Source organism: Pseudonocardia sp. Ae150A_Ps1 (assembly GCF_001932315.1).
Lineage (GTDB): Bacteria > Actinomycetota > Actinomycetes > Mycobacteriales > Pseudonocardiaceae > Pseudonocardia.
The window spans coordinates 524,840-581,106 of record NZ_MCIJ01000001.1 but is presented as its reverse complement, the minus strand read 5'-3'; the positions used below and the strand labels follow the sequence as shown (position 1 = coordinate 581,106).

The window sequence follows — 56,267 nt, the reverse complement described above, 5'->3', positions numbered from 1 at the left end:
CCGCGCGCTGGAGCAGCTCGGGCAGCTCGACGCGCTGGCCGAGCAGCTCGCCCAGAGCTACCCGGGCGCACGCATGGAGGACATCGACCTCGACGCGCTCACCGAGATGCTCGGCCGGGAGGCGGCGGCCGACGCCCGCACGCTCGCCGAGCTGGAGCTGCAGCGCCAGGACCTCTTCCGGCGGGCGCCCGACGGGTCGCTGATGCTCTCGCCGAAGGCGTTGCGCACCCTCGGGCAGTCCGTGCTGCGCGACGTCGCCGACCGGATCGCGGGGCGCCAGGGACAGCGGGAGACCCGCCGCGCCGGTGCGGCAGGGGAGGCGACCGGGGCGACCCGGCCGTGGGCGTTCGGCGACACCGAGGCCTGGTCGGTGCCGCGCACCCTGCTCAACGCGCAGCTGCGGCGGGCGGGCGGCGACGACCGCGCGCTCGACGTGGCCGACGTCGAGATCGTCGAGACCGAGCAGCGGACCCGCGCCGCGGTGACGCTGCTGGTGGACACCTCGTGGTCGATGGTGGCCGAGGGCCGCTGGGTGCCGATGAAGCGCACGGCGCTGGCCCTGCACCAGCTGATCTCGACCCGGTTCCGCGGCGACGACCTGTCGCTGATCACGTTCGGGCGGCACGCGCAGACCGTCGACCTCGCCGAGCTGGTCGGGTTGGAGGGCGTGTACATGCAGGGCACGAACCTGCACCACGCCCTGCTGCTGGCCCGCGAGCGGCTCGCCCGGCAGCCGGACGCTACCCCGGTGGTCCTGGTCGTCACCGACGGCGAGCCCACCGCGCACCTGGAACGCGACGGCGAGGCGTACTTCGACTACCCGCCCAGCCCGCACACGCTCCGCGCGACCGTCGACGGGCTGGACCGGCTGATCGGGATGGACGCACGGTTCACGTTCTTCGTGCTCGGCGACGACCCCGGGCTGGCCGCGTTCATGGACCGGCTGGCCCGTCGCGCCGGCGGTCGGGTCGTGAACCCCGACCTGGACGGGCTCGGTGCGGAGGTGGTCGCGGACTACCTGCGCAAGCGGACGGGCTGACCCGGTCACGGGCCGGGCGCGACGGCCCCGCGCAGGTGCTCCGCGGCCCACGACCGCAGCGACGTCGGCGTGGTGGTCGTCGCGTCCCGCGGCGGCTCGGGGGCGACGCCGTCGGTCAGCCCGGCGGCCATGCCGGCCACCGCGTCGACCTCGGGCGCGCTCAACCCGGCGGCGGCGAGCATCGCGCGGAACCCGGCGTCGGGCAGGTGCACCGGGCGCACCGGGTGCCCGAGCACCCCGGACAGCACGTCCGCCGCCTGCGCGAAGCAGAGATCCTCGGGGCCGTGCACACCCTGGACGCTCCGGCCCGTCCATGCGGGGCCGAGCAGCCGGTCGGCCGCCACGTCGCCGATGTCGCGCGGATCCACCCAGGGCAGCGGATGGTCGAGCGGCCACGGCGTGGACAGCGTGCCGTCCGCGATCTCCGCCGCCGACATCAGCAGGTTCGTCGTGAAGTAGCCGCAGCGCAGGTGCAGGACCGGTGCCCCGGTGGCGTCGAGCGCCTCCTCGGTCGCACTGAGCCCGTCGATGTCGCCGGTGCCGTGCCGCCGCTCCGCGCCGCCACTGCTCTGGAACACGGTGCCGCCGATCCCGTTCTCCCGGACGGCCGCGGCCACCACCTCCGCGCAGACCGCGTGCTGCTCCATCGGATCCGAACCGGGCGGCCCCGGAGGGTTCACCCAGTACAGCCGGTCCGCTCCCGCCGTCGCGCGCAGGACGGCGTCACGGTCGGTCTGGTCGGCCTGCGCCACCTCGACGAACCCGGCCAGGTCAGGAGGCAGCCGGGCCGGGTCGCGCGCGAGGGCGACCGGACGCACGCCGGCCTGCACCAGGAGCCGGAGCACCCGCGAGCCGACGTTCCCGGTCGGTGTCGTCACCACGATCCGCATGCCCGCACCGTGGCAGGGACCCCCGACAGAACCGCTCAGCCGAGCCAGGGACGGGCGAACCGCTCCCAGGTGCCGTCGGTCCGGGCGGTCTTCAGCCAGACGTCGACCCGCTGGGTGAACGCCGGGTCGCCGGCCTGCGTCAGGTACGCCTTCTCCGAGTCGGTGAAGGGGTCCTCGGGGCGCACCGCGCACAGCTCGCCCGGCCGCTGAGCGGCCTGCCAGCGGGTCTCGATGGCGTCGGTGACCATGAGGTCCGCGCCGCCGTCGGCGACGACGTCGAAGATCGTGTTGTTGTCCGGGTGCGGCACGATCGTCGCGTTGCGCAGGTTCTCCCGGGCGAACCGCTCGTTGGTGCCGCCGGGGTTCACCACGGCCCGCACCCCCGGCCTGTCGATGTCGGCGACGGTCCGGAACCGTTCCGCGTCGGGGCAGCGGACGATGGGCGTCTTGCCGTCCCGCAGGTACGGGATCGTGAACGCGGCCCTCTCCGCACGGTCCGGCGTGATCGACACCCCGCCGACGGCGATGTCGCACTTCCCGGCGACGACGTCGTCGAGCAGGCCCGACCAGGTCGTCTCCACCATCGTCGTCCGCGCGCCGAGCTCCGCTGCCAGGTCACGGGCCATGTCGACGTCGATACCGGACCAGGTCCCGTCCGCGGCGAGGTGGGTGAGGGGCCGGTAGTCACCGGTCGAGCACACCCGCAGCTCCCCGGACTCGGCGATCCGGGCGAGCGCCGGTGAGTCCACCTGGTCCCCCGTCCCACACCCGGTCAGCACAGCCACGCTGAGCAGGACGGTGGACAGGAACCCCCGGCGTCGTCGCACGATCGAGGACCCTAGCCGCCGGATCCCGCACCGGACAGATCGTGTGCGCCGCCCCGCACCCGCACCCCGTGCCGCGCACCCGGACTCCGTGCCGCGCACCCGGACTCCGTGCCGCGCACCCGCACTCCGCGCCGCGCACCCGCACCCCGCGCCCTGCACCCCGCGCCCGGCACCCCGCGCCCGGCACCCCGCACCCGTGCCCCGCACCGCGCGCTCCCGGCCCGGCCGCCGCACCCTGTGCCCGGTCGCGGCACCCCGTGGCCGTGCGCCGCACCCCACGCGACGGGTGCCCGGAGCGGTGACGGGGTGCGCCGGGCGCGGCCGCGGTGCGCCGGACGGGCGGGGACGGGCGAGCCGATCCCGGGCCCGGCTGCGCGTCCGTGACGGCGCGCGGCACCTTGAGCCCTGTCGCGGCACCCCGTGACCGTGCGCCGCACCCCACGCAGCGGGTGCGCCGGGCCGGAGCGAGGTGCGGCGGCCGGGAACGGGGTGCGTCAGCGTGGGACGAGGTGCGCGAGCGCTGGGGGCCCGGGCACTGCGGGGCCCGAGCCCTGAGGGCCCGAGCCCTGAGGGCCCGAGCACTGGGTGGCCCGAGCGCTGGGGGCCCGAGCACTGAGGGCCAGAGCCCTGGCGGGCCCGGGCCCGTCGGTCGTGCGCCGCACCCGTGGTCGTGCGCCGCACCCCTTGGTCGTGCGCCGCACCCCATGCGAGGAGTGAGCGGTGCGGCGACCAGGTGCGGGCGCGGGACCGGGCAGTGCTAGGCGCCCGAGCGGAGGTCGGCGGCTGCGGTCCGGATGCTGTGGGCCAGTGCCTCGGCCGGGCCGGTCCGGCGCCTGCCGTGCACGAGCACGACCTCGACCGGTCCGAGGGCCGGCAGCCCCGCACGGGCCGGGACCTTCTCCAGACCGTCCGGCACCAGGGTCCCGGCGTGTGCCAGCACGCCCAGCCCGGCGAGCGCGGCGGCCCGCAGGCCGGAGAGGCTGCCGCTGGTGCAGACCATCCGCCAGGGGCGTCCGGCCGCCTCGAGCGCGCCGACCGCGGCGCTGCGGGACAGGCTCGGCGGCGGATAGCCGAGCAGTGGGACGGGGTCGTCCGGCCCGATCCCGCAGCCCGGCGGGCCGACCCACACGAACCGGTCGTGGCGCACGACGGCCGGGTCGCCGTCCGCCCCGGGCGCCCGCTTGGCGAAGATCAGATCCAGCTCGCCGCGGTCCAGGCGTCGTTCGAGGCTGTCGGCCAGCCCGACGGTCAGCCGCAGCTCGACCTCGGGGTAGCGGCGCCGGAAGTCGGCGAGGATCGCCGGGAGCCGGGTGAGGACCAGGTCCTCCGAGACGCCGAACCGGACCCGTCCGTGCACCCGGGCGGAGCGGAAGTGCGCCAGGGCGCGGTCCCCGGCGTCGAGGATGGTCGCGGCGAACTCCTGCATCGCCTCGCCGTCGGCGGTGAGGGCCACCGAGTGCGCGTCCCGGTCGAGCAGCGGGCGCCCGACGACCGCCTCCAGCTTCCGCACGTGCTGGCTGACCGTGGACTGCCCGAGCCCCAGCGCCGTCGCGGCACGGGTGAAGCTCCGCATCCGCGCGACGGCGGCGAACGAGCGCAGCAGCACCGGATCCATCACCCGATCATCGTAGAACGCGCTGACAGTGAGTGTACTCAGCTGGTTTCCCGATGGCAGCGGTGCGCGGAGAATCGGTCGGGTGCGTGTGCGTCCCGATCCGTTTCTGGTGCTGCTGGTCGTCACCGTCGGGGTCGCGGCGCTCGTACCGGCCCGGGGCACGGCCGCCGACGTGGCCGACGGTGCGGTGACGGCGGCGATCGCGCTGCTGTTCTTCCTCTACGGCGCCCGGCTCTCCACGGCGGAGGCGTTCTCCGGCCTGCGGAACTGGCGGCTGCACTCGACGGTGCTCGCCGCGTCGTTCGTGGTCTTCCCGCTGGTCGGGGCGACGGCGCTGCTGTTGCCGGAGTGGCTCCTGCCCGCACCGCTGGCGACCGGCGTCGTGTTCCTGTGCTGCCTGCCGTCGACCGTGCAGTCGTCGATCGCCTTCACCGGGATCGCCCGCGGCAACGTCCCGGCCGCGATCGTGGCGGCGTCGGTGTCGAACGTGCTCGGCGTGTTCCTGACCCCGGTGCTCGCCGCGCTGCTGCTCGCGACCACTGGCGGGTTCGACGCGGCGACGTTCGGCGACATCGCGCTCCGGCTGCTCGTGCCGTTCCTCGCGGGGCAGGCGGCGCGGCCGCTGATCGGCCGGTGGGTGACGGCGCACCGGTCCCGGCTGGTCCTCGTGGACCGCGGCTCGATCCTGCTCGTCGTCTACACGGCGTTCAGCGAGGGTGTCGTCGCCGGGACCTGGCGGACCCTCACCCCGCTCTCGCTGGGCGTCCTGCTGGGTGTCTGCGTGCTGCTGCTGGCCGTCGTACTGGGGCTGACGGCGCTCGGCACCCGCGCACTCGGCTTCCGGTCCGCGGACCGGATCGCCATCGTGTTCTGCGGCTCCAAGAAATCCCTGGCCAGCGGGCTGCCGATGGCCGGCGTGCTGTTCGGCGGCCCGGCGGCGGCGCTGGTCGTGCTGCCCCTGATGCTGTTCCATCAGATCCAGCTGATGGCCTGCGCGGCGATCGCGAACCGCCTCGGCCGGCGCCGGGAACATCTCGACAACCCGGCCGCGTCCGGAGCACCATCTCGGACATGACGACGCCCGCCTGCCGGTTGTGCGGCGCCGTACGGCCCGGCGACGCCGGTGCGGCGGCCGTCGCGGGGTGGGTGTCCGACCGCGACGAGCGCGGCCGGGACGGCTGGCTGTGCCCGGCCTGCGCACGCAGGCACGTCCGCGAGATCGAGTCCAAGCTGGACGTCGAGTGGTGGTGACGCGGGGCACGGCGCCGGTCAGGTGACGGGCGCGCCACCCCGCAGGACGCCCTCGACCACGAGGTCGTCGGACAGCAGCACGAGATCGGCCCGCGCGCCCGCGTCGAGACGACCGGCGCCGGTGTGCCCGAGCAGGTGGGCCGGGATCGTCGAGGTCCACGCGACGGCCCGGGCCAGTGCCGCCTCCAGCGGGCCCGGGTGCGCCGCCACGATCCGGCGGAACAGCGCGTCGGCGGTCGCGGTCGATCCGGCGATCGTCCCGTCGGCGAGGCGGGCGACGCCGCCGTCGACCCGGACGTCCAGGGCGCCGAGCCGGTAGCCGCCGTCCGGCATCCCGGCCGCGGCCATCGCGTCGGTGACCGCCGCGACCCGCCCCGGCGCCGCGCGGTCCACGATCTCCCACAGCGCCGGGTGCACGTGCACGCCGTCGGTGATCAGCTCGACGGCGGCGCGGGGATCGGCGAGCAGCGCCGCGACCGGGCCGGGATCGCGGTGGTGCAGCGGCGCCATCGCGTTGAACAGGTGCGTCCCGAGGCGGGCGCCGGCGTCGATCGCCCGGCGGGTGAGGTCGTACCCGGCCGCGGTGTGCCCGACGGCCGCGAGTACCCCGGACCGGTGCACCTGCTCGATCGCCGCGAGCCCGCCGGGGAGCTCGGGCGCGACCGTCACGACGGCGACGGCGCCGGTGGCGAGCAGCGGCTCCAGCTCGGCCGGGTCCGGGTCGCGCAGCAGCGCGGGGTCGTGGGCCCCGCACCGGGAGGCGGCCAGCCAGGGCCCCTCCAGGTGCACCCCGGCGACGACGCCGTCGTCGACGAGCGGCCGCAACGCCCGGACGGCGTCGAGGAGCTCGGCTCGGGGGAGCGTGACCAGGGAGGCGAGCATCGTCGTCGTGCCGCGGGCGGCGTGGAACGCGGCCACCCGGGCCGCCTCGGCGGTGTCGGTGCCGAAGGCGGCGCCGCCCCCGCCGTGGCAGTGCAGGTCCACGAATCCCGGGACGACGACGGCGGCCCGCCGGTCCGGTTCCCGCGGCGGCGGCCCGGAACCGGCAGCCGTCACCCGGCCTCCGCCGAGCTCCACCCACCCGGGCCCCGGCCCGTCCCCGGTGCCCGTGGCCAGCGTCTCCGCGGCGACGAGCAGGCTCACAGGGTCTCCGTCACCTTCGCCAGCCCGCGCGGCGCGTCCGGGTCCCCGCCGCGCGCGACGGCGACGTGGCGGGCCAGCTGCTGCATCGGGAGGATCTCCAGCAGCGGCGCGAGCTCCTCGCGCGGCGCGCCGGGCAGGGGCAGCCCGCCGTCGCCGCCGACCCGCAGGACGTCGGCGTTCCGCGCGGCCAGCGACGCCAGGACCGGCGCCATCGCGTCGCCGCCCGCACCGGGGGAGACGACGGCCAGCACCGGGACCAGCGGGTCCACCAGGGCGAGCGGGCCGTGCAGCAGGTCCGCCCCGGAGAACGCCTGCGCCGACACGTAGGCGGTCTCCATCAGCTTGAGCGCGGCCTCGCGGGCCGCCGGATAGGAGTAGCCCCGCCCGGTTGTGATCATGCGCTGCGCGAAGCGGTACCGGGCGGCGACCGCGACGACGGCGTCCTCCCCGGCCAGCACCCGCTCGCCCAGCCCGGGCAGCGTGGCTGCTCCGGCGTCGGGCTCACCGCGGACCGCCGACACGAGCAGGTGCAGCGCGAGCAGCTGTGCGGTGTAGGTCTTGGTCGCCGCGACCGCGCGTTCGGGGCCGGCGAGGACGTCGACGTGCCCGTCCGCGGCCGTCGCGAGCGCCGACCGGGCGTCGTTGGTGACGGCGACCGTCAGTGCCCCCTGAGCCCGGGCGGTCTCGACGCACGCCAGCAGGTCCGGCGAGCCGCCGGACTGGCTCACCGCCACGAGCAGGACGTCGCGCAGGTCGGGACGGGCCGCGTAGGCGGTCAGGGTCGACGGCGACACCAGCCCGGCGGGCAGGCCCAGCCGGATCTCGGTCAGGTACTTGGCGTAGAGCGCGGCATGGTCGCTGGTGCCGCGGGCGGCGAACAGCACGAACCGCGGTGACCGGTCCCTGACGAGTGCCGCCACCCGGTCCACACCGGACTCCCCGCCGGGGCCGGACGCGCAGAGCAACCGCCGCCAGACCTCCGGCTGCTCGGCGGTCTCCGCGGCCATCAGGGCTCCGGGATCGTCGGGCACGGCACTCCTCTCGACGTCCGGTGGTCCAGTGGTCCACCGGAGGGCTTGCGATTCGGCGCGCAGAACTGTACCACTGGTCCAGATCTGGAGGAGGGTCGATGAAGTACCGGCGGCTGCACGACGAGCTGCGCGAACGGGTCGACGCCATGGCCGCGGGCGACCCGCTACCGCCAGAGCGCGAGCTCGCCCGCGAGGTGGGCGTGTCCCGGACGACGCTGCGCCGTGCCGTCGACGAGCTGGTCGCCGCCGGCCGGCTGCGGCGCCGGCAGGGCGCCGGGGTGTTCGCCGTTGGGCCGCGGATCGCGCACGGGCTCACGGCGACGTCGTTCTCGGCGGACATGCGGGCCCGCGGGCTGGTCCCGGCCACCCGGATCGTGGAGTTCGAGACCGGTCCGGCCGGGGCGCGGCTGGCCCGGCGCCTGGAGCTGTCGCCGGACGCCGTCGTCGTCCGGGCGTTGCGGCTGCGGCTCGCCGACGACGAGCCGATGGCCCTGGAGACCCTGCACGTCCCGGCCGACCTCGTGCCGGGGCTGACCGAGGAGACCCTGGCCGCCGCGTCGTACTACGAGCTGCTGGCCCGGCACGGCCACGCAGTCGCCGGTGGCCGCCAGTCGATCGAGCCGACCGTCACCGACGGGCCCGAGTCGGACCTGCTGGGCGTGCCGGTGCACAGCCCGGCGCTGTTGTTCGAACGCACCACCCGCGACGACGGCGGCCGGGTGCTCGAGTTCGTCCGCGCCGTCTACCGGGGCGACCGGTACCGCATCGAGGCCGAGATCGCCCCGGTCGCGGCCGGGGTGGGTGCCACGTGACCCGGCTGCTCGCGCTCGACGTCGGCAAGACCGGCTGCCGGGCCGCCCTCGTCGAGGACGGCCACCGCGTCGCGACGGGGGAGTGGGGCGGGGCGAGCGGGCTCGCCGACCGCGACGGCGTCGGCCGGGCCCTCGCCGCGATCGGCGGCGCCACCGCCGGCTGGCCGGCCCCGGACGCCGTCGCCGCGGGACTCGCCGGCCTCGCGTCGGCGCCGGACCGGGCCGATGCCCTCGCCGACGGGCTGCGGGAACGGTTCGGCGCGGGCGTGCGGGTCCTCCTGGCCAGCGACATGACCACCTGGCACGCCGGAGCCCTCGGCGGGGCGCCGGGCGTCGTGCTGGCGGCCGGGACGGGGACCGTCGCCCTCGGGATCGACTCCGCCGGGCGTCCGGCCCGGGTGGACGGCTGGGGCTACCTGCTCGGCGACGCGGGCAGCGGCCACGCGATCGGTCGCGGCGGCCTGGACGCCGCGCTCCGTGCCCACGACGGCCGTCCCGGCGGATCGGCGACGCTGCTCGCACGCCTGCGGGACCGCTGGGGCGACCCGGACGGGCTGCCCGGCCGGATCCACGGCTCGGACAACCCGGCCCGCGAGGTCGCCCGGTTCGCCCGGGACGTCGTCGACGCGGCGGGCACCGGGGACCCGGTCGCGGGCGCGATCGTCACCCGGGCCGCGTCCGATCTCGCCGACACCGCGGCCGCGGCCCGGGACCGGCTCGATCCGGGACCGGCAGGCCCGCACGGCCCGCACGGCTCGGACGGCTCGGACGGCACGTGGCCGGTCGCCTGCGCCGGCGGCCTGCTCGACGCGGGCCCGGTGCTCACCCGTCCGTTCGACGACGCCCTCGCCGCCCGCGCCCTGACCCGCACCCCACCCCGCGGCGACGCCCTCGACGGCGCCCGCCTGCTCCTGGAGGACCCGACCGTGCCCCACCACGCCCTGCTCGCCCCGCTCCCCGGGGTCCTGCGGTGACCGAGGACCTCGGCGCCCTCGCCACCGAGCGCGCCCGCCCCGACCTCGCCGACCTGGACCAGTGGTCCACCCGCGCGCTGGTCGATCTCGTCACGACCGAGGACGCGCTCGTCGTGGAGGCCGTGCGGGCCGAGGCGGAGCGGATCGCCGCCGTCGCCGATCTCGCCGTCGAGCGACTGGAGCGCGGCGGCCGGATGGTCTACGGCGGCGCGGGGACCGCGGGCCGTCTCGCCGTCCTCGACGCGACCGAGCTCGCCCCCACCTACGGCGTCGGCGACGACCGGGTGGTCGCCCTCCTCGCGGGCGGCCCCGATGCGATGACGCGGGCGGTCGAGGGCGCCGAGGACGACACCGGCGCCGCCCGCGCCGATCTCGCCGCGCTGGACCCCGGCCCTGACGACCTGGTGATCGCGATCAGCGCGTCCGGCCGGACCCCCTACGCCCGCGCGCTGCTCGTCGCCGCCCGCGAGGCCGGGGCGGCCACCGTCGCCGTCGCGAACAACCCCGGCAGCGTCATGGCGGAACTCGCCGACGTCGCGATCACGCTCGACACCGGCCCGGAGATCGTCGCGGGCTCGACCCGGATGAAGGCGGGCACCAGCCAGAAGATGCTGCTCACCGCCCTGTCGACGGCCGTGATGGTCCGGCTCGGCAAGGTGCACCGCAACCTGATGGTCGACGTCGCAGCGACCAACGTGAAGCTGCGCGTCCGGGCGGAGCGGATCGTCGGCGAGGCCACCGGGGCCGGCCCGCGGGAGGTGCGCACCGCGCTCGACGACGCCGGCGGGCACGCCAAGACCGCGATCGTCGCGCTGCTCGCCGGGGTGGACGCCCGCACCGCGGGCCGTCTCCTCTCCGGTGCCGACGGCCGCGTCTCGGCTGCCGTCGCGGCGGGTGCCGGCGGCCCGGTGGACGGCGGCCCGGTGGACGGGGGCACCGTGGACGGGGGCACGGAGTGATCGTCGTCGGCCTGTCCTCGGGGACCTCCGTCGACGGCATCGACGTCGCCGCGGCCGGCCTGGAGATCGGTGGCGGGACGGTCACCATGGCCCCGCTCGGGCACCTCGAGGTGCCGTTCGTGCCGGAGCTGCGTGCCGCCGTCCTGGAGGCCCTCCCGCCGGCCGCGACCACGCTCGGCGCCGTCGCGCGGATCGACACCGGGCTCGGCCACGCGTTCGCAGCGGCGGCACGCACGGGAATCGACGAGCTCACCGGCGGCCGCGCCGACCTGGTCGCGAGCCACGGCCAGACGCTCTTCCACGATGTCGAGGACGGTGCCGTGCTCGGCACCCTGCAGCTGGGCCAGCCCGCGTGGATCGCGCAGGCCACCGGCCTGCCCGTGGTGTCGGACCTGCGGGTCCGTGACGTCGCGGCGGGCGGGCACGGGGCCCCGCTCGCCTCCGTCCTCGACGTCCTGCTGCTCGGTGACCGTGTCGAGGCTGCCGGGGGACCGGTGGCCGCGCTCAACCTGGGCGGGATCGCCAACGTCACCGTGGTCGGGGCGGGCCCTGCGGCCGCTTTCGATACCGGCCCGGCGAACGCGTTGCTCGACGCCGCCGCCCGCGCCACGACGGGTGCGCACCAGGACACCGGCGGGGTCCGCGCCGCCCGCGGCACCGTCGACGCCGGCGCGCTGGCCCGGCTGCTCGCCGAGCCGTACTACCGGCTGCCGCCACCGAAGAGCACGGGCAAGGAGCTGTTCGACCCCGCCTACACCGCGCGGGTGCTCGACGGCCACCCCGTGCTCGACCGGCCCGACGACCTGCTCGCGACGCTCGTCGAGCTGACCGCGGTCACCGTCGCCGACGCGCTGGCGCCCTACGGCGTCCGCGAGGTGCTGGTCTCCGGGGGCGGGGCGCGGAACCCCGCCGTCGTCGCTGCGCTGGAACGCCGGCTCGCGCCCGCCCGCCTCGCCCCGGTCTCCGACGCCGGCCTGCCCGGCGACGGGAAGGAGGCGTTGCTGTTCGCCCTGCTCGGGTTCCTCACCTGGCACGGCGTCGCCTCCACGGTGCCGTCGTGCACCGGCGCCCGGGAGCCGACGATCGCCGGCCGGATCAGCCCGGGAGCGGCACCACTGCGGCTGCCCGCACCCGCGGAACCGCGGCTCCGGCTCCGGCTCGCGACCGGACGGGCGGGCGCACCACCCCGCCCGGACTGATCCGGACCGCCGACCCGTCCCGACCCGTCCCGACCCGTCCCCCGCTCCCGGCAGTGTCGCCGGGCCCACACCCCAGGGAGCCGCCGTGCTGCGCACCCTCGACCTGATCGTGATCGTCGCCTACCTGGTGCTGTCGCTCGGCATCGGACTCTGGATGGCCGGCCGGCAGAGATCCAACGAGGACTACTTCCTCGGTGGTCGCGAGATGCCCTGGTGGGCCATCTCGCTGTCGGTCGTCGCCACCGAGACCTCGGCGCTGACCGTGATCAGCGTGCCGACCGTGGCCTACCTGGGCTCGCTGACCTACCTGCAGCTGGCGCTGGGCTACCTGATCGGCCGGATCGTCGTCGCGTTCGTCCTGCTGCCGCGCTACGCCGCGGGGAGTCTGACGACCGCCTACGGCTACCTCGGGCAACGGTTCGGTCGCGGGATGCAGGGCACCGCCTCGGTGGCGTTCCTGCTGACCCGGCTGCTCGCCGACGGCGTCCGGATGTTCGCCGCCGCCATCCCGGTCAAGGTCATCCTCGCCGGGATGGGGCTCGACGTCTCGTTCTTCTGGATCATCGTCGTCCTGTCGCTGGTGACGGTCGCCTACACCTACGTCGGCGGGATCAAGGCGGTCGTCTGGACCGACGTCCTGCAGATGGGGCTCTACGTCGCCGGCGGGATCGTCGCGCTCGCGGTGATCGGGCCGCAGCTGCCCGCCGGCTTCTGGGACGACGCCGTCGCCGCGGGGAAGACCCAGCTGCTCGACTTCACCTCCAGCCCGCTGTCCGCCCCCTACGCCTTCGTGACCGCGGTCGTGGGCGGCGCGCTGCTGTCGATGGCGAGCCACGGCGTCGACCAGATCATCGTGCAGCGGCTGCTGTCGTGCCGGACCGTCCGTGACGGGCAGAAGGCGCTGATCTTCTCCGCGGTCGTCGTCGGCGTGCAGTTCGCGCTGTTCCTGGTCGTCGGGCTCTTCCTGTGGGGCTACTACGGCGGGGCGACCCCGGGCGCGCTGGGACTGGAGACCGGCGACGAGCTGTTCCCGAAGTTCATCGTCGAGGGCCTCCCGGCGGGCGTGTCCGGTCTCCTGCTGGCCGGGATCCTCGCCGCCGCGATGTCGACGCTGAGTTCGTCGCTGTCGGCGCTGTCGTCGTCGACCGTGATCGACCTGGTGCAGACGCTGTCCCGGCGCGAGCTGTCCGCGCAGCAGGGCATCCGGCTGTCCCGGTTCACGACGCTCGTGTGGGGGCTGGTGTTCATCGTCTTCGCCAACCTGTTCACCTCGACCGAGGACCCGGTCGTCGAGCTGGGGCTCTCGGTCGCCGGGATCACCTACGGCGGGCTGCTCGGGGCGTTCGCGCTCGGCATCGTCGTCCGCCGGGCCCGGCAGGCCGACGCGATCGTCGCGTTCGCCGTCGCGGTGGTCGTGATGGGCTCGCTGTTCCTGTTCGCGCCGGACGCCGTCGGCTTCACCTGGTACACCGCCATCGGACTCGTGATCACGATGGTGCTCGGAGTGCTGCTGTCACTGCGGCACCGGACACGTGCGACCGAGGAATCGGCGGACGATCCGGCGCGTTCGTCCGCATGAGCACTCCCGACACGTAGGTAGGTTTGACCGCATGGAGACCTGGGCCCCGACCGACGTCCCGGCACTGGAGGGCAGCGGTCCGCCGCTGCGGCTGCACGACACCGCCACCGGGCGGGTGCGGCCGACCGCGCCGGGCCCGGTCGCGACGATGTACGTCTGCGGGATCACCCCGTACGACGCGACCCACCTGGGCCACGCGGCCACCTACCTGGCCTTCGACCTGGTGAACCGGCTCTGGCGCGACCTCGGGCACGAGGTGCACTACGTCCAGAACGTCACCGACATCGACGAGCCCCTGCTCGAGCGGGCCGAGCGCGACCAGGACGACTGGGTCGTGCTCGGGCTGCGCGAGACGGCCCTGTTCCGCGAGGACATGGAGGCGCTGCGGGTGCTGCCGCCGCGCCAGTTCGTCGGCGCGGTCGAGGCGATCCCGGAGATCGCCGAGCTGGTGGAGAAGCTGGTCGCCTCCGGCGCGGCCTACCGGCTGGACGACCCGGAGTACCCGGACGTCTACCACGACGTCTCCGCCACCGGCCGGTTCGGCTACGAGTCGAACTACGACCTCGAGACGATGTTGCAGTTCTCCCGCGAGCGCGGCGGCGACCCGGACCGGCCCGGCAAGCGGAACCCGCTCGACCCGCTGCTGTGGCGGATGGCGCGGCCGGGGGAGCCGGCGTGGGAGTCCGGGCTCGGCCGTGGGCGTCCGGGGTGGCACGTGGAGTGTGCCGCGATCGGGCTGAACCGGCTCGGCCAGCAGATCGACCTCAACGGCGGCGGTTCCGACCTGATCTTCCCGCACCACGAGTGCGGGGCGCTGCACGCCGAGTCGCTCACCGGCGAGCACCCGTTCGCCCGGCACTACGTGCACACCGGGATGATCGGCCTCGACGGCGAGAAGATGTCGAAGTCGAAGGGCAACCTGGTCTTCGTCTCGAAGCTGCGCAGCTCCGGCGTGGACCCGAACGTCGTACGGGTGGCGCTGCTCGACGGGCACTACCGCGACGACCGGTCCTGGACGGACGAGGTGCACGCGAAGGGGGAGGGCCGCGTCGCCCGCTGGCGCGAGGCCGTCGAGCTCGACGCGGGCCCGGAGGCCGCCGAGCTGGTCGCGAAGCTGCGCACGCACCTCGCCGACGACCTGGACACCCCCGGCGCGCTGGCCGCCGTCGACGCCTGGGCCGACGAGGCGCTGACCCGCCGCGGCACCGACGCCGGCGCCCCGCAGCTGGCCCGCACCGCCCTGGACGCGCTCCTCGGCGTCCGCCTCTGACGGCGCCCGTGGCGCCCCGCCGCCCGGGTGCGGCGGGGCGTCTCACGGTCGCAGAAGGATCTTCCCCGTGGAGCGGCGCCGCTCCAGGTCCGTGTGGGCCCGGGCCGCCTCGGCGAGGGGGTACTCCGCTCCGACCAGCGGCCGGAGCTCCCCGCGTGCGGCGCGCGCCAGCACCTCACCTACTCGGCGGGGTGCGTCCGCCGCGACACCGGCGAGCTGTTCCATGGTCACCACGGTGAGCCGCCGGGAGCGTTCCTCGCACGGCCCCGGCTCGGGCGGGGGACCGCCGACGGCGCCGTAGGAGCTGTACCGGCCGCCGTCGGCGACCAGCCAGGCCGCCGAGCGGCCTGCCGTGCCACCGACGCCGTCGAACACCACCGCCGGGCCGCGCGGCAGCAGCGCGTGCAGCTCGGCCACCCAGCCCGGACGGCCGTGGTCGACGACGTGCTCGGCGCCGAGCTCCCGCACCTGCCGGCCGCGCGCCACACCCCGCGCGGCACCGATCACCCGGCCGCCGGCCGCCGTCACCAGTTGAACCAGCACGCTCCCCAGGCCGCCCGCCGCCGGGAGGACGAGCACGTGCTCCCCGGGGTGCACCGGCGTGCGTTCCAGCAGCGCCAGCGCGGTGGCCCCGTCCCCGAACAGGGCGGCGGCAGCCCCGAGGTCCACGCCGTCCGGCACCGCGACCAGCGACGACGCCGGCGCCACGACCCGCTCGGCGTACCCGCCGTGCGGGGCCCGGAGCGCCACCCGGGCCCCGTGCAGGTCCGGGTCCACCCCGGCACCGAGCCCCGTCACCGTCCCCGCGACCACCCCGCCGGGCACGTACGGCGGCTCGGCGGCGAGGTGCGGCGGCCCCGCGCCGCGGCGGATCGCGGTGTCCACCCACAGCACCCCGGCGGCCCCGACGTCGACGAGCACCTCGCCGTCGCCGGGTGCGGGATCGGCCACGTCCCGCACCTGCAGCACCTCCGGTCCGCCGAACCGTTCCACCACGATCGCCTGCATCGCCCGCTCCTCCACGCCGTTCCCGCACCCAGCGTGCGACCTCGACCGGGCTTCAGGTCCAGTGCGGGATGCCGGGAGCCGGGGTGCGTGGTCGAATGGCCGCATGGCGCGTAACGTGCTCGGCGGGGAGCTGGAGAGCTGCTCGACCGATCCGCTGACCGGGTTCTACCGCAACGGCTGCTGTGACACCGGTGGGGACGACGCCGGCGTCCACACGGTGTGCGCCCGGGTCACCGCGGAGTTCCTGGACTTCTCCCGGGAACGGGGCAACGACCTGTCCACCCCGCGGCCGGGATTCGGCTTCCCGGGGCTCGAACCGGGGGACCGGTGGTGCCTGTGCGCGAGCCGCTGGGTGGAGGCGCTGCGCGAGGACGTCGCCCCGCCGGTCGTCCTCGAGGCCACGCACGCGCGGACCCTGGAGTGGGTCGACCTGGCCGACCTGCGCACGCACGCCGCGGAGCGCTGAGCGCGGCCGGTGCCGGTCAGCCGGCGGGCCGCGGCGCCCGGCCCGCCACCAGCACCGCGGGCGCGGCGACGGCCAGCAACCCGGCAGGCACGACGAACGCCGCCACCGGGTCCACGTGGTAGACGGGGGTGAGCCCGACCGGGGACGCCGCCGTCCCCGCGAACCGCACCGCCTGCACCACCGACACGGCGCCGCCGCTGTTCGGCCCGCCCGCCCCCAGGACGAGTGCGTTCACCCCGACCAGGATCAGCTGGCTGCACATCCCGCCGGCGGCCCACAGCGCGACGACCACCCAGAGCACCGGCACCAGACCGATGAGCGCGACGAGCACCCCGCCGGCGACCGCACCGGTGAGGACGCAGCGGCGCGGCCCCAGCCGGTCCACCGCACCGCCGATGAGGCGGGCGGTGAGGATCCCGGCCACCCCGAGCGCGGTCAGCACCAGCCCGCGGGACGCCGAGCCCAGGCCGAAGTCATCCTCGAGCCGCAGCGCGAGCAGGAAGTTGAGATCGGCCAGGCAGCCCCAGCCCAGCCCGGCGACGACGCCGAGCCGCAGCACGGGCCCGGTCCACGCCGAGCGCAGCCGGGGACGGCGGCCGTCCCGGGCCGCGGCGGGTCCGTCCGGGATCCCGACCACCCCGAGCAGCAGCGCCACGGCCGCCGCCCCGCCGAACGCGAGCCGCCAGTCGACCTCGGCGGCGAGCCCGCCGACCAGCGGCGCCGAGGTCTGCCCGGCTGCCTGCAGGGAGCCGAACCAGCCCAGCGCGCGCCCGAGCCGCTCCGGCTCCACCGCGGTCGCCAGCGCCGCGAGCAGCAGCGGGGTGGTGAACGCGTTCGCCACCCCCTGCAGGGCCCGGCCGGCGAGGAACAGCGTCCAGGAGCCCGCGAGCACGCACACCACCGACGCGAGGACGTAGACCGCGTACCCGGCGACGACGGTCCGGCCGCGGCCCCAGCGCTCCCCGAGCGTGCCCGAGACCAGCATCACACCGGCGAACGGCAGCAGGTAGGCCGTGATCGACACCGCGGCCGTCGCCGTCGGCACCCCGAAGTCGCCGCCCAGCTCGGGCAGCATCGCCGCCGTCATCCCCCCGCCGAACGGCCCGAGGAACGCGCCCGCGAACAGCGCGCCGCGGCGCAGCGCCCCCGTCACCGCGGCACCGGCCCACCCGTGAGGGGCCGCGCCGGCCCGCCCGTCAGGAGTTCGGGCCGCGACGGCGCAGGTAGCGCTCGAAGTCGGCCGCGATCGTGTCGCCCGAGGTCTCCCGCAGCTCGGTGCGGGTCTCCTCCTCCTCGGTCTCGTTCGCCTGCTCCTCGAGCTGGCGGACGTACTCCCGCACCTCGTCGTCGGCGTCGGCCATCTCGGAGACGGTGCGCTCCCACTCCTCGGCCTTCTCCGGGAGCCCGCCGAGCGGCACCTCGACGTCGAGCGCCTCCTCGATCCGGTGCAGCAGCGCGACCGCGGCCTTCGGGACCTGCGCCTGCGAGACGTAGTGCGGCACCTCGGCCCAGTACGACAGGGCCGGGATCCCGGCCTGCACGCAGGCCTGCTGGAACACCGCCACGATCCCGGTCGGGCCCTCGTAGTTCGACGGCTCGGTGCCCATCTCCTTGAGCGAGTCCGCGTCCCACGACGTCCCGCTCACCGGCGTCGGCCGGGTGTGCGGGACCTCCGTGAGCAGGGCTCCGAGCGTGATGACCTTTGTCACCCCCAGGCGCTCGGCGTGACCGACCAGTTCGGCGCAGAACGAACGCCAGCGCAGATTCGGTTCGATGCCGCTGACCAGCACGACGTGCCGGTCCGTGCCCGGCAGCGTGGCCCACGACAGCCGGGTCGTCTGCCACTCGATCTTCCGTGTCACCCCGCCGGCGAGCTTCACGTGCGGCCGGGTGACCTGGAAGTCGTAGTACTCCTCGGGATCGATCGAGGTCAGAGGCTCGGCGTCCCAGCTGAGCTCCAGGTGTTCCAGCGCGGTGCTCGCGGCCTCCCCGGCGTCGTTCCAGCCCTCGAACGCGGCGATGAGGACCGGCTCGACCAGGTCGGGGGCGTCCGCCCCGCCCGTGGTGCTCGGCTCTCGGTCGGTCATCGGCCCAGCCTACGGCCCCGGGGCTTCAGAACCCGGGCGATACCCCGGCCCGGGGTAGCCTGACTGATCGTGTCATCTACGACGGGAGCGGATCACTCGGTGTGCACCTCTTCGGACGGCGACATCTCCACCCGCCGCATCGACCCCGAGCGGGTCGCCACGGCGGAACGGAGAACCGGCCAGCTGCGGGAACTCCTCGGCAGCCGGATCGGTGTCATCGACGGTGCCTGGGGCACCGTCATCCAGGGCCTGGGCCTCACCGCCGACGACTACAAGGCGGAGTGGCTGGAGGGCCACCACAAGGACACCAACGGCGACCCGGACCTGCTGAACCTGACCCGTCCGGACCTGATCCTGGACAGTCACCGGCGCTACTTCACGGCCGGCGCCGACCTCACGACGACGAACACCTTCACCGCCACCACCATCGGCCAGGCCGACTACGGCCTCGAGGACCACGTGGTGGCGATGAACGTCGAGGCCGCGAAGCTGGCCCGGCAGGCGGCCGACGAGTCGGAGGCGGAGACCGGCGAGCCCAAGTGGGTCGCGGGCTCCATCGGGCCGCTGAACGTCACCCTGTCGCTGTCGCCGAAGGTCGAGGACCCGGCGTTCCGCGCGGTGACCTACCAGGAGGTCTACCAGTCCTACGCCGAGCAGATCGCGGCGCTGGACGACGGCGGTGTGGACCTGCTGCTGATCGAGACGATCTTCGACACGCTGAACTCGAAGGCCGCCCTGCACGCCGCGCACGACATCGCGCCGCACCTGCCGATCTGGATCTCGGTGGCGATCGTCGACCGGTCGGGCCGGACGCTGTCCGGGCAGACCGTGGACGCCTTCTGGACCTCGATCCGGCACGCCGACCCGCTGGTCGTCGGCCTGAACTGCTCGCTGGGTGCCGAGGACATGCGCCCGCACGTCGTCGCGCTGTCCGAGATCAGCGACACCTTCACCGCGAGCTACCCGAACGCCGGCCTCCCGAACGCCTTCGGCGGCTACGACGAGACCCCGGACCAGACCGCGGCCCTGCTCCGCGAGTTCGCCGAGTCCGGCCTGGTCAACATCGTCGGCGGGTGCTGCGGCACCGGGCACGACCACATCCGCGAGATCGCGGGCGCGGTCAAGGACGTGGCCCCGCGGACCCCCGTGGAGCCCGCCCACCGGACCCGGTTCTCCGGGCTCGAGCGGTTCGACATCGTCCCGGACACCGGCTTCGTGATGATCGGTGAGCGGACCAACGTCACCGGGTCCAAGCGGTTCCGCAGGCTCATCGAGTCGAAGGACTACAACGGCGCGCTCGACGTCGCGCTGGACATGGTCCGCGGTGGCGCGAACATGCTGGACGTCAACATGGACGCCGACCTCCTCGAGTCCGACGAGGAGATGACGACCTTCCTGAACCTGCTGGCCACCGAGCCGGAGATCGCCCGGCTGCCGATCATGATCGACAGCTCGCGGTGGTCGGTCGTCGAGGCCGGGCTGCGGTGCGTGCAGGGCAAGGGTGTCGTCAACTCGATCAGCCTGAAGGAGGGCGAGGAGCCCTTCCTCCGCCAGGCCGCGACGGTCCGGTCCTACGGGGCGGGCGTCGTCGTCATGGCGTTCGACGAGACGGGCCAGGCCGACACCGCCGACCGGAAGGTCGAGATCTGCGGACGGGCCTACGACCTGCTGGTCGAGAAGGCGGGCCTCCCGCCCGAGGACATCATCTTCGACCCGAACATCCTCGCCATCGCCACCGGCATGGAGGAGCACAACGACTACGCGAAGGACTTCATCGAGGCCCTCCCGCGGATCAAGGAGCGCTGCCCGGGCGCGCACATCTCCGGTGGCGTCTCGAACCTGTCGTTCGCCTTCCGTGGCAACAACGTCGTCCGCGAGGCGATGGACTCGGCGTTCCTGTTCCACGCCATCCAGGCCGGCCTGGACATGGGCATCGTCAACGCCGGCCAGCTCGCGGTCTACCAGGACATCCCGGCCGACCTGCTCGAGATGGTCGAGGACGTCCTGTTCAACCGGCGTCCCGACGCCACCGACCGGCTCGTCGAGAGCGCCGACCGGTTCAAGGGCGAGGGCACCCAGCGCAAGGTCGACCTCAGCTGGCGGGAGAACGACGTCCGCTCGCGGATCTCGCACGCCCTGGTGCACGGCATCGTGGACTACATCGAGGAGGACACCGAGGAGGCGCGCGCCGAGGCCGACCGGCCGCTGCACGTCATCGAGGGTCCGCTCATGGACGGCATGAAGGTCGTCGGCGACCTGTTCGGCGACGGCAAGATGTTCCTCCCGCAGGTGGTGAAGTCGGCGCGCGTGATGAAGCGGGCGGTCGCCTACCTCGAGCCGTACATGGAGGAGGAGAAGGAGGAGGCCAGGGCCCGCGGGGAGATCGACGACCGCGGCAACGGCAAGGTCGTCATGGCCACGGTCAAGGGCGACGTCCACGACATCGGTAAGAACATCGTCGGTGTGGTGCTCGGCTGTAACAGCTACGAGGTCGTCGACCTCGGCGTGATGGTGCCCGCGCAGACCATCCTCGACACCGCCGTCGCGGAGAACGCCGACGTCATCGGCCTGTCCGGCCTCATCACCCCGTCGCTGGACGAGATGGTCGGCGTCGCCGCGGAGATGGAGCGCCGGGGGCTCAAGCTGCCGCTGCTCATCGGTGGTGCGACGACCTCGCGCCAGCACACCGCGGTGAAGATCGCGCCCGCCTACGACGGCAACGTGCTCCACGTGCTCGACGCCTCCCGCGTCGTCGGGGTGGTCTCCGACCTGCTCGACGACGACCGCGCGGAGGCCCTGGGCAAGCGCAACGGCGAGGACCAGGAGCGGCTGCGCGAGCAGCACGCGAACCGGGAGGCCAAGCCGCTGCTGCCGTTCGAGGAGGCGGTGGCCAACCGCGAGCAGGTCACCTTCGACGACCTGCCCGCGCCGGAGTTCACCGGGGTCCGCGAGTGCGCGCCGACCATCGCGGAGCTGCGCGAGCTGATCGACTGGCAGTTCCTGTTCCTGGCCTGGGAGCTCAAGGGCAAGTTCCCCGGGATCCTGAACTCGCCGGTGGCCAAGGAGCTCTACGACGACGCCAACGCGATGCTTGACGAGATCATCGAGGGCGACCGCTTCACGGCGAAGGGCGTCTACGGGTTCTGGCCCGCGCACGCCGAGGGCGAGGACATCGTCATCTCGCCGGAGGCGGGTGACGTCCGGCTGCCGATGCTGCGCCAGCAGACCAAGAAGCCGGAGGGCCGCGCCACCCGCAGCCTCGCCGACTACGTGGCGCCCGAGGGCGACCACCTCGGCGCCTTCGCGGTCTCCATCCACGGTGCGGAGGAGATGGCCAAGGAGTACGAGGACGCCCTCGACGACTACCGGGCCATCATGGTGAAGGCGCTGGCCGACCGGCTCGCGGAGGCGTTCGCCGAGTACGCGCACCTCCAGGCACGCCGGCAGTGGTTCGAGCCCGGTGCCGAGCAGCCGCTCGAGGAGCTCCTCGGCGAGAAGTTCCGCGGCATCCGGCCGGCGTTCGGCTACCCGGCCTGCCCGGACCACACCCAGAAGCGTCCGCTGTTCGACCTGCTCGGCGCGGAGGAGCTGGGCATCGAACTGACCGAGTCGTACGCGATGACCCCGGCGGCCGCCGTCAGCGGCATGATGTTCGCCCATCCCGACTCCCGGTACTTCACCGTGGGCCGGATCGGGCGCGACCAGGTCACCGACTACGCGGGCCGGCTCGGCACCGAGGTCGACGAGGTCGAGCGGTGGCTGCGGCCCAACCTCGGGTACAACCCCGATGCCTGAGCCGCGGGCGCTGCGGGGCGTGCTGCTGGACATGGACGGCACGCTCATCGACTCCGAGAAGGTGTGGGAGGTCGCCCTCAACGACCTCATGAAGCACCTCGGCGCGCCTCCGCTGTCCACGGAGGCGCGTCTGGAGTCGGTCGGCGGGTCGCTCGACTCGTCGCTGCGGATCTGCTTCCGCGAGGCGGGCCGGGACCCGGCAGGCGTCCCCGCCGACGAGTACCGGGAGACCGGTGAGTGGCTCTACGACCGGGCCGGCGAGCTGTTCGCGCACGGCGTGCCGTGGCGACCGGGCGCGCGGGAGCTCCTCGGGGCGCTGCGCGCCGAGGGGATCCCGGCGGTCCTGGTCACCAACACGATCCGGGTGCTGGCGGAGCGCGCGCTGGAGACGCTGGGCCGCGAGCACTTCGCGGCCGTCGTCCCCGGCGACGAGGTGGCCGAGCCGAAGCCGGGGCCCGAGCCGTACCGCCGCGGGGCGGAGCTGCTCGGGCTCGACCCCGGTGACTGCGTGGCGGTGGAGGACTCGCCGACCGGCGCGCTGTCCGCGGAGCGGGCCGGGTGCGCGGTGCTCGTGGTGCCGTGCGAGCTGGCCGTCCCGGCGGGGGAGCGGCGCGTGCAGCGCGACTCCCTCGACGGCGTCGGGCCTGCGGAGCTGGCCGCGGTGCTGGCCGAGGTCCGCGCCCGCGGCTGAGACGGTCCCCGCCTTCCCGGTCGCGTGCGAGCGGTTCGTCGCCGGCGACGAACGGCGGCACGCGCCCGGGCTGGTCACAAAGGGTGAACCACCCGGCGCGGTGCGTTGCCCGCACGGCTCGGAGCCCCGGGTCTCCGGTGGTGTCGGCCGCGTCACGGTTCACACTGGTCGGCGGAAGGGGTCGATGCACGTGAAGACATTCGACGGGTTGTTCGCCGAGCTCCAGGCCAAGGCCACGGAGCGGCCGGCAGGCTCGGGGACCGTCGCCGCACTGGACGCCGGGGTGCACGCCCAGGGCAAGAAGGTGCTGGAGGAGGCCGGCGAGGTGTGGCTGGCCGCGGAGTACCAGGGTGACGACGAGCTGGCCGAGGAGATCTCGCAGTTGCTCTACCGGCTACAGGTGATCATGATCCAACGGGGGCTCGCCCTCGAGGACGTCTACAAGCATCTGTAGCTCCCGCCCGCACCAGACAGCACAGCCGAGACCGAGATTCAGGAGAGCGTCATGCTCCGCGTGGCACTGCCGAACAAGGGCACCCTGGCCGAGCCCGCCGCCACGATGATGCGCGAGGCGGGGTACCGCCAGCGGACCGACTCACGTGACCTCAGCGTGGTCGACGAGGAGAACGAGATCGAGTTCTTCTACCTGCGGCCCAAGGACATCGCCACCTACGTCGGCAAGGGCGACCTGCACCTGGGCATCACCGGCTTCGACCTCATGGAGGAGTCCGGCAGCCAGACCCAGCAGATCCTCCCGCTGGGCTTCGGCAAGTCCCGGTTCCACTTCGCGGCGCCGACCGACTCGGACTGGAAGCTCGAGGACCTCGACGGCCGCAAGATCGCGACGTCGTACCCGCGGCTGGTCCGCTCGTACCTGTCCGGCAAGCGGATCGGCGCCGAGATCGTGAAGCTCGACGGTGCCGTGGAGATCTCGATCCAGCTCGGCCTGGCCGACGCCATCGCCGACGTCGTCTCCTCGGGGCGGACGCTGCGCCAGCACGGGCTCCAGATCATCGGTGACCCGATCGCGACGTCGCAGGCCACGCTCATCGAGCGCGAGAAGCGTCCCGACCGCGTCGAGGACGGCGACGTCACGTCGACCAAGCGGGTGTTCGCCGACCGGCTCCAGGGTGTCGTCCTCGCCCGCGAGTACCTGATGATGGACTTCGACTGCCCCGAGTCGCTGCTGCCCGACGTGGAGAAGGTGGCCCCGGGCCTGCAGGCGCCGACCGTCTCCCCGCTGCGGAAGGCCGGCTGGGTCGCGGTCCGCACGATGGTCCCGACCAAGGACACCAACCGGGTCATGGACCGGCTCGCCACGATCGGCGCGACCGCGATCCTGACCTCGGAGATCCGGTCGTGCCGCGCCATGACCGTGAACGGCCACGGCAGCTGAGTCGTCCGCTCCCACGACAGCGGCCCGCTCCCGGATCCCGGGGCGGGCCGCCGTCGTGTGCGGGGTGGGGGCGCCGCGCTCAGCGCGGGCGCACGGTGAGCGCCTGACCGCTGCGGCCGGTGTGGCCGTGCTCGTCGAACAGGGTGGCCGAGCAGGTGCCGAGCCCGTCCGGCCCGATGACGGTGGCGGCGTCGACCCCGATCCATTCGCCCTCCGGCGCCCGGTGCAGGTGCACGGTCAGCTCCGTGTTGACGAACAGCCACTTCCGGACGTCCAGCGGCGCCGCGACGCCGTTCGCGCAGTCCGCGGCGACCATCAGCCGCTGCGCCGGGGTCGGCTCCTCACCGTCGACCAGCGGGACCCGGAGCCGGACCCAGGTCCGCGCCGGCCCGAGAGCGCCCAGCTCGTCGCCGCCGAGCCACGACCACTCGGTGGCGTCGAGGAAGCCGGGCAGCCAGCCGTCGGGCCGCTCGGTGCGGATCGTGCCGGTCCCCGGGCCCGGCAGCGGCGCGACCGCGCCCTGCTCGGCACCGGCGGTGTCGCCGGCGGCGAGCCGCCAGGCCCGCGCCCGGAGCACGTCGCGACCGCCCGCCGACATCGTCGCCGAGAGCAGCTCGATGGTGCGGCCCGGCCGCTCGACCTCCGCGGTGACCGTGACCGGGCCGGCCGGGACCATGCCCAGCACCTCGACCGACGCGCGGGCGAGCCGCCAACCCGCCTCGGCGCCACCCGGGCGCGACTCGGGCAGGCGCTCCATCGCCCGGACCAGCAGCGCGGACGGCGGCCCCATGTGCTGGGCGTCGGCGTACCACGGGCCGGTGGTCGACGGGGTCGCCTCGAACTCGCCGACGGTGCCGCCGCCGTCGCCGGTGCGCTCGCCGTGGGGCAGGTAGAACGGTCCGGGGGGGGGAATGGGGGACGTCACGGCCGCGATCATGCCCCGACGGCCTCGCCCGCGGCGTCACCGGGCCACCCGGGGTAGGGCGGTGGCACGCCGTCCCAGGCGGGGCAGTGCGCGCGGTGGTCGCACGTGCGGCAGGCCCGCCCCCGGTTCGGGCGGAAGTCCCCGGTCGGTGCCGCCCGGCGGATCGCGGACCAGACGGCGTCGAGGAGACGGGCGAAGCGGTGCAGCTCGTCCTCGTCCGGCCGGTAGGTCAGCGCGGTGCCGTCGGACAGGTACAGCAGCCGCAGCTCGTCGGGGACCCGGCCGCGGGTGAGCAGCACCGTGAGCGCGTAGAACTTCAGCTGGAACAGCACCGAGCCCTCGAAGCCCTCGCCGGGCGTCGCACCGGTCTTGTAGTCGACGACCCGCAGCGTGCCGTCCGGTGACTCGTCGAGCCGGTCCACGATCCCCCGCAGTGGGACGACGCCGTCCGCCCCGTCGAGACTCGTCTCGACGCGCTCCTCCACGGCCACCGCGGGGACCTCCGCCGGGTCCTCGAGGGTGAAGTAGGTGTCGAGCAGCCCGGCCGCGGAGTCCAGCCACACCGCCAGCTCCGGGTCGCCGGGACCGGTGAACAGCGGGCCGCCGGTGACCGCGTCGCCGAGCCCGGCGGACAGCTCGTCCCAGCAGGGGCCGAGCAGGGCACGTGCCGCCGCCGGGGTGCGCTCGGGCGCCGGCAGCGCGAACAGCCGCTCCAGCACCGCGTGCACGAGGGTGCCGCGGACCTGCGCGCGGGACGGCGGCTCGGGCAGCCGGTCGACGGCCCGGAACCGGTAGAGCAGCGGGCAGCGCCGGAAGTCCGCCGCCCGCGACGGCGACAGCGCGGGCGGGCGCGGCGCCGGACCGGCGGACCCGGCCTCCACGACCCCCGCGGCGGGCGGCACCGCGGCGGCCGGGTGGGGGAGCGGCTCCTCGGCGGTCACGATCCCGAGGCTAACCGGGACCCCCGACGGTCCCGCTCAGCCCGGCGGCGTCGTCGTGGCCGCACCGGGGCCGTCCGGATCGGGCGCGCCCTCGGGGACGGCCCCGGGGGCGACCGGGTCCGCGGCCGGGGGCGCCGGTGCGGCTGGTTCCGGTGCGGTGCTGCCGGCCGGCGGGGCGGGCTCCGTCGCGGGGCCGTCCGGGGTCCCCTCGGGCACGGCCGGAGCCGGGCTCCCCGGCTCCGGGGTGGCCGGTGCCGGTGCGGCGGGCCCCGGGGGGACGGTGCACGCGGTGACGGCGTCCTCGGGCCCGGCGTCCGGGCAGTCCCCGCCGTCGGCCCCGCCGTGCAGGACGTCGGCCGCGGGCGGGTCGTCCGGGCCACCGAGGAGCGTGTCGGCACCGGCGTTGCCGTAGAGCCGGTCCGCCCCGTCGCCGCCGGTGAGCCGGTCGTCGCCGTCGCCACCGACGAGGACGTCGTCCCCGGCGCCGCCGTCGAGCACGTCGTCGCCCCCGGCCCCGACGATGCAGTCCTGCCCGGGCGAGCCGGTGATCCGGTCCGCACCGGGGGTGCCGATGATCAGGAACGGGCCGGTCGCCCCCGGTCGCTCGGTGCGGGCGTCGAAGGTCGCCCCGTTCCCGGACAGGCTGATCGTCTCGGCGGGCTGGGTGATGCCGGCGTCGACGCACTCGGCGGGCGGCGCCGCCACGGCCGGGGCGACGGTGGGGGAGGAGGCGGCGGGCGCGGCGACCCGCAGAGACCGCGTGCCCAGCAGGTTCGTCGTGATGCGGAGGGTGCCGTCGACCCGGTCGGTGAACCCGCCGCTCACCTTGAGCCGCAGGGTGGCGGCCTCGGTACGCGGCAGCAGCACGATCGCCCCGACCGTCACCTTCACCGGGACCGTCGTCACGGTCCCCGGTTGCAGTGTCGCGACGACGCGGTCCTTCCCGTCGAGCAGCGCGCAGTACGACTCCGCGGCGCGCGACCCGAGCGTGACGACCAGCGACCCGACGTTGAGCCCGTCGAGGAGGCCACCGACCCCGTTGGTGCACGCCGTCGACGTCGTCGCGGGCAGCGACAACGACAGCGTCGCGGGCACCGTGCCCCGGTAGTCCACGGTGACCGTCGCGGTCGTCGTGGACCCGGCGCGGAGCCCGGTGAGCGCGACGGCGGGCGGCGCCGACCGGCCGCCCAGCACGACCGTCGCCGACGAGGTGGCGCCTGCCGCTCCGGGATCCCGGTCGACGAAGGTCGCCCAGGTGCCCCAGGCCGCGGCGGAGACCGCGACCAGCACGACCGTGACCCCCAGCGCGAGCACCGCCCGCCGCCGGGGGACCGCCGGGCTCACGTGTTCTGGTTCAGGGTGAACGTCGACCCGATCGAGATCCGGTCACCCTGCACCTTGTTGTCGGCCGCCGCCGGGAGGGCGAACTGCAGCTTGTAGACGCCGTCGGAGTTGCCCCCGAGCGTCCCGGCCGGGAGCGGCGAGTTGACGAAGGTCTTCAGCGGGACGGCGGCGGCCGGCGTCGTGACCCCGGGCCCGGACAGCACCTGGACGGTCATCTGGTCCTGCAGGTTCCCGCCGGCGGCGCACTTGCCTGCCGCGACGCCCTCCGCCTCCGCCTCCGGCTCGGTGCAGGTGACGTCGGCACCGGTGACGGTCAGGTTCCCGGTGACGGTGCCGGGGACGGTCCCGACGTTCCGCACCGTGACGTCGACGGTCGTGCTGAACCCGGGGGCGATGTTGTCCTGGTTGAACAAGGTCGTGCTCGCGTCGGAGCCGACGGTCAGGTCGAGGGTGCCGGACGCGGCGTTGCCGGACGGGCCGTCCTCGGTGTCGGTGAAGGCGGCGTAGGTGCCGAGGCCGATGGCGAGCACAGCCACCGCCACGGCCGCGATGCCGATCGCGAGGCGCTTGCGGTTGTCCATGGGACACTCTTTCCCACCGGGTCGCCGCAGGTCACCGCTCGATCGTGTACTGGACGTGCCGTAGCGGGCACTTATGGTGAGCGGATGGGCCGACATTCCTCCGGACCCTCCCGTGCGTCCTGGCCGGCGGCCGAGCCCGCTCCCCGCCGCTCGTTGCCCGGCCGGCTGGTCGGCGGGCTGGTCACCCTGCTCGTCCTCGCGGCGGTCGCGGTGGCCGTGGCGGTGGCCGTGGTCCCGGCCGTGACCGGGTCGCGGGCGCTGACGGTGCTCTCCGGGAGCATGGTGCCGACGCTGCCGGTGGGGTCACTGGTCGTCTCCCGCCCGGTCGACCCGGGATCGGTCGTCGTGGGCGACGTCGCCTCGTTCGTCGACCGCGACCCGGCGAGCGGGGAGACCCGCACGGTGACCCACCGGGTCGTCGAGGTGGCACCGGGGCCGGTGTTCACGACCCGCGGGGACGCGAACGCCGCGCCCGACCCGCACCCGGTCACGGCGGAGAACCTCCTCGGGCGGCTCTGGTACCACCTGCCGTGGGTCGGTGGCGCCGCCGGCTTCCTGCGGACCGGGCCCGGGCTGGTCGTCGGCGGGGGTGCGGTGCTGCTGCTGATCGGGCTGGTGCTGCTGGTGCCGAAGCGGGGCGGGCGCCCCGGCGGCGGGACGGGTGGGGCGCGCGGCTAGCGTCGTCGCCCGTGCACGACGCCCTCCCGACCCCCGACGGTCCCCTCGCCGCCTCCGACGACACCGTCACCTGGGAGCCGCCCCGGCGCGGCGGCCCGTTCCGGGACGGGGACCGGGTCCAGCTGACCGACCCGAAGGGACGCCACTACACCGTCGTCCTCGAGTCGGGTGGCGCCTACCACACCCACCGCGGCCAGATCGAGCACGACGACATCATCGGCGCCGACGAGGGCAGCCTCGTCCACTCCGCCGCGAACACCCCCTACCTGGCCCTGCGGCCGCGGCTGGCCGACTACGTCCTGTCGATGCCGCGCGGCGCGCAGGTGATCTACCCGAAGGACGCCGCACAGATCCTGATGTGGGGCGACGTCTTCCCGGGCGCCCGGGTGCTGGAGGCGGGTGCGGGGTCCGGGGCTCTGACCTGCTCACTGCTGCAGGCCGTCGGGCCGACCGGCCGGGTCGTGTCCTACGAGGTCCGCGACGACCACGCCCCGCACGCGGTGAGCAACGTCGAGAAGTTCTTCGGGCACCGCCCGCCGCACTGGGACCTCACCGTCGGCGACGTCCGCGAGCACCGAGGCGAGGTCGATCGGGTCGTCCTGGACATGCTCTCGCCGTGGGACGTGCTCGACGCGGTGAAGGAGAGCCTGGTCCCGGGCGGGATCCTCGTCGGGTACGTGGCGACCACGACCCAGCTGTCGGTGCTCACCGAGAAGCTCCGCGAGATGCAGTGCTGGACCGAGCCGGAGGCGTGGGAGGCCATGGTCCGGCCGTGGCACGTCGTGGGGCTCGCGGTCCGGCCGGAGCACCGGATGATCGCGCACACCGCCTTCCTGGTGACGTCGCGCCGGCTCGCCGACGGCGTGACCCCGCCCCGGCAGCAGCGCCGCCCGACCGGCCGCTGAGGACGGCGTCCGCACCAGGGGATTCACCCGGATCGCCCTGGCGGCGGACCGCGACGCGCCCGGCGCGGAACAAGAACGTTACGAAGTCCCCTCCGTGTGGACGTGGCGGTGACGGGCGAGAAGCCGCAGAGTGACCACGTGGTGCCGACCGGCTGAGGCCCGGATCACCGGTTCGACGCACCGCCGCGGTTCCCCCGCCCGGGTACCGTGGTGAGACGGAACACGGAGGGAGGCTGCCGTGAACCACCCCTACGACGACGGTCCCGGCAGGCGGGACATCCAATCTGGTCACGATCTCGGCCCGGCCGAGACCGCGGAGCGCATCCGTCACCTCGAGAGCGAGATCGCGACGCTGCGTCAGCGGCTGACCGAGACGCCCCGGCACGCCCGAGTGCTGGAGCAGCGCCTGGCCGAGACCACGAGCCGGCTCTCCGCGCTCAACGCGCGCAACGAGAAGCTCACCGAGACCCTCAAGGAGGCGAGGGGGCAGCTGGTCGCACTCCGCGAGGAGGTCGACAGGCTCGCCCAACCCCCGTCCGGATACGGCGTGTTCCTCGGCCGGTACGACGACGACACCGTCGACGTCTTCACCTCCGGCCGCCGGATGCGCGTCCCCGTCTCGCCCGCGGTGGAGGGCGAGCAGCTCCGCAGCGGGCAGTCGGTCCGGCTGAACGAGGCGCTGACCGTGGTCGAGGCCATGGGCTTCGAGCAGGTCGGCGACCTGTACTCGCTGCGCGAGATCATCACCAAGCCCGGTGACGACGGCTCGGCCGGTCGCGGCCTGGTCGTCGGCCACTCCGACGAGGAACGGGTGGTGTGGCTCGCCGCACCGCTGTTCGACCTGGGCGACGAGGAGGGCACCAGCCCGCTCAAGTCCGGGGACTCCCTCATGGTCGACTCGCGGGCGGGCTACGCCTACGAGCGGGTCGCCAAGGCCGAGGTCGAGGACCTCGTGCTGGAGGAGGTCCCGGACATCGCCTACCACGACATCGGTGGCCTGTCCCGGCAGATCGAGCAGATCCAGGACGCGGTCGAGCTGCCGTTCCTGCACACCGAGCTGTTCACCACGTACGAGCTCCGCCCGCCCAAGGGCGTGCTCCTCTACGGACCGCCCGGCTGCGGGAAGACGCTCATCGCGAAGGCCGTCGCGAACTCGCTGGCGAAGAAGATCGCCAAGCAGCGGGGCGACGACCCGGACGAGGGCCGTGCGTTCTTCCTGAACATCAAGGGCCCGGAGCTGCTCAACAAGTTCGTCGGCGAGACCGAGCGGCACATCCGGCTCATCTTCCAGCGGGCCCGGGAGAAGGCCTCGGCCGGTACCCCGGTGATCGTGTTCTTCGACGAGATGGACTCGATCTTCCGGACCCGTGGCTCGGGGGTGTCCTCCGACGTCGAGACGACGATCGTGCCCCAGCTCCTCGCCGAGATCGACGGCGTCGAGGGCCTGGAGAACGTGATCGTGATCGGCGCCTCGAACCGCGAGGACATGATCGACCCGGCGATCCTGCGGCCCGGGCGGCTGGACGTGAAGATCAAGATCGAGCGTCCGGACGCCGAGGGTGCGCAGGACATCTTCTCCAAGTACATCACCGAGACCCTGCCCATCCACGACGACGACGTCGCCGAGTTCGGCGGCAGCCGCAAGGCGTGCGTCGACGGGATGATCCAGCGCATCGTCGAGCGGATGTACGACGAGTCGGAGGAGAACCGGTTCCTGGAGGTCACCTACGCCAACGGTGACAAGGAGACCCTCTACTTCAAGGACTTCAACTCGGGCGCGATGATCCAGAACATCGTCGACCGGGCGAAGAAGTCCGCGATCAAGTCGGTGCTCGAGTCCGGTCAGACGGGCCTGCGGGTCCAGCACCTGCTGGACGCGATCGTCGACGAGTTCGCGGAGAACGAGGACCTCCCGAACACCACCAATCCCGACGACTGGGCCCGGATCTCGGGCAAGAAGGGCGAGCGGATCGTCTACATCCGCACCCTGGTCACCGGCAAGAACGAGGCCACCGGCCGCGCGATCGACACCGCGTCGAACACCGGCCAGTACCTGTAGGCACGCACCCGGCGAACGGCCCCGCCACGGTCTCCGTGGCGGGGCCGTCCGTCGTCGGGCACTCCGCGGGATCAGGGGCTCACGGCGTCCGGGCGCGGACGACGTCGAGGTTGCGGAACGTCGGCTCGCCGGTCGCGATCTTCTGCATCCGCTCGGCGATCCGGGTGGTGGCCGGGTGGTCGGAGTTGCGCATCGCCAGCTCGTGGCTCGGGAAGCCGACGACCTCCACGTAGGTGCCGGGGCGTTCCCGGTCCTCGGCGACGACGTACCACTGCGCGGTGCGCTCGGTGCCGATCTCGCGCATCCACTCCTCGACGAGCCCGTCCATGTCCTCGATGCGGTTCGTGTCGAACTCGATCATCTGGACGAACGAACCGTCGGCGGCGTCCAGCGGGGCGGTCCGCATGCCGGCGCGGATCGCGTCGCGCAGCTCGGGGCCGTCCGTGTGGCCGTGCACGGCCACGGCGTGCCCGCAGGCGGCGTCGAGGACCTCGGCCTCCTCGCCGGTCAGGGTCAGCGTGCAGCCGGACTCGCTCGGCATCTCGCGGCAGTCGACGATCTTCCTGGTCATCATGTCCTCCGGTACGACGGTCGGGTGGGTCACCGATCCCTCGCCGGGGCGCCGCGCGCGCAGCGGCGGATCGCGTGCAGTCGTCGCGGCCCGGAGTCCCGGTCGACGGGCGAGCAGAGTAGCGGCGGTGACCGGACGGCGACGTCGTCACGATTGCCGATCGCAACGGACCGCCGACGCCGTGTCCGATCCGTTCACGACGCGGGCCCGGGACCGGGCCTAGCCTTCCGCGCATGGACGAGACGATCGGCGCCGAGCTCGACATGATCGGCATCATGGTGACGGACATGGCCCGCTCGGTGGCCTTCTACCGGCTGGTGGGCCTGGAGTTCCCGGACGGCGCGGAGTCGTCGCCGCACGTGGAGACGACCCTGCGCGGCGGCATCCGGCTGGCCCTGGACCTGCAGTCGATGGTGGAGGGCTTCCACCCCGGCGCGGCCCCGACCGGCGACGGACGCATGTCGGTCGCGTTCCGGCTGCCGGGTGCGTCCGCCGTCGACGACGCCTGGAAGCGGATCACCGGCGTCGGGTACGAGTCGGTTCTCGACCCGTTCGACGCGCCGTGGGGCCAGCGCTACGCGACCGTCCGCGACCCGGACGGGTCCCCGCTCGACCTGTTCGCCTGGGTGTGAGCCCTCCGGCCGGTCAGAACTGCAGGCCGAGTGCCCACCCACCGAGCAGGTAGGCGAACAGGGTGATCAGCACGACGCCGACGACGTTCAATGTCAGCCCGCCACGGGCCATCTGGCCGATCGTGACCACGCCGGACCCGAAGACGATCGCGTTCGGCGGTGTCCCGACCGGCAACATGAACGCACAGGTCGCGGCGAGCGCGGCCGGGATCAGCAGGGTCATCGAGTCGGCCCCGATGCCGATCGCCACGCCGCCGAGCACCGGGATGAACGTCGCGGCCGTGGCGGTGTTGCTGGTGACCTCGGTCAGGAACAGCACGATCAGCACGACGGCGCCGACGAGCAGCAGGATCGGCAGGACCCCGAGACCGGCGACGCTCGCGCCGATGAACTCGTCGAGACCGCTGGAGGCGACCGCACCGGCCAGGGCGAGCCCGCCGCCGAAGAGTAGCAGCACGCCCCAGGGCAGTCCCCGCTGGGTGTCCTCCCAGACCAGGAGCATCCGGTACGGCCGTACGGCACCGGTGTCCTCGCGCGGCTCGTCCGGCGGCTCGGTGTCCGCGGGCAGGAGGAACAGCGCGAGACCCGCCGCGATGGCGATCGCGGTGTCGTTCATCTCGCCCAGCCACGGCAGCGCGGCGTCGATCGCGGCGAACTCCGTGAGGATGCCCGGCACGATCCAGAGGATCGCCGCACCGGCGAACACGCCCAGCACCCGCTTCTCGGCCGTGCTGGCGGGGCCCATCCCGCGGAGCTGGTCGTCGATCATCTCCCGGCCGCCGGGGATCTCCGTGAGGTCGGTGCGGAACAGGAACCGCGTGATGAGCAGCCATGCCACACCGATGAACACGACCACGATCGGCACGCCGAGCTGCATCCAGCCGAGGAAGCTGATCTCGCGGTCGAGCTCGTCCGCGACGTAACCGGCGACGATCGCGTTGGGCGGGCTCCCGAGGAGCGTGCCGAGACCACCGATCGACGACGCCCAGGCCGCCGACAGGACGAGCCCGACCCCGAAGGTCCGCACCCCGGGATCGCGGACGGTCTCGCTGATCGGGGCTCCGCGGCGGACCGAGTCGCCCGAGCTGCCTGCCCGCTCCGCGACGAGGGCCAGGACCGACAGCGCGATCGGGAGCATCATCAGGGTGGTCGCCGTGTTCGACACCCACATCGACAGGAACCCGGTCGCGATCATCATCCCGAGCACGATCCGGGTCGGGGAGGTGCCGACGGTCCGCAGCGTCAGGAGCGCGATGCGCCGGTGCAGGTGCCACTTCTGCATCGCGATGGCGATGAGGAACCCGCCGAGGAACAGGAACACGATCGGATCGCCGTAGTCGGCCGTGATGTCGGAGACGCCGACCACCCCGAGTGCGGGGAACAGCACGATCGGCAGGAGCGCGGTCGCGGAGAGCGGCACCGCCTCGGTGACCCACCAGGCCGCCATCAGCACCCCGATCGCAGCGACGACCCGGGCGTCGGGTTCGAGGGTCTGCGCGGCCCCGAGGAGGATCCAGGTCAGCGCCCCGAGGCCCACGCCGAGTGCCCGGAAAACCCAGGTGCGGCCCGGTGAGCGGCCGTCGGCCGCGGTCGTCCCTCCGGTGCCGGGCGGGGGGGGGGGGCTCGTCCCCGGCCGGCCTGCGCTCCTCGGTCGGGTTCTCCGACGTCCCCGGGTCGGTCGTGGCCATACGTCCCCCTCGTGCCGCGCTGCTCGTTCGGGGGACGAACCTATCCGATTGATCTGGATATGTCCGAATGGTCCTCCCCGATCTCCAGGTCGAGGAGCCGGGAGGACAGCGACTTCCCGTGAGTGTCGAGCTCGGCCGACACCGTGACCCCGCCACCCCGCACCCCGGTGCAGACGAACTGCAGGCAGCACACCAGCGGGAGCTCGTGGCGGATCACCTCGCCGCCGACCCACCGGTCCAGCGCGGCACGGACCCGGTCCGGGGTCAGCGCGGCGACCAGGTCGTCGTAGCCGGCGTCGTCGTGCGGGACGACGGTCAGGGTCGCGACGGTGCCCTTGTCCCCGGCCCGGCAGTACGCGATCTCATGCAGCCGCACGGCCGGCCTCCAGCAGGGTGACGTGCGGGGCGACGGCGGCCCGCGGGACCAGGGTGGACAGCACACCGATGACCTCGTCGACGTGCGCGCGGGCGCCGCCCCCGCCCGCCGGACCGTTCGTGTAGAGCGCCTCGACCTCGTGCCCGAGGACGTCCAGTGCGCCGGTGTCGTGGTCGACGGCCGCGACCCGCAGCCGGGCGTCGTCGTCGCCGCCGCGGACCTCGATCCGCGGAGTGACCGGCAGCCCGCGGACGCGCTCGGCGACGACGTCGGCGGCCAGCCGGGCCCGTGCGGCCGCGTTCGGCCCGACGTAGGAGATCCCGGCCTCCAGCCGGTGCCCCGCCCGGTAGCCCACGCTGACCTTGAGCTCGTCGGGCCGGGCCCGGCCCCGTGCGCCCGTCACCCGGACCCGGTCGGGGCCCGCGGTGTCGACCCGCACGCCGCGCAGGTCCAGCAGGACGTCCGGGGTGCGGTAGCCGGTCGGATCGGTGACCTCGTAGAGCAGCTGCTGCCGGACGGTGTGGCGGTCCAGCCGGCCGCCGCTGCCGTCCGGCTTGCCGTAGACGGCGCTGCCGTCCGCCGCGACGTCGGCGAACGGGAACCCGAGCCGGGCGAGGCCCGGGACGTCGAACGCCCCCGGATCGGCCGCGTAGCCGCCGGTGAGCTGGCCGGCGCACTCGAGCAGGTGCCCGACCAGCGTCCCGGCCGCGGCGGGCCCGGGGTCGGCGAGGTCCCAGCCCAGCCGCTGCGCGAGCGGGGCCAGGAACAACGACGGGTCCGCGACCCGGCCGGTGACGACGACCGCCGCCGACGACTCCAGCGCCGGCAGCAGCGCGTCGGCACCCAGGTAGGCGTTCGCCGAGACGAGCTCGCCGTGCGCGCGCAGCGGGCGCCCGTCCTCGGCGGCGGGGGCGTCCGGATCGATCCGGTCGAGGACGTCGTCGCCGGTGACGACGGCGACCGGGGCCGTCGACCCGAGCCGGTCGAGGTGGTCGCGGACGATCCGGCCGGCCGCAGGCGGGTTGGCCGCGCCCATGTTCGTCAGCAGCCGGACACCACCGGCGAGCAGGTCGGGGAGCAGTGCGGTCAGGCGCTGCTCCAGCCGCGTGTCGTGGCCGGCCCCCGGGTCGGCCAGCCTGCGGCGCTGGCCGAGCGCGATCGTCCGCTCGGCCAGGCACTCCAGCACCAGGTCGTCGAGGCGGGCGTGGCGGGCCAGCTCGACGGCCGGGTCGATCCGGTCGCCGGCGAACCCGGCGCCGCTGCCGATCCGGGTCGTGGTCGGGGGCATCGCGTGCGTCCTCCTCGGTCGGGTCGGGTCAGAGGGTCAGTGCGCCCGTGGCGAGCGCGACGACGCTCATCACCAGCGTGGTCCCGAACGCCCAGCCGAAGACGAACCGCTGGTGGCGGCCCAGCTCCACGCCCGTCATGCCGAGCAGGATGAAGGTGGACGCGGTGAGCGGGCTGAGCGGGAAACCGGTCGTCATCTGGCCCAGGACGGCGGCCCGGGCGACCTCGGCGGGGTCGCCGCCGAGCGCCGCGGAGGTCTCGGCGAGCACCGGCAGCACACCGAAGTAGTAGGCGTCGGGGGTGAACACGAGGCTGAGCGGCATCGAGGTGACGGCGACGGCGACCGGCACCAGCGACCCGGCGCCGTCCGGGACCAGGGAGACGATCGACTCCGCCAGCGCGGTGATCATCCCGGTGCCGCCGAGCACGCCGGTGAACACGCCCGCGGCGAAGATCATCGCGGTGACCAGGACGACGTTGTGGCCGTGCTTCTCGAACAGCGCCCGCTGCCCGTCCCAGGTCGGCCGGTTCACCAGCAGCGCGAGCACGAAGGCGCACAGGAACACCACCGGCAGATCGGCGAGCTGGAACAGCAGCACCACGACCAGCGCGAGCGTGAGCACGACGTTGAGTGCGAACCGGATCCGGTCGGCACGGGACCGCACGACGGGCGCGGCCGCGGCGCCCGGGGCGTCCGCCGGGTCGAGCTCGACGACGCCGAGGCGGCGCCGCTCCGCGCGCCCGATCAGGTAGGCCGCGAGCAGCACCCACGCGATGCCGGCGTCCATGGCGGGCAGCAGCGGTACGAACACGGCGGTGGCGTCGAGATCGAGTGCCGCCATGGCCCGGGCGGTCGGCCCGCCCCACGGGACCATGTTCATCACGCCCGCGCCGAGGCAGACCAGGCCCGCCAGGACGATCCGGCGCATGCCGAGCCGCTGGTAGAGCGGCAGCATCGCGCTCACCATGATCAGGAACGTGGAGGCGCCGTCGCCGTCCAGCGCGACCAGGACGGTCAGCGCCGCGGTCCCGACGCAGATCTTGAGCGGGTCACCGCCCGCCCAACGCACCACCCGCCGGATCGCGGGGTCGAACAGCCCGGAGTCGAGCATCAGGCTGAAGTAGAGGATCGCGAAGGTGATCATGATCGCGACCGGGGCGACGGTCTCGAGACCGTCGGTGACGTAGTCCCCGAGGCCGCCGGCGAGCCCGGCGACGACGGCACCCGCGGCGGGGACCACCGTCAGTGCCAGCAGCACCGACACCCGTCCGGAGAGCACCGCCGCCAGGAACACGGCGAGGGTCAGGAATCCGATCGCGGCGAGCATCGTCGACCTCCTCGTCGGCGGTGGACCGGCTGTGGCCCGCCGCACACGCTGCTGCCCGGGACCTATGCTCGTCAAAGACCAGATGTGGATCGACTGATGCGGAGGGCCTATGGATCTCACGTTGCAGCAGCTCCGGGCTGTCGTCGCCGTGCACGACGCCGGTGGGTTCACCGCGGCCGCGCACACGCTGCGCGTCGCCCAGCCGTCGCTGAGCCGGGTCGTCGCCGACGTCGAACGACGGCTGGGGGTGCGCCTGTTCGAGCGGACCACCCGGCGGCTGGAGCCGACCCCGGCCGGGAACGCCGTGGTGGCCGCGGCCCGGCGTGCCCTCGACGCCGTCGAGTCCGAGCTGCGGCACGTCGACGGCTTCCTCGGCGGCCGCGAGGGCGCGGTCCGCATCGCCACGCTGCCATCGCTCGCGGCGATCCTGCTGCCCGGTGTGGTGTCCGCGTTCCGCGGGGCCCGGCCCGGGGTGCGGACCGAGATGTCCGACGCGCTGGCCGACGAGGTCCTCGAGCGGGTGCGGACCGGGCGGGCCGATCTCGCGGTGACGGTCCTGCCCGACGACGGCGCCGCCCCACCCGACCTCCTGGCGCCCCCGGTCGCGGCGGACCGGTTCTGCGCACTCGTCCCGCCGGACCACCGGCTCGCCGGGCGCCCCACGCTCCGCTGGGCGGACCTGGACGGCGAGCCGCTCGTGGACTTCGACCCGACGACCAGCATCCGCCAGCACGTGGACCGGGCCCTGTTCCTGGCCGCCGCACGTCCGGAGCGGGGACTGGCGGCACGGAACATCGCCGCCGTCGCCGGCCTCGTCGCCGCCGGGCTGGGTGTGACGGCGGTCCCGGGCCTCGTCGTCCCGCTGACCGGTTTCGCCGGGCTGGTCGCGGTACCGCTCGACGGCCCGGTGCTCACGCGGCGGATCGCGCTGGTCGTGCCACGGGGCCGGCATCCCGTGCCCGCGGCGCAGGCGTTCGCGGCGATGCTGACCGGCGCCGACCGGGACCGGCCGTCGCTGCCGGAGTACGCGGAGTGGGTCGGGCCCCCGGACGGGGACCGGCCCGGACCGGTCAGCCCGTGAGCGTCGTGGGGGAGACGCCGGCCAGCGCCCGTACCTCGCGGGACAAGTGCGGTTGGTCGGCGTAGCCGGTGCGGGCGGCGACCTCGGTCGTGGGCACCCCGGCGAACAGCAGGCTGCTCGCCGCCCGGAACCGCAGCACCCGGCGGGCCACCGACGGGCCGTAGCCGAGCGTCGCGAGACAGTGCCGGTGCAGCGTGCGGGAGGTGATCCCGAGCAGATCGGCGACCTCGGCGGCGGGCGTCCCGCGGGCCAGCGCCCGCAGCGCAGGCCGGGGGAGCGGATCGGGGAGCGGGCGCCGGTCGTCCGCCGCCTCTCGGAGGGCGCGGGTGACACCCAGCAGGAGCCGGGGGACGTCGTCGGCGTCCGGGTCGTCCGCGAGCGCCCGCACGGTGTCCAGCACGGCGCGCGACGGTGGGCCCGGCAGCAGGTCCTCCAGCGGGGTCCGGGCGTCTCGCAGCGCGTCGGCGGGCACGCCCAGCAGGCCGGGCAGGATGCCGGGCCGGAACAGCAGCCCCGTCGTCACGGCGCCCGCCGGGCCGGTCGCCAGGTGGGCGGCCGTGTCCGGGCCCGCGACGGTCGGCCGGGCGTCGAGGAGCAGGAGGTCCATGCAGCCGTCGGGCAGCACGCGCTGGGTGCAGGGCCGGTCGTGCCGGCTCTGCCAGGCGCACTCGAGCAGGCCGGCGTCCGGTCCGTCCGGCGTGATCTCCCGGTATCCCGCCACGGTGTGGAGCCTACGACGCGCCGGAGCCCCGGGCCGCACGTCGCGGACCGGGGCTCCCGGGGATGATGCGGTCGGTCAGGAGGCGCGCAGGACGGCCTGGATCTCCAGCTCGACGCCCACCTTCTCGCTGACGACGACGCCGCCGCCGTCCATCGGCAGCTCGATGTCGACACCGAACTCCGAGCGCTTGATCGTGGTGGTCGCCGTGAAGCCGGCGCGGGTGCCGCCCCAGGCGTCCGGGCCGAAGCCGTTCAGCTCGAGGTCCAGCTCGACGGGCTTGGTGACGCCCTTGAGGGTCAGGTCGCCGGTGAGCACGAAGTCGTCACCCTTGGCGGCGAGCCCGGTGGACCGGAAGGTCCACTCCGGGTACTTCTCGACCTCGAAGAAGTCGGCCGAGCGGATGTGACCGTCACGCTGCTCGTTGCCGGTGCTCAGGGAGGAGGCGTCGATGGTGGCGGTGACGGTCGAGTCCTCGAGCTTCTCGGCGGTGACGAGCTCACCGGAGATCTGCTCGAAGCGGCCACGGACCTTGCTGACCATCATGTGACGGACGACGAACGCGACGTCAGAGTGCACCGGGTCGATGTCCCAGGTGCCTGCGACGTAGCCGGGGATCTTCGTGGGGGCGCTCATGGGATCTCCTGGGGTAGTTAGTTGAACTCTCACCTGTTGAGAGCGATACTAGGTGCAACAAGATGAGGGCTCAAAGATTTCGGAGGGTGTCGTGGATCACACTCGCTGGCTCGACGACGACGAGCAGCGGACCTGGCGGGCCTTCCTCGCGGCACAGCGCCTGGTGTCCGACCTGGTCGAGCGACGGCTGCAGACGGGCGCCGGGATGCCGCAGGCGTACTACGAGATCCTGGTGCGGCTGTCCGAGGCGCCGGACCGGACGCTGCGGATGAGCGTGCTCGCCGAGTCGGCGATGTCCTCGCGCAGCCGGATCTCGCACGCGGTGGCCCGGATGGAGGAGGCCGGCTGGATCGGTCGCCGGTCCTGCCCGACCGACCGCCGCGGCCAGCTCGCACACCTCACCGACGCCGGGTTCGCGGTGCTCGAGGCGGCCGCGCCGGACCACGTCGAGAGCGTGCGCGAGGCGGTCTTCGACGGCCTGACGCCCGCTCAGCAGGCCGGGTTGCAGGAGGCCTGCGAGGCGGTCGTGGCGCACCTGTCGGGCACGGGGGAGTGGCCGGTGACCGGGGACGCAGGCCCGGACGGCCCGGAGCCCGCGCGCGCATCCTAGGCTGGGCACATGCCTCATTTCGACGTCGTCGTGCTAGGTGCCGGACCCGGTGGATACGTGGCGGCCATTCGCGCCGCCCAGCTCGGCCGCAGTGTGGCGGTGATCGAGGAGAAGTACTGGGGCGGTGTCTGCCTCAACGTGGGCTGCATCCCGTCCAAGGCGCTGCTGCGCAACGCGGAGATCGCCCACATCGTCACGAAGGAGCAGAAGACCTTCGGCCTGTCCGGCGAGGTGTCGCTGGACTTCGGTGCCGCCTTCGACCGCAGCCGGACCGTCGCGGACGGCCGGGTCAAGGGCGTGCACTTCCTCATGAAGAAGAACAAGATCACCGAGCTCGACGGGTTCGGCCGGTTCACCAAGCCGGGCGAGATCGAGGTCGAGCTGTCGAAGGGTGGCAACGAGACCGTCACCTACGACGACGTGATCATCGCGGCGGGTTCGACGGTCAAGCTGCTGCCGGGCACCGAGCTCTCCGAGCGCGTGGTGACCTACGAGGAGCAGATCCTCACCCGCGAGCTGCCGGAGAGCGTGATCATCGCCGGCGCCGGCGCGATCGGCGTCGAGTTCGCGTTCGTGCTGGCCAACTACGGTGTCGACGTCACCATCGTCGAGTACCTGGACCGGCTGCTCCCGCTCGAGGACGCCGACGTGTCCAAGGAGCTGCTCAAGACCTACAAGAAGCTCGGGGTCACCGTCCGGACCTCCACCAAGGTGGAGTCGATCACCGACGACGGCTCGGGCGTCACCGTCTCGGTGTCGTCGTCGAAGGGCAACGAGGACCTGCGGGCCGACAAGGTCGTGCAGGCGATCGGCTTCGCGCCGCGGGTCGACGGCTACGGCCTCGACAAGCTGGGCGTGTCGCTGACCCAGCGTGGCGCGATCGAGATCGACGACCACATGCGCACCAACGTCGACCACGTCTACGCGATCGGTGACGTCACCGCCAAGCTCATGCTCGCCCACGTCGCCGAGGCGCAGGGCATCGTCGCCGCCGAGACCCTGGCGGGCGCCGAGACCCAGGAGCTGGACTACAAGATGATGCCGCGGGCGACCTTCTGCAACCCGCAGGTCGCGTCGTTCGGCTGGACCGAGGCCGAGGCCCGGGACCTGGCGGATGAGAAGGGCTGGAAGGTCAACGTCGCGACCTTCCCCTTCACCGCGAACGGCAAGGCGCACGGCATGGCCGAGCCCGCCGGTTTCGTCAAGCTCATCTCCGACGACACCCACGGCGAGCTCCTGGGCGGGCACATCATCGGCGCCGAGGCGACCGAGCTGCTGCCGGAGCTCACCCTGGCCCAGAAGTGGGACCTGACCGTCCACGAGATGGCGCGCAACGTGCACGCGCACCCGACCCTGTCGGAGTGCCTGCAGGAGGCGATCCACGGCCTGTCCGGCCACATGATCAACTTCTGACGGACGCGGAACGGCCGGGAGCCCGCACCCCGACGGGGTGCGGGCTCCCGTGTGTCCGGGGCCCGCTCGTGGGCGGGGTGCCGGCACGTGGGCGGGCGTCCGGAGTGCCCGGCGCCGATCCGCCGCCCTCGCACGCCGCGCGACCCGCTGTCCCCGGTCGCCACGGGTGCGGTGCCCCGTCGCCCCGGGTGCGGTGGCTCGTCGGCATACCTCTTCCGGAGAACCGCTTCCTCAAGCAGCGATCTGTGCCGGGGACCCGTCGTCCTGCTCCGGAGGACCGGTCACCGGCCGACGATCTCTGCCCGGGAAGGCGCCTCGTCCCCACGTGACCGCTCCGTTCGCACGGGTTCCCGTCGCTCGCACGGGATCCGACCCCGTGCGAACGAAGGGAACCCGTGCGAAGGCGAGGTGTCGCGCAGGGCGGCGGAGTACCGGCGGTGTCGAGCGGCTGTCGGGAACCGGATTCGGCGCCGTGGCCGGGCCTGCCGCACCCGGCCCGGGCTCTCCGCACCCGGTCGCGGCTCGGAGCACCCGGCTCTGCGCGCCCGGCTGCGGCTCGGCGCACCCGGCTCGGGCTCGGAGCACGCGGCTCGGAGCATGCGGCTCTGCGCACCCGGCTCGGGCTCGGCGCACCCGGTCGCGGCTCGGAGCATCCGGCTCTGCGCACCCGGCTCCGGCTCGGCGCACCCCGTCGCGGCTCGGAGCACCCGTTGCGTGGGGTGCGGCGCGCGGTCACGGGGTGCGGCACGCGGTCACGGGGTGCGCCCCGGGGCAGGGAGGGGGTGCCCCGTGCACTGCGTGCCCCGCGTCCTCCGGGAGGCCGGATCCCAGAGGGCGGATCCGGGGAGGTCCGATCCGGGGAGGCGCGGGGTTCAGGCGGCGCCGGCGCCGGGCTCGCGGCGGGCGGTGTGCTCGCGGCGGGTCGCGGGGCGGCCGGCGTCGCGCTTCTCCTGGCGCTCGGCGGCGAGGGCGGCCTCCACCGCGGCGGTGTTGACCTCCGGGTCGATCAGCCGGGCGGCGGCGAGGGAGCGGGCCGAGACCGAGATGCTGACCATGGGAACTCCTGAGTGCATGTACGTGGTGGGGGCGTCGGGAGGGCCCCACGCTGGACCCTCCCCGTCGTGTCGTCACGCGACCCGCCGGTTGTTAACCGATCCAGGTACCGGAGTGGGTGACATATGTTACCCATTGGTAAACGCGCTGGCCGGGAACCCTAGTCGACGTCTCCGGCGAGCCAGCGCCGGGTGATCCAGAGGCCGTCGGGCACCCACGGGTAGTCCGGGGTGCCGAGGCGGGCGCGGAGCTCGCCGAAGCTCCACCAGCCGCCCTCGGCCACCTCGGACGGCTGGTGGACCACCGGGCCGTCCCAGTACGCCTGGTAGGCGTGCACGTGGGCGCGCAGCCCGTGCGGGCCCGAGCCGGGGCCCGTGTCGACGCCGAGCGCGGCGGCGTCGAACGGGAGGACGAAGAGCTTCTCGAGCGCGACGCCCGTCACACCCAGCTCCTCGGCGAGCTCACGGGCGGCGCAGTCGTCGGGAGCCTCGCCCTCGTCCAGCACGCCGCCGGCCCAGCAGTCCCAGAGTCCGGCCATGACCAGCTTGGTGTCGGTCCGGCGGTGCACGTAGAGGTGCTCGCCGTCGGTGCTGCGCAGGGCGATCGCGGTCGTGGCGTGCCACAGGGAGCGGGCGTAGACCTCGCCGCGCTCGGCGGCGCCGGTCGGCGTGCCTGCCGCGTCGAAGACGGTGAGGCGTTCGCGGGCGGGATCCGTCACGCCCGCAGATGATCGGACAGTGGCCGACGCCGCCGCGCGGCGGGGGTGCGAGCAGGGCGGCTGAGGTTAGGCTCGGTGGATGCAGTCTTGCGCAGGGGCCCGGACGTGACGGCCCGCCGGATCATGGGCACCGAGGTCGAGTACGGCATCGCCGTGCCCGGGGACCCCACCGCGAACCCGGTCGTCACCTCCACGCAGGTCGTGCTCGCCTACGCCGCGGCGGCGGACGTCCCGCGCAACCGCCGGGCCCGCTGGGACTACGAGGTCGAGTCGCCGCTGCGCGACGCGCGCGGGTTCGACCTGTCCGCGCCGTCGCTGGCCCCGCAGATGGACACCGATCTGGACGACCTCGGCGCCGCGAACGTCATCCTCACCAACGGCGCCCGGTTCTACGTCGACCACGCGCACCCCGAGTTCTCCACGCCCGAGGTGCTGACCCCGCGCGACGTCGTGGTCTGGGACAAGGCAGGCGAGCGGATCATGCTGGAGGCCGCGAACCGGGCCGCCACCGTGCCGGGTGCGCCGCGGATGCAGCTCTACAAGAACAACGTCGACGGCAAGGGCGCGAGCTACGGCTCGCACGAGAACTACCTGATGGCCCGCACCACGACGTTCCCGTCGATCGTGACCGGCCTGACGCCGTTCTTCGTGTCCCGGCAGATCGTCTGCGGGGCCGGCCGGGTCGGGCTGGGTCAGCAGGGCGACGAGCCCGGCTACCAGATCGCGCAGCGCTCGGACTACATCGAGGTCGAGGTCGGCCTGGAGACCACGCTCAAGCGCGGCATCATCAACACCCGCGACGAGCCGCACGCCGACGCCGACAAGTACCGCAGGCTGCACGTCATCATCGGTGACGCGAACCTGTCGGAGATCGCGACGCTGCTCAAGGTCGGCACCACCGCGCTGGTGCTGGACATGATCGAGCACGGCCGGTCGTTCGAGGACCTCCGGCTGGCAGAGCCGGTGAAGTCGGTGGCCCGCATCAGCCACGACCCGACCCTGCATGTCACCGTGCCGCTCGCCGACGGCAGACACCTGACCGCGCTGCAGCTGCAGCAGGAGTACCTGACCCGCGCGGTCGCGTACCTGGAGGAGACGGCCGGCAACCAGCGGTCCGACTGGGACCCCGACACCAGGGAGGTCGTCGAGGAGTGGGAGTCGGTGCTCGCCGACCTGGCCCGCGACCCGATGCTCACCGCGGACCGCCTGGACTGGACGGCGAAGCTCAAGCTGCTCGAGGCCTACCGTGAGCGCGACGGCCTGTCGTGGGCGTCCGGCCGGCTCGGCATGGTGGACCTCCAGTACTCCGACGTCCGGCTGGCCAAGGGGCTCTACAACCGGCTCGTCACCCGCGGTTCGATGCGCCGCGTCGTCACCGAGGAGCAGGTACTGGCGGCGATGACGGAGCCGCCGGAGGACACCCGCGCCTACTTCCGGGGGTCCTGCATGAGCCGCTACCCGGTGGAGGTCGCAGCGGCGTCCTGGGACTCGGTCATCTTCGACCTGGGCCGGGAGTCGCTGGTCCGGATCCCGACGCTGGAGCCGCTGCGGGGGACCCGCAAGCACGTCGGCGAGCTGTTCGAGGCGGTGTCCAGTGCCGAGGAGCTGGTGGACAAGCTGACCGCGAACTGACCTCCCCACCGGGAGGGGAACGGTCACACGCCAGATCGGAGCAGGCGATTTTGTCGGTGCCGGTCGGTAGGGTGGAGGGGGGACCGGATCCACCTCCGGCGCACGGCCTGAGCGTGCGGTGGGTGCGGATCAGGGGTTGCCGCGAGGCACAGCGCGAGGAGGAGACGTCATGTCGCAGGAGCAGACCAAGCGCCAGGGCGGTGGCGACGGCGACGACGAGTCCGGTGAGAACGAGTCCGGATCGGGTCAGGAGCGCCGCGAGAAGCTCGGCGAGGACGTCGACACCATCCTCGACGAGATCGACGACGTGCTGGAGGAGAACGCGGAGGACTTCGTCCGGTCCTACGTCCAGAAGGGCGGCGAGTGACCGCCTGACGGGCACCACCGCAGCCTCACCAGCGAGAGCAGTACCGTCCCGGCCGGGTCCGCAGATGCGGGCCCGGCCGTGCCGGAACGGCCGCCGTCCGGGCGGGACCCCCGGCGCAGTAGTTCGAACGAGAGGCACGTCGAAGCAGATGGAGTTCCGGCCGTCGGTCACCCCCGGGCTGGTGCCCGGGCACCACACGGGTCAGCTCGGCACCTTCCTCACCGGGTCGCAGTCGTTCTCCGAGTTCGTCGGGGCCACCGCACCGCACCTGATGCCCGGCGCGGGTGTCACCCCGCAGCCGGTGTCGGCACCGGGCGGGAGCGCCGCCGACGCCCTCGGCGTGCCGCACGGCACCACGATCGTCGCGCTCACGTTCTCCGGCGGTGTCGTCATCGCCGGTGACCGGCGCGCGACCGCGGGCAACGTGATCGCCCAGCGCGACATCGAGAAGGTGTTCGTCACCGACCACCACTCGGCCGTCGGCATCGCGGGCTCCGCCGGGATCGCGCTCGAGATGGTCCGCCTGTTCGGCGTCGACCTGGAGCACTACGAGAAGCTCGAGGGCGTCCCGCTCTCGCTCGACGGCAAGGCCAACAAGCTCGCCGGGATGATCCGGCAGAACCTGGGCGCGGCGATGCAGGGCTTCGTCGTCGTCCCGCTGTTCGCCGGGTTCGACCCCACCGTCGACGACCCGGCCCGGGCCGGGCGGATCGTCACGTTCGACCCCACCGGTGGCCGGTACGACGAGAACCTGGGCTTCCACGCCGTCGGGTCCGGCTCGGTGTTCGCGAAGTCGTCGCTGAAGAAGCTCTACGATCCCGCGGCCGACCTCGACGGCGCGGTGCGGACCGCGATCGAGGCGCTGTACGACGCCGCGGACGACGACACCGCCACCGGCGGCCCGGACACCGTCCGCCGCATCTACCCCGTGGTCGTGGGCATCACCGCCGACGGCGCCGCCCGCCGCGAGGAGAGCGAGATCGCCTCCGTCGTCGAGCGGGTGATCGCCGGGCGTGTGGAGCGCCCGGGTGGCCCGTCCCGCTGATCCGACCCCTCCCGCACGAGCACGAGCCTGGAGCGTCTCCCCATGACGATGCCGTTCTACTCCTCCGTCGACCAGCTGCTGCGCGACCGGTCGGAACTCGCCCGCAAGGGCATCTCCCGCGGCCGCAGTGTCGTGGTGCTGACCTACGCCGGCGGCGTCCTGTTCGTCGCCGAGAACCGCTCGACGGCGTTGCACAAGGTCTCCGAGATCTACGACAAGATCGGTTTCGCGGCGGTCGGCCGGTACAACGAGTTCGAGAACCTGCGCACCGGTGGGATCCGGATGGCCGACTTCCGCGGGTTCACCTACGACCGGCGTGACGTCAGCGGCCGGATGCTGGCCAACGCCTACGCGCAGGCGCTCGGTACGGCGTTCGTCGAGCAGCAGAAGCCGTTCGAGATCGAGCTGTGCGTGGCCGAGGTCGGTGCCGAGTCCGGCGGTGACCAGCTCTACCGCATCACCTACGACGGCTCCATCACCGACGAGCCGCGGTTCGTCGTCATGGGCGGCCAGACCGAGCCGATCTCGACCAAGCTCGGCGAGACCTACGAGCACGGGCTGGAGCTCGACGCCGCGATCGGCGTGGCGCTCGGCGGCCTGCAGGTGCCCGGTGCGGACCCGGCCTCCGCGGGCAACGGTGCCGGCTCCCAGCCCCGGGTGCTCGGCGCCGAGGCGCTCGAGGTCGCGGTGCTGGACCGGACCCGGCCGCGGCGCACGTTCCGCCGGATCGAGGGTGCGGCGCTCACCGAGCTGCTCCCGGCGACGAACCGCGGCACCGCCGAGCCGGAGCCGGAGGTCGCCGGTGGCGACGACGCGCCGGCCGCCGGGGGCGCCCTGGGCGAGGGCGGCGGCTCCTGACCCGGTTCTCCGCCCGGACCGAGTCCGAGGCGGTCGTCACCGCCGACCGGACGGCGGTGTGGCGGGTGCTGACCGATCCGGTGATGCTGCCGCGGCTGACGCCGCTGCTCAGCCGGATCGACGACCTGGGCGAGCACTGGCGCTGGCACATGGTCCAGCTGGCGGTCCTCGGCGTCGGCATCAAGCCGGTCTTCACCGAGCGCATGACCTTCACCGAGGGCAAGCGGATCGAGTTCACGCACAGCCCGCCCGCCGGCGTCACCGAGTGGGCGGGGGCGGAGGGCCACTACGCGCTGGCCGACGCCGAACCCGATGCCGACGGCAGCCCCGCCACGCACCTCGAGATCTCGCTGACCCTCGACGTCGACCTCCCGCTGTCCCGGCTGGCAGCCCCGGTGGTGACCCGGACGATGCGGGCGACGATGGACGCCACCGGGGACCGGTTCGCCGCGAACCTGCTGCGGCACCTGCACGCCCGCGAGCGCTGACCCGCGGCGGCGAGCCCCCCCCGACCGCACCCACCGGGGACCGTGGAATGATTGAACGGTCAACGAGGTTGGGGGCGGTATGACTGAGTTCGTGTTCGGGATGGACACCTTCGGAGACGTGCCCACCGGCGACGACGGCGTGCTGCTGACCCATCCGCGGGCCATCCGGCAGGTCGTCGACGAGGTGGTGCTGGCCGACGGAGCCGGTGTCGACGTCGTCGCGCTGGGGGAGCACCACCGGCCGGAGTACTCGATCTCGACACCGGAGACGGTGCTGGCCGGGATCGCCGGCCGGACGTCGCGGATCCGGCTCTCGTCCGGGGTCACCGTGCTCAGCTCGGACGACCCGGTGCGGGTCTACCAGCGCTTCGCGACGCTCGACGCGCTGTCCGACGGCCGGGCCGAGGTGATCGTCGGGCGTGGGTCGTTCACCGAGTCGTTCCCGCTGTTCGGGTACTCGATGAACGACTACGAGCAGCTGTTCGAGGAGAAGCTCGACCTGTTCGTGAAGCTCCTCGACGAGAAGCCGGTGACCTGGGAGGGCAGCACCCGGGCCGGGCTGGACGGCGCCGAGGTCTTCCCGACCGCCGGCCGGCGGATCCCGGTGTGGGTCGGCGTCGGCGGGTCGCCGGAGTCGGTGGTCCGCACCGCGCGGCACGACCTGGGCCTGATGCTCGCCATCATCGGCGGGCAGCCCGCCCGGTTCGCGCCCTACGTCGACCTCTACAAGCGTGCCGTCGAGCAGTTCGGGCACGCCGCGAAGTCGGTCGGCATGCACGCGCCCGGGTTCGTCGCCGACACCGACGAGGAGGCGAAGGAGGTCTTCTTCGCCCCGTACAAGGCGCAGATGGACCGGATCGGCGCCCTGCGCGGCTGGCCGCCGCTGTCGCGTGCCCGGTTCGAGGCGGACGTCGAGCAGGGCGCCCTGCACGTCGGGTCGCCGGAGACGGTGGCCCGCCGGATCGCCGAGTCGGTCCGGGCGGTCGGGGCGCAGCGCTTCGACCTGATCTACACCGTGGGCCCGCAGCCGGTGTCGGCGCGCATGAAGGCCGTCGAGCTCTACGGCACGCAGGTGATCCCGAAGGTGCGGGAGCTGCTGGCCTGAGCGACCGGCCCGCCCCGGCCGGTGCCGGGGCGGGCCGCTCAGCCCGGTACCGGGTCCGCCGCCACCGCGCGGCCGGCGGCGGCCCGCAGGACGCCCGCGAGGGCCTGCACGGCCGGCAGGCCGGAGTCCGCCTCGCGGGTCGCCAGGACCAGTGACCGGCCCACCGCGGGACGGCAGGGCCGGAACCGGATCCCGGGATACCCGGCCGCCGTCGCGGCACCCCGGCCGGTACCCGGTGCGGACTGCTCGTCCGCGCCGCCGGTACGCCCGTCCCCGGCGCCCGGCTGCCCGTCCCCGGCGCCCGGCCGCCCGTCCCCGGTTGCCGGCCGCCCGTCCTCGGTTCCCGGCAGCTCGTCCTCGGTTCCCTGCTGTTCGTCCCCGGTTCCCGGGTGCTCGTCGCCCGTTCCCGGCCGGAGGCGGGGACCCGGCGCCCCGGCCACCGCCATCGCCGGGACCAGCGCCACCGCCAGGCCGGCCCGGACGAGCGCGAGCTGGGTGGCGAAGTCGGCGAAGAGGTACCGCACGTCCGGCTCGATCCCGGCCGCCCGCAGCATCTGCAGCAACGCCTCGTAGGGCTCCGTGCCGACCGGGCTCGACGCCCACACCTCACCCCCGAGCCCGCGCAGCGGCACCGGGTCGCGGTCGGTGACCGGCCGCCCCTCGGGGACGGCGAGCAGCACCGGCTCGGTGACCAGCGTCGTGACCCGCACACCGGCGGGCAGCGTGACCGGGCGCTGCGTCCAGCTCTCCAGCAGCACGGCGTCGAGGTCCCGGGACCGCAGCGCGGGCAGCAGGTCGACGACCTCGCCGTCGGTGACGGTCGGGACGAGCCGCGGGTGTTCGGCGACGAGCGAGCGCAGCACCTCGGGGAGCAGGACCCGCAGGGCGCTGGCGACGGACCCGATCCGCAGCGGACCGGCGACGTCGTCGTGCAGGCCGGCGAGGTCGCGCTCCGCGTCGGCGACGGCGGCGGCGACGCTGCGTGCGTGCCCGGCCAGGACGTGCCCGGCCGCGGTGAGTCGGATGCCACGCCCGTCGGGCTCGACCACCCGGGTCCCGGTCTCGCGTTCGAGCTTGCGCAGCTGCTGGGTCACGGCCGGGCCGGTGATGTGGAGCGCGGCCGCGGCGGCACCGACCGACCCGTGCTCGGCGACGGCGGCGAACACCCGCAGCCTCTCCCACGCGATCACGCAGCACAGCTTAGCGGTACAGCGCAGGAACATTCATTGGATCTTCGCGGTCCCGGCGGGGACCGTGGACCCGTGACCGCACGTACCGCGACCGATCCGCACTCCGCCCTGCTCCTCCTCGCGGGGGCGTCGGTCCTCGCCTGGACCGGCATCCTCGTCGCGCTCGCCGGTGCCGATCCGGCGACGGCGTCGTTCTGGCGGTGCGTGCTGGCGCTGGTCGTGCTGGCGCCGTGGGCACTGGCCGAGCGCCGCCGCTTCGGCGGGGTTCCGCTCGGCGTGGCCGGCTGGTCGCTGTTGTCGGGGGTGTTCCTCGGCGCCGACTTCCTGCTCTGGACCCGTGCGGTGCTCGACGCCGGGGCCGGTGTGGCGAACGTCGTGCTCAACGTCCAGGTCGTCGCCCTGCCGCTGATCGCCTGGATCGTCGCGGGCGAGCGCGTCCCGCGGCGGCTGGTGCTCGCCGCTCCCGTCCTGCTCGGCGGGATCGCCCTCGCCGGGGGTGCGCTCGGCGCCGGGGCGGGTGGACCCGAGCCGGTCCGGGGCGCGGTGCTGGGCACCCTGGCGGGGATCGCCTACGCCGGGTTCCTGCACCTGAACCGGTCGGCGTCCCGGCGGCGGCCCCGCCACCTGGTCACCCCCGTCGCGCTGGCCACTGTCGGTGCGGGAGTGACCTGCGGGACGGTCGGCATGCTCGGTGACGGCATCGCGATCGCGATGCCCGCGCACACCTGGGCCTGGCTGATCGTGATGGCGCTGTCGGGCCAGGTGCTCGCGTGGGTGCTGATCGGGCGCGGCTCGGCCGGTCTCGCCCCCGGCACGGCGGGCGCGCTGCTGCTGGTGCACCCGGTGCTGTCGGTGCTGCTCGGGATGCTGGTCCTCGGCGAGACGCTGACGGTGTGGCAGGCCGCGGGCTGCGCACTGGTGGTCGCCGCGGTCGGGTGGGTGGCCCGGCCCGAGGGCCGTGGCGCCGGGCGGCTCGCCCGGTTCGCCGACCGCCAGGCCCGCGCCTGGGAGTCCGCCCACCGCTGAGCCCCGCGCGGGGCGGCTCAGACCTCGATCCGCTCCGCGCCGGTGTAGACGTTGCCGGTCTCCCCGCGCAGGAACCCGACCAGCGTCATCCCCGACTCGTCGGCCAGCTCCACCGCCAGCGACGACGGCGCCGACACCGCCGCCAGCGCCGGGACCCCGGCCATGACGGCCTTCTGCACCAGCTCGAACGACGCCCGCCCCGAGACCATCAGCACGGTCCCGGCGGCCGGGATGCCGCCGTCCATCAGCATCCGGCCCAGCACCTTGTCGACGGTGTTGTGCCTGCCGACGTCCTCGCGTGCGACCAGCAGCTCGCCGTCGGCGTCGAACAGGGCGGCCGCGTGCAGGCCGCCGGTGGAGCCGAACACCTTCTGCCGCTCGCGCAGCCGGTCGGGCAGCGCCAGCAGCACCTCGCGGCGGATCCGCAGCGGGTCACCGGCGGGGGAGTGCCGGGTCTTGAGCCGCACCGCGTCGAGCGACGCCTTGCCGCACACCCCGCACGACGACGTCGTGTAGAAGTTCCGTTCGAGCGAGGTGTCCGGCGGTTCGACCCCGGGCGCGAGGTCGACGTCGAGCACGTTGTAGGTGTTGCGGCCCTGGTCGTCGACCGAGTCGCAGTACCGGGCGGCGTACAGGTCGGCGCCCGACCCGATGACGCCCTCGGTGAGCAGGAAGCCGTGCGCCAGCTCGACGTCGTGGCCGGGGGTGCGCATCGTGACCGACAGCGCGGACCCGCCCACCCGCAGCTCCAGCGGTTCCTCGGCCACCAGGGTGTCCGGGCGGGACCGGGTACTGCCGTCCGCGTTCAGCCGCAGTACCGGGCGGCGGACCGTCAACCGTCCCATCTCGACCCCCTCCTCCGGCCGCGACGAACGGCCGGACCACCAGGGTAGGAGCCCGGCCGTAGGATCGCCCGCGTGGTCGGGGGCGGGACACGCGGGTACGGCGGACGGCGCCCGGCCGCCGGGATCGTGCCGGCCGGCGGGCTGTCCGCACGGATGGGCGCGGCGAAGGCCGCGCTGGACTGGCACGGCGCCCCGTTGCTGACCCGCACCGTCGCCGTCCTGGGCCGGGCGGTGGACGGGCCGGTCGTCGTCGTCCGGGCTGCCGGGCAGGAGCTGCCGGAGCTCCCCACCGGTGTCGAGGTGTACGACGACCCGGAGCCGGGCCTCGGGCCGCTGCCGGCGATCGGAGTCGGCCTGGCCGCCGTCGCCGGGCGGGCGGAGCGCGCCTTCGTCGCCTCCACCGACCTGCCCCTGCTGCACCCCGGCTTCGCCGCGCGGGTGCTCGACCTGCTGGCCGGGCACGACGTCGCCCTGCCGGTGGCGCACGGCCACCACCAGCCGCTCGCGGCCGCCTACCGCACCGGGCTCGCCGGGCTGGTCGCCGAGCTGACCGCGGCCGGCGAGGGGCGGCCACCGTCGCTGTTCGAGCGGGTCCGGGTGCGCCGGATCGCCGAGGAGACGTTGCGGTCGGATCCCGTGCTGGCCCGGCTCGACCCGCGGCTGGACTCGCTGACCAACGTCAACACGCCGGCCGAGTACGCCGCCGCGCTCGCCCGCCCGCAGCCGGCCGTCCGCCTCCACGACGGCGGCCGCGCCCGCACCGCACGGGCGGCGACGGCGGGCGGGCTGCCCGGCCCGGTCGTCGCGTCCGGGGACACGGTGGCGCCCGCCGGTGTCCTGCCGCCGTGGTTCCCCCTGGTCACGGGCGACGAGGTCACCCGAACCCGCTGAGCGGAGCCGGCGGGACCTGCAACACGTGTGACAGAGCCCTGTGACGTCGATCTCCCGATTGCTACGGTGTGCAGGTACCGGACTCACCACCCGGAGGTCGACGATGACCCGCACCACCCGTCCGCGCGGCGGCGACCGCCGCGGCTTCCGCCCGCGCCACGTCCGTCTCACCAAGCCACTGGTCCGCGACGGCGGCGTCCTGCGCCCCGCCTCCTGGGAGGAGGCCCTCGACCGCGCCGCGGCCGGGTTCCGGGACGTGCCGGGCGACCGCTTCGGCATGTTCAGCTGCTCGAAGGCGACCAACGAGATGAACTACACCGCCCAGAAGTTCGCCCGGGCGGTGATGGGCAGCAACAACGTCGACAGCTGCAACCGCACTTGACACGCTCCCAGCGTCGTCGGTCTGACGGCGGTCTTCGGTGCCGGCGGCGGCACCTCCGCGTACGTCGAAGCGGAACACGCCGACCTCCTCGTCCTGTGGGGCAGTAACGCCCGCGAGACGCACCCGATCTTCTTCCACCACGTGCTCCAGGGGATCCGCAACGGGGCCCGGATGTACTCGGTGGACCCGCGGCACACCTCCACCGCGCACTGGGCCGACTCCTGGCTCGGGCTCGACGTGGGCACCGACATCGCGCTCGCGAACGCGGTCGGGCGGGAGATCATCCACGCCGGTCTGGTGAACCGGTCCTTCGTCGAGCGCTCCACCAGCGGTTTCGACGACTACCGGGCGTCGGTCGAGCCGTACACCCTCGAGCGCGCCGAGGAGATCACCGGGGTGCCCGCGGCGTCGATCCGGGAGCTGGCGCACGCCTACGCCCGCGCCGACCGTGCCCAGATCTGCTGGACGCTCGGGATCACCGAGCACCACAACGCCGCGGACTACGTGTTCGCGCTGATCAACCTGGCGCTGCTCACCGGGCACGTCGGCCGGTACGGCTCCGGGCTGGTCCCGCTGCGCGGGCAGAACAACGTCCAGGGCGGCGGGGACATGGGCTCCATCCCGGCGAAGCTGCCCGGCGGCTACGACGTGGGCGACGACGAGGCGCGCGCCCGGTTCCAGGCCGTCTACGGCGGGAAGCCGATCCCGCCGGTCAAGGGCATGCACCTCTCGGAGATGTTCGAGGCGATGGAGCGCCGTGAGCTGTCGGCGCTCTACTGCATCGGTGAGAACCCGGCCGAGTCGGAGGCCAACGCCCTGCACGCGCGGCACCTGCTGGAGGACCTGGACCATCTCGTCGTCCAGGACATCTTCCGGACCGCGACGGCCGAGCTCGCCGACGTCGTCCTGCCCGCGGCGGCCGACTGGTGCGAGTACGAGGGCACCGTCACCAACTCCGAGCGGCGCGTGCAGCGGGTCCGCAAGGCGCTGGACCCGCCCGGGCTCGCCCGCCCCGACACCCACATCATCTGCGGCATCGCCGACCGCCTCGGCCACGACTGGGGCGAGCCGACGGCCGAGCAGGTGTGGGACGAGCTGCGCTCGGTGTCGCTGAACTGGCACCACGGCATGAGCTACCCGCGGCTCGACGCGCTCGGCGGCATCCAGTGGCCGTGCCCGGCGGAGGACCACCCGGGCACCCCGCTGATGCACGCCCGGCTGTGGGCCGACGACCCGGCCGAGTGCGGCACCCCGGCGCCGTTCACGCCGGTGGAGCACGTCGCACCGGTCGACGAGCTGTCCGAGGAGTTCCCGATCCGCCTCACGACGGTCCGCCTGCTCGACGCCTACAACTCCGGCGTCCAGACCGGGGGCTACGCCTCGCCGCTGCGACGGCGGGAGTCGCTGCGGATGGACGCGGCAGACGCCGAGCGGCTCGGGATCGCCGACGGCGAGCGGGTCCGGGTGTCGAGCCGTCGCGGGGCGGTGGAGGCGCCGGTGGCGCTCGACCCGTCGCTGCGGCCGGGACTGGCGTCGTTCACGCCGCACTTCAGCGAGGAGGTCGACGTCAACGTCCTGACCAACGACGCATGGGACCCCAAGTCGGGGACCTCGGAGTTCAAGGCCACCGCCGTGCGGATCGAGAAGGTGACCGGGTCGCTGCCGGTCGCGGGGGAGTAGTGGATGGACCTGCACCTGTCGTCGGCGGAACCGAGCACGGGCGAGCGTGAGGCGGTCGACGCCGCGTTCGCGCTGCTCGCGCCGTCCGCGGCCGAGCTGACGGCGGGTGACCGGGCCACCTGGTCCCGGCACGCCGGGCACGCCGCCCGCTCGCACCGGCACCTGCTCCTGCCGCTGCTGCACGCCGTGCACGACGCCGAGGGCTGGCTGTCCGAGGGCGCCCTCAACCACGTGGCGCGCACGCTGCAGGTCCCGCCCGCCGAGGTGTACGGCGTCGCGACGTTCTACGCGATGTTCTCCGTCGAGCCCCGCGCCCCGCGGGTCGTGCACGTCTGCGACGACGTCGCGTGCGGCCCGGCGGGCGGCGAGGAGATCGCGGCCGCGCTCGGGCCGGCGCTGGGGCCGGAGGGCACGGGCTCCGGGTCGGACGGCGCGCCGGCCGCCTGCTGGGTCCGCAGCCCCTGCCTCGGGCTGTGCGAGCGGGCACCCGCGGTGCTGCACCAGCGGGCGGGCGAACCGGACCTGTCCCAGGCCCCGGCGACCCCGTCGTCGGTCCTGGAGGCCGCCTCCGCGCCCGCCGACCCGTCCGGGGAGCAGGCCTCGGCCGCGGACCGGGCCTTCGCCGACGCGACGGTGAGCGCGCCCCAGACCCGCACCGGTGCGCACCTGCGGCTGCTGCGCCGGGTCGGCGTCGTCGACCCGTCCTCGCTCGACGACTACCGCTCCCGCGGCGGCTACGCGGCGCTGCGCCGAGCCGTCGACCTCGGCCCGACCCGGGTGATCGCCGAGCTGAAGGACTCCTCGCTGACCGGGCGCGGCGGCGCGGCGTTCCCCACCGGCGTGAAGTGGGAGGGCGTCGCGCAGGCGCCGGAACGTCCGCACCACCTCGTCTGCAACGCCGACGAGTCGGAGCCGGGCACCTTCAAGGACCGGGTGCTGATGGAGGGCGACCCGTTCGGCCTGGTCGAGGCCATGACCATCGCCGGGTACGTGACCGGCGCGACCGTCGGGCACCTCTACATCCGCGGCGAGTACCCGCTGGCGACCCGCCGGCTGCAGGACGCGATCGCCGCCGCCCGGGCCCGCGGCCTGCTCGGCGACGACGTCATGGGCGAGGGCTTCGCGTTCGACATCGACCTGCGGCGCGGCGCGGGCGCCTACATCTGCGGCGAGGAGACCGCG

At 74.2% G+C, this 56,267-nt stretch carries 54 protein-coding genes (2 of these 54 running past the window's edge); 31 read left to right on the top strand and 23 right to left on the bottom strand.

The annotated features are described in order from the left end of the window. Positions 1 to 1,039 carry the 3' portion of a VWA domain-containing protein gene (locus Ae150APs1_RS02575; protein ID WP_075295510.1) on the top strand. 914 nt of this gene lie to the left of the window's left edge, so the window shows 1,039 of its 1,953 coding nt (coding positions 915–1,953); its start codon lies off the left edge, out of view; the stop codon is at positions 1,037 to 1,039. Between the two features lie 5 nt (positions 1,040 to 1,044). Here Ae150APs1_RS02575 and Ae150APs1_RS02570 read toward each other — a convergent pair whose 3' ends face one another. The 3 genes from Ae150APs1_RS02570 to Ae150APs1_RS02560 form a co-directional block, all read right to left on the bottom strand. Continuing rightward, positions 1,045 to 1,929, bottom strand: a complete 885-nt coding sequence (locus Ae150APs1_RS02570; protein WP_075295508.1) for an NAD(P)H-binding protein — start codon at positions 1,927 to 1,929, stop codon at positions 1,045 to 1,047. A 35-nt stretch (positions 1,930 to 1,964) separates the two neighbouring features. Further along, the gene (locus Ae150APs1_RS02565) at positions 1,965 to 2,756 is read right to left on the bottom strand and encodes a transporter substrate-binding domain-containing protein (protein WP_075295506.1); all 792 of its coding nucleotides are present in this window, start codon (positions 2,754 to 2,756) and stop codon (positions 1,965 to 1,967) included. Between the two features lie 757 nt (positions 2,757 to 3,513). After that, positions 3,514 to 4,371 carry a LysR substrate-binding domain-containing protein gene (locus Ae150APs1_RS02560; RefSeq protein WP_075295505.1) on the bottom strand — a complete coding sequence of 286 codons (858 nt, stop codon included), beginning with the start codon at positions 4,369 to 4,371 and terminating at the stop codon, positions 3,514 to 3,516. A gap of 88 nt (positions 4,372 to 4,459) precedes the next feature. On the opposite strand from Ae150APs1_RS02560, the gene Ae150APs1_RS02555 reads away from it, so the two are divergent. Together Ae150APs1_RS02555 and Ae150APs1_RS02550 are read left to right on the top strand one after the other, a co-directional pair. Next, entirely contained in the window at positions 4,460 to 5,446 is a 987-nt protein-coding gene (locus Ae150APs1_RS02555; RefSeq protein ID WP_083679891.1) for a bile acid:sodium symporter family protein, read from the top strand. After that, the gene (locus tag Ae150APs1_RS02550; RefSeq protein WP_010235005.1) at positions 5,443 to 5,622 is read left to right on the top strand and encodes a hypothetical protein; all 180 of its coding nucleotides are present in this window, start codon (positions 5,443 to 5,445) and stop codon (positions 5,620 to 5,622) included. Before Ae150APs1_RS02555 ends, Ae150APs1_RS02550 begins: the two co-directional genes overlap by 4 nt. An 18-nt stretch (positions 5,623 to 5,640) precedes the next feature. On the opposite strand, the gene Ae150APs1_RS02545 is transcribed toward Ae150APs1_RS02550, so the two are convergent. Next, entirely contained in the window at positions 5,641 to 6,765 is a 1,125-nt protein-coding gene (locus tag Ae150APs1_RS02545) for an amidohydrolase family protein (protein WP_212567148.1), read from the bottom strand. Continuing rightward, the gene (locus Ae150APs1_RS02540; RefSeq protein WP_075301605.1) at positions 6,762 to 7,772 is read right to left on the bottom strand and encodes an SIS domain-containing protein; all 1,011 of its coding nucleotides are present in this window, start codon (positions 7,770 to 7,772) and stop codon (positions 6,762 to 6,764) included. The genes Ae150APs1_RS02545 and Ae150APs1_RS02540 overlap by 4 nt, the downstream gene beginning before the upstream one ends. 122 nt (positions 7,773 to 7,894) lie before the next feature. Between Ae150APs1_RS02540 and Ae150APs1_RS02535 the strand changes: the two genes are divergently transcribed. The 6 genes from Ae150APs1_RS02535 (at position 7,895) to mshC (ending at position 14,589) form a co-directional block, all read left to right on the top strand. Continuing rightward, the gene (locus Ae150APs1_RS02535) at positions 7,895 to 8,608 is read left to right on the top strand and encodes a GntR family transcriptional regulator (RefSeq protein WP_075295501.1); all 714 of its coding nucleotides are present in this window, start codon (positions 7,895 to 7,897) and stop codon (positions 8,606 to 8,608) included. Beyond that, a complete protein-coding gene (locus Ae150APs1_RS02530) occupies positions 8,605 to 9,582 on the top strand; it encodes a BadF/BadG/BcrA/BcrD ATPase family protein (RefSeq protein WP_075295499.1) in 978 nt (325 codons plus the stop codon). Before Ae150APs1_RS02535 ends, Ae150APs1_RS02530 begins: the two co-directional genes overlap by 4 nt. After that, positions 9,579 to 10,541, top strand: a complete 963-nt coding sequence (locus Ae150APs1_RS02525; RefSeq protein ID WP_083679890.1) for an N-acetylmuramic acid 6-phosphate etherase — start codon at positions 9,579 to 9,581, stop codon at positions 10,539 to 10,541. The genes Ae150APs1_RS02530 and Ae150APs1_RS02525 overlap by 4 nt, the downstream gene beginning before the upstream one ends. After that, positions 10,538 to 11,740, top strand: coding sequence for an anhydro-N-acetylmuramic acid kinase (locus Ae150APs1_RS02520; RefSeq protein ID WP_075295495.1), 1,203 nt, complete (start codon positions 10,538 to 10,540; stop codon positions 11,738 to 11,740). Before Ae150APs1_RS02525 ends, Ae150APs1_RS02520 begins: the two co-directional genes overlap by 4 nt. Positions 11,741 to 11,828: 88 nt before the next feature. Then, positions 11,829 to 13,319 (top strand): sodium:solute symporter, encoded by a 1,491-nt coding sequence (locus tag Ae150APs1_RS02515; protein ID WP_075301603.1) that lies wholly within the window; start codon positions 11,829 to 11,831, stop codon positions 13,317 to 13,319. Between the two features lie 31 nt (positions 13,320 to 13,350). Beyond that, entirely contained in the window at positions 13,351 to 14,589 is a 1,239-nt protein-coding gene (gene mshC / locus Ae150APs1_RS02510; RefSeq protein ID WP_075295492.1) for a cysteine--1-D-myo-inosityl 2-amino-2-deoxy-alpha-D-glucopyranoside ligase, read from the top strand. A gap of 42 nt (positions 14,590 to 14,631) precedes the next feature. On the opposite strand, the gene Ae150APs1_RS02505 is transcribed toward mshC, so the two are convergent. After that, positions 14,632 to 15,597 (bottom strand): zinc-binding dehydrogenase, encoded by a 966-nt coding sequence (locus tag Ae150APs1_RS02505; RefSeq protein ID WP_075301601.1) that lies wholly within the window; start codon positions 15,595 to 15,597, stop codon positions 14,632 to 14,634. A 103-nt stretch (positions 15,598 to 15,700) separates the two neighbouring features. Here Ae150APs1_RS02505 and Ae150APs1_RS02500 point away from each other — a divergent pair, with 103 nt between their 5' ends. Further along, on the top strand, positions 15,701 to 16,063 hold the full coding sequence (locus Ae150APs1_RS02500; protein ID WP_060575917.1) for a DUF2237 domain-containing protein: 363 nt from the start codon (positions 15,701 to 15,703) through the stop codon (positions 16,061 to 16,063). Between the two features lie 16 nt (positions 16,064 to 16,079). Here the strand turns inward: Ae150APs1_RS02500 and Ae150APs1_RS02495 are convergent, their stop codons facing one another. Further along, a complete protein-coding gene (locus Ae150APs1_RS02495; RefSeq protein ID WP_075295490.1) occupies positions 16,080 to 17,216 on the bottom strand; it encodes an MFS transporter in 1,137 nt (378 codons plus the stop codon). 43 nt (positions 17,217 to 17,259) lie between these two features. Further along, entirely contained in the window at positions 17,260 to 18,150 is an 891-nt protein-coding gene (locus tag Ae150APs1_RS02490; protein ID WP_010227415.1) for a PAC2 family protein, read from the bottom strand. Positions 18,151 to 18,288: 138 nt separating this feature from the next. Between Ae150APs1_RS02490 and metH the strand changes: the two genes are divergently transcribed. From metH to hisG, 4 genes are all read left to right on the top strand, one after another. Continuing rightward, positions 18,289 to 21,945 (top strand): methionine synthase, encoded by a 3,657-nt coding sequence (metH, locus tag Ae150APs1_RS02485; protein ID WP_075301599.1) that lies wholly within the window; start codon positions 18,289 to 18,291, stop codon positions 21,943 to 21,945. Continuing rightward, positions 21,938 to 22,636: an HAD family phosphatase gene (locus Ae150APs1_RS02480; RefSeq protein WP_075295488.1), complete on the top strand. Its 699-nt coding sequence runs from the start codon at positions 21,938 to 21,940 to the stop codon at positions 22,634 to 22,636. The genes metH and Ae150APs1_RS02480 overlap by 8 nt, the downstream gene beginning before the upstream one ends. A gap of 190 nt (positions 22,637 to 22,826) precedes the next feature. Next, on the top strand, positions 22,827 to 23,090 hold the full coding sequence (locus tag Ae150APs1_RS02475) for a phosphoribosyl-ATP diphosphatase (protein WP_010227420.1): 264 nt from the start codon (positions 22,827 to 22,829) through the stop codon (positions 23,088 to 23,090). Positions 23,091 to 23,141: 51 nt separating this feature from the next. Then, entirely contained in the window at positions 23,142 to 24,032 is an 891-nt protein-coding gene (gene hisG / locus Ae150APs1_RS02470) for an ATP phosphoribosyltransferase (protein ID WP_010227422.1), read from the top strand. Between the two features lie 79 nt (positions 24,033 to 24,111). On the opposite strand, the gene Ae150APs1_RS02465 is transcribed toward hisG, so the two are convergent. From Ae150APs1_RS02465 to Ae150APs1_RS02450, 4 genes are read right to left on the bottom strand one after another with little or no spacing between them, the layout of a single operon-like run. Further along, positions 24,112 to 24,969: a thioesterase family protein gene (locus Ae150APs1_RS02465; protein WP_170918030.1), complete on the bottom strand. Its 858-nt coding sequence runs from the start codon at positions 24,967 to 24,969 to the stop codon at positions 24,112 to 24,114. Further along, on the bottom strand, positions 24,966 to 25,898 hold the full coding sequence (locus tag Ae150APs1_RS02460) for a PD-(D/E)XK nuclease family protein (protein ID WP_083679889.1): 933 nt from the start codon (positions 25,896 to 25,898) through the stop codon (positions 24,966 to 24,968). The genes Ae150APs1_RS02465 and Ae150APs1_RS02460 overlap by 4 nt, the downstream gene beginning before the upstream one ends. A 36-nt stretch (positions 25,899 to 25,934) precedes the next feature. Then, positions 25,935 to 27,242, bottom strand: coding sequence for a hypothetical protein (locus Ae150APs1_RS32535; protein WP_075295486.1), 1,308 nt, complete (start codon positions 27,240 to 27,242; stop codon positions 25,935 to 25,937). Then, the gene (locus Ae150APs1_RS02450; protein ID WP_075295484.1) at positions 27,239 to 27,823 is read right to left on the bottom strand and encodes a TasA family protein; all 585 of its coding nucleotides are present in this window, start codon (positions 27,821 to 27,823) and stop codon (positions 27,239 to 27,241) included. Before Ae150APs1_RS02450 ends, Ae150APs1_RS32535 begins: the two co-directional genes overlap by 4 nt. Before the next feature lie 84 nt (positions 27,824 to 27,907). Here Ae150APs1_RS02450 and Ae150APs1_RS02445 point away from each other — a divergent pair, with 84 nt between their 5' ends. From Ae150APs1_RS02445 to arc, 3 genes are all read left to right on the top strand, one after another. After that, on the top strand, positions 27,908 to 28,501 hold the full coding sequence (locus Ae150APs1_RS02445) for a signal peptidase I (RefSeq protein ID WP_083680380.1): 594 nt from the start codon (positions 27,908 to 27,910) through the stop codon (positions 28,499 to 28,501). A gap of 11 nt (positions 28,502 to 28,512) precedes the next feature. Further along, positions 28,513 to 29,406 carry a tRNA (adenine-N1)-methyltransferase gene (locus tag Ae150APs1_RS02440; RefSeq protein WP_075295482.1) on the top strand — a complete coding sequence of 298 codons (894 nt, stop codon included), beginning with the start codon at positions 28,513 to 28,515 and terminating at the stop codon, positions 29,404 to 29,406. A gap of 277 nt (positions 29,407 to 29,683) precedes the next feature. Next, positions 29,684 to 31,465, top strand: a complete 1,782-nt coding sequence (gene arc, locus Ae150APs1_RS02435; protein WP_075301593.1) for a proteasome ATPase — start codon at positions 29,684 to 29,686, stop codon at positions 31,463 to 31,465. Positions 31,466 to 31,544: 79 nt separating this feature from the next. Here arc and Ae150APs1_RS02430 read toward each other — a convergent pair whose 3' ends face one another. Continuing rightward, the gene (locus tag Ae150APs1_RS02430; protein WP_010224423.1) at positions 31,545 to 32,069 is read right to left on the bottom strand and encodes a DUF1059 domain-containing protein; all 525 of its coding nucleotides are present in this window, start codon (positions 32,067 to 32,069) and stop codon (positions 31,545 to 31,547) included. Positions 32,070 to 32,269: 200 nt separating this feature from the next. Between Ae150APs1_RS02430 and Ae150APs1_RS02425 the strand changes: the two genes are divergently transcribed. Continuing rightward, a complete protein-coding gene (locus Ae150APs1_RS02425; RefSeq protein WP_075295481.1) occupies positions 32,270 to 32,668 on the top strand; it encodes a VOC family protein in 399 nt (132 codons plus the stop codon). 13 nt (positions 32,669 to 32,681) lie between these two features. On the opposite strand, the gene Ae150APs1_RS02420 is transcribed toward Ae150APs1_RS02425, so the two are convergent. From Ae150APs1_RS02420 to Ae150APs1_RS02405, 4 genes are all read right to left on the bottom strand, one after another. Beyond that, positions 32,682 to 34,205: an SLC13 family permease gene (locus Ae150APs1_RS02420; protein ID WP_075295480.1), complete on the bottom strand. Its 1,524-nt coding sequence runs from the start codon at positions 34,203 to 34,205 to the stop codon at positions 32,682 to 32,684. A gap of 191 nt (positions 34,206 to 34,396) precedes the next feature. After that, complete coding sequence (locus tag Ae150APs1_RS02415) at positions 34,397 to 34,732, bottom strand: hypothetical protein (RefSeq protein WP_075295479.1); 336 nt, start codon at positions 34,730 to 34,732, stop codon at positions 34,397 to 34,399. Continuing rightward, positions 34,719 to 36,020, bottom strand: coding sequence for an acyclic terpene utilization AtuA family protein (locus Ae150APs1_RS02410; RefSeq protein WP_075295478.1), 1,302 nt, complete (start codon positions 36,018 to 36,020; stop codon positions 34,719 to 34,721). Before Ae150APs1_RS02410 ends, Ae150APs1_RS02415 begins: the two co-directional genes overlap by 14 nt. A gap of 28 nt (positions 36,021 to 36,048) precedes the next feature. After that, positions 36,049 to 37,347, bottom strand: a complete 1,299-nt coding sequence (locus Ae150APs1_RS02405; RefSeq protein ID WP_075295477.1) for a citrate:proton symporter — start codon at positions 37,345 to 37,347, stop codon at positions 36,049 to 36,051. A gap of 109 nt (positions 37,348 to 37,456) precedes the next feature. Between Ae150APs1_RS02405 and Ae150APs1_RS02400 the strand changes: the two genes are divergently transcribed. Further along, positions 37,457 to 38,428, top strand: coding sequence for a LysR family transcriptional regulator (locus tag Ae150APs1_RS02400; RefSeq protein ID WP_075295475.1), 972 nt, complete (start codon positions 37,457 to 37,459; stop codon positions 38,426 to 38,428). On the opposite strand, the gene Ae150APs1_RS02395 is transcribed toward Ae150APs1_RS02400, so the two are convergent. After that, positions 38,418 to 39,149, bottom strand: coding sequence for a helix-turn-helix domain-containing protein (locus Ae150APs1_RS02395; RefSeq protein WP_083679887.1), 732 nt, complete (start codon positions 39,147 to 39,149; stop codon positions 38,418 to 38,420). The two genes, Ae150APs1_RS02400 and Ae150APs1_RS02395, sit on opposite strands and share 11 nt — an antisense overlap. 75 nt (positions 39,150 to 39,224) lie before the next feature. Next, on the bottom strand, positions 39,225 to 39,782 hold the full coding sequence (locus tag Ae150APs1_RS02390) for a YceI family protein (protein WP_075295472.1): 558 nt from the start codon (positions 39,780 to 39,782) through the stop codon (positions 39,225 to 39,227). A gap of 91 nt (positions 39,783 to 39,873) precedes the next feature. On the opposite strand from Ae150APs1_RS02390, the gene Ae150APs1_RS02385 reads away from it, so the two are divergent. Then, positions 39,874 to 40,392 (top strand): MarR family transcriptional regulator, encoded by a 519-nt coding sequence (locus Ae150APs1_RS02385; RefSeq protein WP_010235398.1) that lies wholly within the window; start codon positions 39,874 to 39,876, stop codon positions 40,390 to 40,392. A 9-nt stretch (positions 40,393 to 40,401) separates the two neighbouring features. Further along, on the top strand, positions 40,402 to 41,805 hold the full coding sequence (gene lpdA / locus Ae150APs1_RS02380; RefSeq protein WP_075295470.1) for a dihydrolipoyl dehydrogenase: 1,404 nt from the start codon (positions 40,402 to 40,404) through the stop codon (positions 41,803 to 41,805). An 872-nt stretch (positions 41,806 to 42,677) separates the two neighbouring features. Here the strand turns inward: lpdA and Ae150APs1_RS02375 are convergent. Both Ae150APs1_RS02375 and Ae150APs1_RS02370 read right to left on the bottom strand, forming a co-directional pair. After that, positions 42,678 to 42,860: a hypothetical protein gene (locus tag Ae150APs1_RS02375; protein ID WP_075295468.1), complete on the bottom strand. Its 183-nt coding sequence runs from the start codon at positions 42,858 to 42,860 to the stop codon at positions 42,678 to 42,680. Between the two features lie 158 nt (positions 42,861 to 43,018). Beyond that, positions 43,019 to 43,576 carry an NUDIX domain-containing protein gene (locus Ae150APs1_RS02370; protein ID WP_060575929.1) on the bottom strand — a complete coding sequence of 186 codons (558 nt, stop codon included), beginning with the start codon at positions 43,574 to 43,576 and terminating at the stop codon, positions 43,019 to 43,021. Positions 43,577 to 43,699: 123 nt separating this feature from the next. Between Ae150APs1_RS02370 and dop the strand changes: the two genes are divergently transcribed. The 6 genes from dop (at position 43,700) to Ae150APs1_RS02340 (ending at position 49,071) form a co-directional block, all read left to right on the top strand. Next, entirely contained in the window at positions 43,700 to 45,208 is a 1,509-nt protein-coding gene (gene dop, locus Ae150APs1_RS02365; RefSeq protein ID WP_075301589.1) for a depupylase/deamidase Dop, read from the top strand. Between the two features lie 169 nt (positions 45,209 to 45,377). After that, complete coding sequence (locus Ae150APs1_RS02360) at positions 45,378 to 45,575, top strand: ubiquitin-like protein Pup (protein WP_010228454.1); 198 nt, start codon at positions 45,378 to 45,380, stop codon at positions 45,573 to 45,575. 148 nt (positions 45,576 to 45,723) lie between these two features. Next, positions 45,724 to 46,620 (top strand): proteasome subunit beta, encoded by an 897-nt coding sequence (gene prcB / locus Ae150APs1_RS02355; protein WP_083679886.1) that lies wholly within the window; start codon positions 45,724 to 45,726, stop codon positions 46,618 to 46,620. Positions 46,621 to 46,662: 42 nt separating this feature from the next. Further along, complete coding sequence (gene prcA, locus Ae150APs1_RS02350) at positions 46,663 to 47,478, top strand: proteasome subunit alpha (protein WP_075295466.1); 816 nt, start codon at positions 46,663 to 46,665, stop codon at positions 47,476 to 47,478. A 65-nt stretch (positions 47,479 to 47,543) separates the two neighbouring features. Beyond that, positions 47,544 to 47,966 carry a hypothetical protein gene (locus tag Ae150APs1_RS02345; RefSeq protein WP_139316782.1) on the top strand — a complete coding sequence of 141 codons (423 nt, stop codon included), beginning with the start codon at positions 47,544 to 47,546 and terminating at the stop codon, positions 47,964 to 47,966. A 79-nt stretch (positions 47,967 to 48,045) separates the two neighbouring features. After that, the gene (locus Ae150APs1_RS02340) at positions 48,046 to 49,071 is read left to right on the top strand and encodes an LLM class flavin-dependent oxidoreductase (RefSeq protein WP_075295464.1); all 1,026 of its coding nucleotides are present in this window, start codon (positions 48,046 to 48,048) and stop codon (positions 49,069 to 49,071) included. A 38-nt stretch (positions 49,072 to 49,109) separates the two neighbouring features. Here the strand turns inward: Ae150APs1_RS02340 and Ae150APs1_RS02335 are convergent, their stop codons facing one another. Further along, a complete protein-coding gene (locus tag Ae150APs1_RS02335; RefSeq protein ID WP_075295462.1) occupies positions 49,110 to 50,261 on the bottom strand; it encodes a LysR substrate-binding domain-containing protein in 1,152 nt (383 codons plus the stop codon). A gap of 72 nt (positions 50,262 to 50,333) precedes the next feature. Here Ae150APs1_RS02335 and Ae150APs1_RS30900 point away from each other — a divergent pair, with 72 nt between their 5' ends. Next, the gene (locus Ae150APs1_RS30900; protein WP_010236114.1) at positions 50,334 to 51,287 is read left to right on the top strand and encodes a DMT family transporter; all 954 of its coding nucleotides are present in this window, start codon (positions 50,334 to 50,336) and stop codon (positions 51,285 to 51,287) included. Between the two features lie 17 nt (positions 51,288 to 51,304). Here the strand turns inward: Ae150APs1_RS30900 and fdhD are convergent, their stop codons facing one another. Further along, the gene (fdhD, locus tag Ae150APs1_RS02325; protein WP_075295460.1) at positions 51,305 to 52,132 is read right to left on the bottom strand and encodes a formate dehydrogenase accessory sulfurtransferase FdhD; all 828 of its coding nucleotides are present in this window, start codon (positions 52,130 to 52,132) and stop codon (positions 51,305 to 51,307) included. 72 nt (positions 52,133 to 52,204) lie between these two features. Here fdhD and Ae150APs1_RS02320 point away from each other — a divergent pair, with 72 nt between their 5' ends. The 3 genes from Ae150APs1_RS02320 to Ae150APs1_RS02310 form a co-directional block, all read left to right on the top strand. Then, positions 52,205 to 53,023 carry a molybdenum cofactor guanylyltransferase gene (locus Ae150APs1_RS02320; RefSeq protein WP_212567147.1) on the top strand — a complete coding sequence of 273 codons (819 nt, stop codon included), beginning with the start codon at positions 52,205 to 52,207 and terminating at the stop codon, positions 53,021 to 53,023. Between the two features lie 103 nt (positions 53,024 to 53,126). Then, entirely contained in the window at positions 53,127 to 55,085 is a 1,959-nt protein-coding gene (locus tag Ae150APs1_RS02315) for a molybdopterin-dependent oxidoreductase (RefSeq protein WP_083679883.1), read from the top strand. Positions 55,086 to 55,088: 3 nt separating this feature from the next. After that, positions 55,089 to 56,267, top strand: partial view of an NAD(P)H-dependent oxidoreductase subunit E gene (locus Ae150APs1_RS02310; protein ID WP_075295458.1) — the 5' portion only. It continues 747 nt past the right edge of the window; only the first 1,179 of its 1,926 coding nucleotides appear in the window; it begins with the start codon at positions 55,089 to 55,091; its stop codon lies beyond the right edge, outside the window.

Excerpts from the sequence above, each read along its gene's own strand:
- Ae150APs1_RS02570 (WP_075295508.1), bottom strand. The coding sequence starts at position 1,929 with ATGCGGATCGTGGTGACGACACCGACCGGGAACGTCGGCTCGCGGGTG.
- Ae150APs1_RS02560 (WP_075295505.1), bottom strand. The coding sequence starts at position 4,371 with ATGGATCCGGTGCTGCTGCGCTCGTTCGCCGCCGTCGCGCGGATGCGG.
- Ae150APs1_RS02550 (WP_010235005.1), top strand. The coding sequence starts at position 5,443 with ATGACGACGCCCGCCTGCCGGTTGTGCGGCGCCGTACGGCCCGGCGAC.
- Ae150APs1_RS02540 (WP_075301605.1), bottom strand. The coding sequence starts at position 7,772 with ATGGCCGCGGAGACCGCCGAGCAGCCGGAGGTCTGGCGGCGGTTGCTC.
- Ae150APs1_RS02535 (WP_075295501.1), top strand. The coding sequence starts at position 7,895 with ATGAAGTACCGGCGGCTGCACGACGAGCTGCGCGAACGGGTCGACGCC.
- mshC (WP_075295492.1), top strand. The coding sequence starts at position 13,351 with ATGGAGACCTGGGCCCCGACCGACGTCCCGGCACTGGAGGGCAGCGGT.
- Ae150APs1_RS02505 (WP_075301601.1), bottom strand. The coding sequence starts at position 15,597 with ATGCAGGCGATCGTGGTGGAACGGTTCGGCGGACCGGAGGTGCTGCAG.
- Ae150APs1_RS02500 (WP_060575917.1), top strand. The coding sequence starts at position 15,701 with ATGGCGCGTAACGTGCTCGGCGGGGAGCTGGAGAGCTGCTCGACCGAT.
- Ae150APs1_RS02490 (WP_010227415.1), bottom strand. The coding sequence starts at position 18,150 with ATGACCGACCGAGAGCCGAGCACCACGGGCGGGGCGGACGCCCCCGAC.
- Ae150APs1_RS02480 (WP_075295488.1), top strand. The coding sequence starts at position 21,938 with ATGCCTGAGCCGCGGGCGCTGCGGGGCGTGCTGCTGGACATGGACGGC.
- hisG (WP_010227422.1), top strand. The coding sequence starts at position 23,142 with ATGCTCCGCGTGGCACTGCCGAACAAGGGCACCCTGGCCGAGCCCGCC.
- Ae150APs1_RS02465 (WP_170918030.1), bottom strand. The coding sequence starts at position 24,969 with ATGATCGCGGCCGTGACGTCCCCCATTCCCCCCCCCGGACCGTTCTAC.
- Ae150APs1_RS02450 (WP_075295484.1), bottom strand. The coding sequence starts at position 27,823 with ATGGACAACCGCAAGCGCCTCGCGATCGGCATCGCGGCCGTGGCGGTG.
- Ae150APs1_RS02445 (WP_083680380.1), top strand. The coding sequence starts at position 27,908 with ATGGGCCGACATTCCTCCGGACCCTCCCGTGCGTCCTGGCCGGCGGCC.
- Ae150APs1_RS02425 (WP_075295481.1), top strand. The coding sequence starts at position 32,270 with ATGGACGAGACGATCGGCGCCGAGCTCGACATGATCGGCATCATGGTG.
- Ae150APs1_RS02410 (WP_075295478.1), bottom strand. The coding sequence starts at position 36,020 with ATGCCCCCGACCACGACCCGGATCGGCAGCGGCGCCGGGTTCGCCGGC.
- Ae150APs1_RS02405 (WP_075295477.1), bottom strand. The coding sequence starts at position 37,347 with ATGCTCGCCGCGATCGGATTCCTGACCCTCGCCGTGTTCCTGGCGGCG.
- Ae150APs1_RS02400 (WP_075295475.1), top strand. The coding sequence starts at position 37,457 with ATGGATCTCACGTTGCAGCAGCTCCGGGCTGTCGTCGCCGTGCACGAC.
- Ae150APs1_RS02390 (WP_075295472.1), bottom strand. The coding sequence starts at position 39,782 with ATGAGCGCCCCCACGAAGATCCCCGGCTACGTCGCAGGCACCTGGGAC.
- lpdA (WP_075295470.1), top strand. The coding sequence starts at position 40,402 with ATGCCTCATTTCGACGTCGTCGTGCTAGGTGCCGGACCCGGTGGATAC.
- Ae150APs1_RS02375 (WP_075295468.1), bottom strand. The coding sequence starts at position 42,860 with ATGGTCAGCATCTCGGTCTCGGCCCGCTCCCTCGCCGCCGCCCGGCTG.
- dop (WP_075301589.1), top strand. The coding sequence starts at position 43,700 with ATGGGCACCGAGGTCGAGTACGGCATCGCCGTGCCCGGGGACCCCACC.
- Ae150APs1_RS02360 (WP_010228454.1), top strand. The coding sequence starts at position 45,378 with ATGTCGCAGGAGCAGACCAAGCGCCAGGGCGGTGGCGACGGCGACGAC.
- prcB (WP_083679886.1), top strand. The coding sequence starts at position 45,724 with ATGGAGTTCCGGCCGTCGGTCACCCCCGGGCTGGTGCCCGGGCACCAC.
- prcA (WP_075295466.1), top strand. The coding sequence starts at position 46,663 with ATGACGATGCCGTTCTACTCCTCCGTCGACCAGCTGCTGCGCGACCGG.
- Ae150APs1_RS02340 (WP_075295464.1), top strand. The coding sequence starts at position 48,046 with ATGACTGAGTTCGTGTTCGGGATGGACACCTTCGGAGACGTGCCCACC.
- fdhD (WP_075295460.1), bottom strand. The coding sequence starts at position 52,132 with ATGGGACGGTTGACGGTCCGCCGCCCGGTACTGCGGCTGAACGCGGAC.